At 39.4% G+C, this 57,671-nt stretch carries 42 protein-coding genes and 3 tRNA genes (1 of these 45 running past the window's edge); 41 read left to right on the top strand and 4 right to left on the bottom strand.

What is annotated here, in order from left to right:
- From PK1910_RS05125 to PK1910_RS05050, 16 genes are all read left to right on the top strand, one after another.
- Positions 1–6,372, top strand: the 3' portion of a protein-coding gene (locus tag PK1910_RS05125; protein WP_287511608.1) for a two-partner secretion domain-containing protein. The gene continues 105 nt to the left of window position 1, outside the view; only the last 6,372 of its 6,477 coding nucleotides appear in the window; its start codon lies off the left edge, out of view; it ends in the stop codon at positions 6,370–6,372.
- A gap of 22 nt (positions 6,373–6,394) precedes the next feature.
- The gene (locus tag PK1910_RS05120) at positions 6,395–7,159 is read left to right on the top strand and encodes a DUF3969 family protein (RefSeq protein WP_058948054.1); all 765 of its coding nucleotides are present in this window, start codon (positions 6,395–6,397) and stop codon (positions 7,157–7,159) included.
- A gap of 244 nt (positions 7,160–7,403) precedes the next feature.
- Entirely contained in the window at positions 7,404–8,171 is a 768-nt protein-coding gene (locus PK1910_RS05115) for a M48 family metallopeptidase (RefSeq protein WP_058948053.1), read from the top strand.
- A gap of 12 nt (positions 8,172–8,183) precedes the next feature.
- The gene (locus PK1910_RS05110; RefSeq protein ID WP_058948052.1) at positions 8,184–11,591 is read left to right on the top strand and encodes a DNA polymerase III subunit alpha; all 3,408 of its coding nucleotides are present in this window, start codon (positions 8,184–8,186) and stop codon (positions 11,589–11,591) included.
- 200 nt (positions 11,592–11,791) lie between these two features.
- Complete coding sequence (pyk, locus tag PK1910_RS05105) at positions 11,792–13,540, top strand: pyruvate kinase (protein ID WP_058948051.1); 1,749 nt, start codon at positions 11,792–11,794, stop codon at positions 13,538–13,540.
- 35 nt (positions 13,541–13,575) lie between these two features.
- A complete protein-coding gene (locus PK1910_RS05100) occupies positions 13,576–14,319 on the top strand; it encodes a Bax inhibitor-1/YccA family protein (RefSeq protein WP_004695271.1) in 744 nt (247 codons plus the stop codon).
- 13 nt (positions 14,320–14,332) lie between these two features.
- A complete protein-coding gene (locus PK1910_RS05095) occupies positions 14,333–15,244 on the top strand; it encodes a LysR family transcriptional regulator (RefSeq protein WP_058948050.1) in 912 nt (303 codons plus the stop codon).
- A gap of 402 nt (positions 15,245–15,646) precedes the next feature.
- A complete protein-coding gene (locus PK1910_RS05090; RefSeq protein WP_004695275.1) occupies positions 15,647–17,050 on the top strand; it encodes a DASS family sodium-coupled anion symporter in 1,404 nt (467 codons plus the stop codon).
- A gap of 103 nt (positions 17,051–17,153) precedes the next feature.
- Positions 17,154–17,423, top strand: coding sequence for a citrate lyase acyl carrier protein (gene citD, locus PK1910_RS05085; RefSeq protein ID WP_004696923.1), 270 nt, complete (start codon positions 17,154–17,156; stop codon positions 17,421–17,423).
- The gene (locus tag PK1910_RS05080; protein WP_004695279.1) at positions 17,423–18,388 is read left to right on the top strand and encodes an HpcH/HpaI aldolase/citrate lyase family protein; all 966 of its coding nucleotides are present in this window, start codon (positions 17,423–17,425) and stop codon (positions 18,386–18,388) included. Before citD ends, PK1910_RS05080 begins: the two co-directional genes overlap by 1 nt.
- The gene (gene citF, locus PK1910_RS05075) at positions 18,378–19,925 is read left to right on the top strand and encodes a citrate lyase subunit alpha (RefSeq protein WP_058948049.1); all 1,548 of its coding nucleotides are present in this window, start codon (positions 18,378–18,380) and stop codon (positions 19,923–19,925) included. The genes PK1910_RS05080 and citF overlap by 11 nt, the downstream gene beginning before the upstream one ends.
- A 248-nt stretch (positions 19,926–20,173) precedes the next feature.
- Entirely contained in the window at positions 20,174–20,677 is a 504-nt protein-coding gene (locus PK1910_RS05070; protein ID WP_058948048.1) for a hypothetical protein, read from the top strand.
- Between the two features lie 15 nt (positions 20,678–20,692).
- Positions 20,693–21,568, top strand: coding sequence for a DUF4261 domain-containing protein (locus PK1910_RS05065; RefSeq protein WP_024062095.1), 876 nt, complete (start codon positions 20,693–20,695; stop codon positions 21,566–21,568).
- Positions 21,569–21,596: 28 nt separating this feature from the next.
- The gene (locus tag PK1910_RS05060; protein WP_058948382.1) at positions 21,597–21,953 is read left to right on the top strand and encodes a cupin domain-containing protein; all 357 of its coding nucleotides are present in this window, start codon (positions 21,597–21,599) and stop codon (positions 21,951–21,953) included.
- A 241-nt stretch (positions 21,954–22,194) separates the two neighbouring features.
- Complete coding sequence (locus PK1910_RS05055) at positions 22,195–23,508, top strand: MFS transporter (protein ID WP_058948047.1); 1,314 nt, start codon at positions 22,195–22,197, stop codon at positions 23,506–23,508.
- Positions 23,509–23,654: 146 nt separating this feature from the next.
- Positions 23,655–24,272, top strand: a complete 618-nt coding sequence (locus tag PK1910_RS05050) for an SAP domain-containing protein (protein ID WP_012864711.1) — start codon at positions 23,655–23,657, stop codon at positions 24,270–24,272.
- 158 nt (positions 24,273–24,430) lie between these two features.
- Here PK1910_RS05050 and PK1910_RS05045 read toward each other — a convergent pair whose 3' ends face one another.
- Both PK1910_RS05045 and PK1910_RS05040 read right to left on the bottom strand, forming a co-directional pair.
- Positions 24,431–24,850, bottom strand: coding sequence for a hypothetical protein (locus PK1910_RS05045; RefSeq protein WP_012864710.1), 420 nt, complete (start codon positions 24,848–24,850; stop codon positions 24,431–24,433).
- Positions 24,850–25,773, bottom strand: a complete 924-nt coding sequence (locus tag PK1910_RS05040) for a LysR family transcriptional regulator (protein ID WP_008602616.1) — start codon at positions 25,771–25,773, stop codon at positions 24,850–24,852. Before PK1910_RS05040 ends, PK1910_RS05045 begins: the two co-directional genes overlap by 1 nt.
- Positions 25,774–26,159: 386 nt before the next feature.
- Between PK1910_RS05040 and nifJ the strand changes: the two genes are divergently transcribed.
- The 3 genes from nifJ to PK1910_RS05025 all read left to right on the top strand — a co-directional run bounded on the left by nifJ (position 26,160) and on the right by PK1910_RS05025 (position 32,960).
- Positions 26,160–29,696, top strand: a complete 3,537-nt coding sequence (nifJ, locus tag PK1910_RS05035; protein WP_004696929.1) for a pyruvate:ferredoxin (flavodoxin) oxidoreductase — start codon at positions 26,160–26,162, stop codon at positions 29,694–29,696.
- A gap of 258 nt (positions 29,697–29,954) precedes the next feature.
- Positions 29,955–31,571, top strand: a complete 1,617-nt coding sequence (locus tag PK1910_RS05030) for a methyltransferase regulatory domain-containing protein (RefSeq protein ID WP_058948046.1) — start codon at positions 29,955–29,957, stop codon at positions 31,569–31,571.
- Positions 31,572–31,931: 360 nt separating this feature from the next.
- Positions 31,932–32,960 carry a helix-turn-helix transcriptional regulator gene (locus tag PK1910_RS05025; protein WP_008602621.1) on the top strand — a complete coding sequence of 343 codons (1,029 nt, stop codon included), beginning with the start codon at positions 31,932–31,934 and terminating at the stop codon, positions 32,958–32,960.
- A 48-nt stretch (positions 32,961–33,008) separates the two neighbouring features.
- Here the strand turns inward: PK1910_RS05025 and putP are convergent, their stop codons facing one another.
- Complete coding sequence (gene putP, locus PK1910_RS05020; protein ID WP_058948045.1) at positions 33,009–34,496, bottom strand: sodium/proline symporter PutP; 1,488 nt, start codon at positions 34,494–34,496, stop codon at positions 33,009–33,011.
- A gap of 316 nt (positions 34,497–34,812) precedes the next feature.
- Between putP and recQ the strand changes: the two genes are divergently transcribed.
- The 5 genes from recQ (at position 34,813) to PK1910_RS04995 (ending at position 42,280) form a co-directional block, all read left to right on the top strand.
- A complete protein-coding gene (gene recQ / locus PK1910_RS05015) occupies positions 34,813–36,681 on the top strand; it encodes a DNA helicase RecQ (RefSeq protein WP_058948044.1) in 1,869 nt (622 codons plus the stop codon).
- 125 nt (positions 36,682–36,806) lie between these two features.
- Positions 36,807–37,598 carry a thymidylate synthase gene (locus PK1910_RS05010; RefSeq protein ID WP_058948043.1) on the top strand — a complete coding sequence of 264 codons (792 nt, stop codon included), beginning with the start codon at positions 36,807–36,809 and terminating at the stop codon, positions 37,596–37,598.
- Between the two features lie 131 nt (positions 37,599–37,729).
- Positions 37,730–38,224 carry a dihydrofolate reductase gene (locus tag PK1910_RS05005; RefSeq protein ID WP_008715045.1) on the top strand — a complete coding sequence of 165 codons (495 nt, stop codon included), beginning with the start codon at positions 37,730–37,732 and terminating at the stop codon, positions 38,222–38,224.
- Positions 38,221–40,533: a Tex family protein gene (locus tag PK1910_RS05000; RefSeq protein WP_058948042.1), complete on the top strand. Its 2,313-nt coding sequence runs from the start codon at positions 38,221–38,223 to the stop codon at positions 40,531–40,533. Before PK1910_RS05005 ends, PK1910_RS05000 begins: the two co-directional genes overlap by 4 nt.
- A gap of 262 nt (positions 40,534–40,795) precedes the next feature.
- Positions 40,796–42,280, top strand: a complete 1,485-nt coding sequence (locus tag PK1910_RS04995; protein ID WP_058948041.1) for an aldehyde dehydrogenase family protein — start codon at positions 40,796–40,798, stop codon at positions 42,278–42,280.
- A gap of 62 nt (positions 42,281–42,342) precedes the next feature.
- Here the strand turns inward: PK1910_RS04995 and PK1910_RS04990 are convergent, their stop codons facing one another.
- Entirely contained in the window at positions 42,343–42,918 is a 576-nt protein-coding gene (locus PK1910_RS04990; protein ID WP_058948040.1) for a hypothetical protein, read from the bottom strand.
- 303 nt (positions 42,919–43,221) lie between these two features.
- Between PK1910_RS04990 and PK1910_RS04985 the strand changes: the two genes are divergently transcribed.
- The 17 genes from PK1910_RS04985 (at position 43,222) to PK1910_RS04905 (ending at position 57,353) form a co-directional block, all read left to right on the top strand.
- Complete coding sequence (locus PK1910_RS04985; RefSeq protein WP_021148458.1) at positions 43,222–44,172, top strand: hypothetical protein; 951 nt, start codon at positions 43,222–43,224, stop codon at positions 44,170–44,172.
- Positions 44,173–44,193: 21 nt separating this feature from the next.
- A complete protein-coding gene (locus PK1910_RS04980; RefSeq protein WP_004695318.1) occupies positions 44,194–44,586 on the top strand; it encodes a hypothetical protein in 393 nt (130 codons plus the stop codon).
- 105 nt (positions 44,587–44,691) lie between these two features.
- Complete coding sequence (locus tag PK1910_RS04975; protein WP_004695321.1) at positions 44,692–45,120, top strand: hypothetical protein; 429 nt, start codon at positions 44,692–44,694, stop codon at positions 45,118–45,120.
- A gap of 97 nt (positions 45,121–45,217) precedes the next feature.
- Positions 45,218–46,765: a DEAD/DEAH box helicase gene (locus PK1910_RS04970; protein WP_004695322.1), complete on the top strand. Its 1,548-nt coding sequence runs from the start codon at positions 45,218–45,220 to the stop codon at positions 46,763–46,765.
- A gap of 180 nt (positions 46,766–46,945) precedes the next feature.
- On the top strand, positions 46,946–47,410 hold the full coding sequence (gene tnpA, locus PK1910_RS04965) for an IS200/IS605 family transposase (RefSeq protein WP_038125930.1): 465 nt from the start codon (positions 46,946–46,948) through the stop codon (positions 47,408–47,410).
- Between the two features lie 276 nt (positions 47,411–47,686).
- Positions 47,687–48,106, top strand: a complete 420-nt coding sequence (locus PK1910_RS04960) for a Fur family transcriptional regulator (RefSeq protein WP_004695325.1) — start codon at positions 47,687–47,689, stop codon at positions 48,104–48,106.
- Positions 48,107–48,299: 193 nt separating this feature from the next.
- Positions 48,300–49,136, top strand: coding sequence for a deoxyribonuclease IV (locus tag PK1910_RS04955; protein ID WP_004695326.1), 837 nt, complete (start codon positions 48,300–48,302; stop codon positions 49,134–49,136).
- Positions 49,137–49,401: 265 nt separating this feature from the next.
- On the top strand, positions 49,402–50,634 hold the full coding sequence (locus tag PK1910_RS04950) for an exonuclease SbcCD subunit D (protein WP_058948529.1): 1,233 nt from the start codon (positions 49,402–49,404) through the stop codon (positions 50,632–50,634).
- Positions 50,635–53,718: an AAA family ATPase gene (locus PK1910_RS04945; protein ID WP_058948530.1), complete on the top strand. Its 3,084-nt coding sequence runs from the start codon at positions 50,635–50,637 to the stop codon at positions 53,716–53,718. It begins immediately after the preceding gene.
- 92 nt (positions 53,719–53,810) lie between these two features.
- Complete coding sequence (locus tag PK1910_RS04940; protein ID WP_004695332.1) at positions 53,811–54,185, top strand: VOC family protein; 375 nt, start codon at positions 53,811–53,813, stop codon at positions 54,183–54,185.
- Positions 54,185–54,892: a tRNA threonylcarbamoyladenosine dehydratase gene (locus PK1910_RS04935; protein WP_004695334.1), complete on the top strand. Its 708-nt coding sequence runs from the start codon at positions 54,185–54,187 to the stop codon at positions 54,890–54,892. The genes PK1910_RS04940 and PK1910_RS04935 overlap by 1 nt, the downstream gene beginning before the upstream one ends.
- Complete coding sequence (locus PK1910_RS04930; protein WP_008602648.1) at positions 54,889–55,323, top strand: peptidylprolyl isomerase; 435 nt, start codon at positions 54,889–54,891, stop codon at positions 55,321–55,323. The genes PK1910_RS04935 and PK1910_RS04930 overlap by 4 nt, the downstream gene beginning before the upstream one ends.
- Before the next feature lie 4 nt (positions 55,324–55,327).
- Positions 55,328–55,957 (top strand): hypothetical protein, encoded by a 630-nt coding sequence (locus PK1910_RS04925; protein WP_004695338.1) that lies wholly within the window; start codon positions 55,328–55,330, stop codon positions 55,955–55,957.
- Between the two features lie 83 nt (positions 55,958–56,040).
- A complete protein-coding gene (gene speE / locus PK1910_RS04920) occupies positions 56,041–56,880 on the top strand; it encodes a polyamine aminopropyltransferase (RefSeq protein ID WP_008602651.1) in 840 nt (279 codons plus the stop codon).
- Between the two features lie 218 nt (positions 56,881–57,098).
- Positions 57,099–57,174, top strand: a tRNA-His gene (locus tag PK1910_RS04915).
- A gap of 24 nt (positions 57,175–57,198) precedes the next feature.
- Positions 57,199–57,273 (top strand) — tRNA-Gln (locus PK1910_RS04910).
- Positions 57,274–57,277: 4 nt separating this feature from the next.
- Positions 57,278–57,353, top strand: a tRNA-Lys gene (locus PK1910_RS04905).
- Positions 57,354–57,671: the final 318 nt, after the last annotated feature.

The raw sequence follows: 57,671 nt of genomic DNA, 5'->3' as shown, positions 1-57,671 counted from the left end.
CAAGGAAAAATGGGTCCAACTATGGATGAAGCCCCTAATGGGACGCCCATTGTCAATATTAATAAACCGAATGCTAATGGGTTATCTCACAATCAATATGATATGTTTAATGTAGATGACAAAGGGGTTATTCTAAATAACTCAAGGAGACCTGTATCTACAGAACTAGCTGGCTATGTGATGGGTAATCCTAACTTGAGAGGTGCTGCAGCTAAGACGATTTTAAATGAAGTAACTGGAACGGGTGCGACTGCTATGAATGGTGCCTTAGAGGTAGCAGGTCGTAAGGCACATGTTATCATTGCTAATCCAAATGGGATTGCTGTTAATAATGGGACATTTATTAATACCAGTGCAGCTACATTAACAACAGGTAATCCTATTATTACTGATGGAAAAATTTCTGGATATGATGTGAAACAAGGTACTGTGACGGTATCGGGACAAGGGCTCGATACATCGCGTACATCACGTACAGATATTTTGGCGGAAGCGGTACAGCTCAACGGAAAGGTATGGGCTGATGAAAGCCATGTTGTAACTGGTAAAAACACAGTATCTGTCGATGGTGGTGGTAAGGTAACTAATGTTACGAAGACCGGTAACTCAGAGCAAGTAGGTCTGGATGTATCTCAAATCGGTGGTATGTATGCGAATAGTATGTACTTAGTAGGAACCAATGATGGTTTTGGGGTGAATAATAAAGGGATTCTTTCCGCACAAAATCATATTTCTGTAGACAGTACCGGCAAGGTACAAAATAGTGGCACTGTGGTGGCACCGGATATAAGCATTAGTGCAAAAGGCTTTACACAAGTCGGTAAGGCTAAATTGTATGCTGATTCGGCACGTATTTCAGCAGATACTTTCACACAAACCGGTAATGTTGTTACGAAAGATGCACCAGTACTCATCACGCGTAATAATTTAGCAGTAGCTACTAATACAATAAAAAATACGAATGGTAGTGTGCTGAAGTCTGAAGGCGTACTACAACTAGGAAAGACGATGGATTATAACGGCGCTATAGCCGGCAAGATGGATGCGTTGACTAATGTGGCGGCTACTATCGAGGCCGGTCAGCAGGGAGTGATTTTTGCAAAATCCATTGCTAATAAAAATGGTGGTATTACGTTGAAACGGGCTACTACAGGAACTACGGAGCATATTAAAAATGAAGTGGCACCGGCAGGCAGTATCAAACGATATCAGCTATCTGAGGAACGTATTTATGATCATGATGATCCAATTCCACAAGATAAGGTTGTAGTTCACTCTTCTGAAAATTTACAATTGTCTATTAATGGAGAGCATCATGATAGCTGGACGAAATATGAATATGATCGTACACGAGTAAAAGAAGTAGTGGATACTTCCAAACCAGGGCGTATTATTTCGGGTGGTAACTTACAGATCGAAGCGGACCTTGTGACTAATGATGCTAGCCAAATCAGTGCAACGGGTACTTTGGTTGGTAAAATCGGCCATTATGAAGCGCTTAATCCGAAAGGAAATGAATATATTAGTGAGAATGGAACTGCTACTGGTTATAGTCGCCATAAACATCATGGATGGGATTCCACAAATATTCGTGAGGCGGAGTATCATAATGATGTAGTGCAACCGATAGATATACCGTTAACTGTTTATGGCAGTCATGTAGCTAATAGTACAACAGGTGCTACGGTAGATACGTCAGTATTGACGTCTATGAGTCAGTTATCTACAAATCCAAATACATCCTATGCGATGGAAACGGATCCGAATTTTACCAATCGAAGAACTTTTTTATCCTCTGATTATGTTATCAATCGTTTACAACTGAACCCTATGCGTACTCAAAAACGATTAGGAGATGGTTACTACGAACAACAATTGGTAATGCAGGCTATTTTACGCCAAACAGGTAAAAGTAGACTACAGGCGGGATTGACAGAAGAAGAGCAGTATCGAAAACTAATGGATGCAGGCCTCACTATAATGAAGTCTAAATCCATGACGCTTGGACAAGGATTAACTGAGGCGGAGCAACAGCAATTAACGGAAGATGTGGTGATGCTTGTCAGTCAACCGGTAGTATTGCCGAACGGTAAGACTGAAACCTTACTCGTACCGACATTATATTTGGCGCCAACCACACAGCGTGTTGAGGGCGCAGCGAATATGCAGGCTCAATCGATTAATTTGCAAGTGGGTACGATGCATAATCGCGGTAGCATAGTGGCGGATGATGCGATAACTGTACATGGTAATACGATACATAATGATAACGGACTGATTAAAGGTCGCACAACAAAAGTGGTGGCGGATACCGATGTTCGTAATACACAAGGCACGATAGAAGGCCGTGACCGTACAACTGTATATGCTAAGAATGATGTGATAAATGAGGGCGGTACGATTAAGCAAACCGATGAAAAAGGAAAACTTATCGTGGCGGCAGATCGTGATATTATCAATAACGGCGTCAAGTATGAAGCTAGCAATAATAAGGTTGTATGGAATAGTGCCAATAGCCGCCGTGAGACCGTAACCGCTGTAGATCGAGGTCAAATTACGGCGAAAGGTAATGCTGTAGTTACAGCAGGTCGTGATGTTGCTATGCAGGGTGGTAAAGTGACTTCCGATAAGGATGTTACTCTAGTAGCTGGACGTCAGGTAAACATGCAGTCTATGACAGCGAATCATGAATTAGAAGAACATCGCTATGACAAAGGAAAATCCGGTGGTGGTCATTCTCAGACTACAGAAACACATGATGTAGTGAATGAAGCGACATCTGTAGGTAGCAGTGTGGAAGGTAACAATGTAACTGTGGCTGCTAATGCTGATGTAGCACTTAGTGGTAGTGAAATTTTGGCAGCTGATAAGGTACAGGTGGAAGGTCAGAATGTAAAACTTGATACGGCATCGGCAACAAGTACCGTTGACCATGTGTATAAAGATAGGAAGAAAAGTTTAGTTAAACGAGAACGTACAGATGCAACTAGTGTGGCACAAGTGACGGCTGTAACAGGTTCTGTTGTGAGTGGCAAAGACGTTGTGATTAAATCTGGTCATGATGTGACAGGACAATCCGCTAAACTGATGGGGGAACAAAGCGTTCAAGTGACGGCCGCTGGTAAGGTCGAACTCGGTGCGGATAAGAATGTAACGAAAGAGACGAGTACATATCGTCATAAAACTTCAGGTTTAATGGGAAGTGGTATCGGATTTACTATTGGTACAGAAAAACGAAATATAGATGATACCAATCGTGAAGAGAAAACCGTACGTAATACTATTGCTAGTACTAAGGGCAATGTTAATATTACGGCAAATGATACGGTACATCTTACTAGTGCCGATGTAGTAAGTAAAATCGGTACTACAATTGAGGGCGCTGCAGTGACCCTTGACGGTAATACTGATACGCAACATATGACACATGATGATCGCTATAAAAAGTCCGGCTTAACAGTGGCATTAGGTGGTGCTATAGCTGATAGTGTAACGAATGCAACGCGAACTATTAAACAAGCCGGTGGCCGTGATGACAAACGTTTAGTAGCTCTTGAACTTAATGAAGCTCGTAAACAGTTACAAGACGGATATGAAGCTGTAGATAGTGCTTTACATGGAGCCAAAATACGAGATGCAGTGACTGGTAAAGTTGAAAAAGTAAATGGTAAAGCTAAACGAGGTCCTAAAAATATTGATAATGCTGTTAATTTATCTGTATCAATTGGTAGTACATCACAGAAACAAGGTCAAACAGTAGATACTGCAACTTATAAAGGTGGTACTGTTATTAGTGACGGTGATGTTCATTTGACGGCTCGTGATGCTAAAAAAAATGGTGTTACTCTTACTGGTGAAAGCGTATCTGCTCAATCCATTAGTCTGGCTAGCGCTAGCGATATTAATATAAAGGCTGGTAAGAATACAGTAGATGTGAAAAATGATTATAAGAGTTCTGGCTGGAGTGCAGGAGCGAGTATCAGTTTAACTGGTGGTGGCCTTCTCGATATTAATGCGAGTGCTCATATGGCACGACAAAATGGAGATACTCACCAAGAAAGTTATGTACCAACAAAAATTAAAGCTGCTGAATTAGCACAACTTAAGGCTAAACGAGATACGAATATTATTGGCTCTGCTGTAGCGGGTAAAAAGGTAGAAGTAGATACAGGTCGTGATTTACATATTCAAAGCTTGCAAGATGTAGATAACTTTAAAGAACATAGTAAATCTGCGGGCTTCTCCGTATCATCTAAACCAACATTTAAGGATCCAACTGGCAGTATAAATGCTAGCGTAGGAAGAATCGATAGCAAATGGAAAAGCGTAACAGAACAAGCTGGCATTTATGCTGGAGAAGATGGTTATGACATTAATGTAGGTAACAGTACTACATTAGAAGGTGCTCTAATTAAAAGTAACGCTCCAAAAACTAAGAATAAACTGACTACAAAATCTCTAGAGATGAAAGATATCAAGAACGAAGCCGAATATACATATAGCAACAATGGTATTGGATATAACTACTATGGCAGTAAAAAGAAACTCGAAGAGATGAAGACCAGCGATAAAAAAGGCTATGATAAGATTTATAACAATATCGGTCTAGTTCCAAACTTAGGCATAGGATCTAAAGGTAAAGCAAGCTCTACTACTCAATCTGCTATCTCTGATGGTATACTAACTGTAGATGGTAAAGAAATTGATACTAAAACCATCAATACGAATACCGAAAATACGTTGCATCAATTAGATAAGATTTTCGATAAAAAGAAAATTGAAGAACGTCAAGAATTAGCACGTCTTTTCTCTAAAAATGCATTTGAACAACTACACAACTGGCAACCAACAACGAAAGATGGCAAAATCGCTAAATCTATTGCACATGGCATCATAGGTGAAGTAGCAGCGCGTATGGCTGGTAATTCACCTGGTAGTGGGTTTAAAGCTACTATGACTAATGAGATGTTAATCAGTGAAATTAATAAAGTGGCTAAACATGATCCAGCTGTAGCACAATGGTTGAGTGCTGCCGTAGGCGGGGTTGTTAATAAAGTAAGTGGTGAATCAAGTAATAGTGGTGCGGCATCAGCATCTTATGCTACAAAATGGAATGAGGATCTTGTTTGGAATCCAGGAGTCTCAAATACTATAGCCTCTTTAGCTTCAGTTGGTAAAGGTGTTTATGGCCTAGCAAAGAATGCATCACCAGCTTTAATTGCTGGGAATTTAGTAAGTACTCCACTTGTAACTGGTTCGGGCGAGCCTACTACTTTTGATGAAAGTACAATGGCTAATATTCCTGGCAGTGCATTTTATAGAGGCAAAATAACTTCTGGTGTTGAATCAGGTGGAACATTGATGGAGCGTGTTGATGATAGCTCTATTGAAACTGGAGCGGCTCCAGTTTATAGTGGTCCATGGGCTATAACCGTATCTTATCCTGGCACTTCATTACGGGTTCAAGAAAATTATAATTTAGATACTGGATTTCAGTCTATTAATGTATATCATGCAGCAGATGGAAATACATATAAAGACACCGGTGAATATGATAGTCTTGGTCGCCGATATTTTAGAGGCATAAGCACAACGGGGGCAACTATATTCACAGGGCGTGTTATTGGTCCTGATGGTACAGATAATTGGGTAGATATTGGTACTGATGGCAATTCTCCGTTTTCTAGATTGCAAAATATAGCAACAGGCCAGGTTGTACATTCAACACATACTGAAGGTGATGCAATATTTGTAGATAATCCAAATGATAATTTGGTATTTAATACTCATACTAATTCTTTTCAATCAACGTTAACAGGGAAAACAATTTCCACAACAGTTGCACTGCACTATGCAGACGAACGATTGAGTCCGGAATCGTCAGTTACAATAGATGAAATTAAATCTGGAAGTCCATTACCTGATGGGATTCATTTTGTAAATAAATATCCGGATAAGAGTAAGGCTAAATCTATATCGGAAGAAAATTCTAAGAAAAATTTAGATAATCTCAATAGGAACTCTAATAATAAAAATAAGAATGATAATAAGTCTAATAGCAATTTATCTAGTGGATTATATACTGTAAATGATCGAATTAAGAAGGTTTATAAATCCTTGAAGGAGTTAAAGTCATTACCTAAAGGTTTTAAGAGTTACCAAAAAGATAAATTAAATATAAAAAATGAGGATGGTCTCGGTAAACAATTAAAAGAAGATGTAGGGGGCGATTGGAAAAAAATATATGACCATGGGAAAGATATTAATGGAAATGATATAGAAATCCATTATTTCCAAAATAAAAATGGTCAAATATTTAATCCAAAGATAAAAAGGATTAATAATAAATCGGTAAATCGAAAGCTAGAATAAATTAGTGGACAGAGGTATAACTATGATTTATTTTAAAAATAAAAAAAGTTTAGATACATTTTTAGTGGTCTTTATATTAGGTGCTGTTAAGGCATATAGACGAAATTATATTGATTTGACCATTCTAGAATATTACATATTTAGTATGTTAATTCGATTAATGTGCAGAAAAGCACATCTGTCCAATAAATTGTTAAATATTATTGGAGATGGGATGAGTTTAGAGGATGTTGATGAGTGGATGGCTCGTAGGATTCCTATACCACCATTAAATGATATGTTAGATGATATTGAATGCAGTAGTTGGATTGCTTTAATAGAACGGGAGTTAGAGGGTAATACTTTATCTGAAGCGTTAAAGATTTCTACACATGATGAAGAGAAGCTCGGTATCTATTTCTTTACCGATTATGTAGAGGATATATTTTGGGCGTTGTTTTTGTTAGGATTATATGAAGTCTTACAAAAACCTGAATTTATTTCTGAATCAATCTTAAGTTGTATTAAACAGACCTATTTGTCTGAAATATATACGTGTGAACGTATTCAGAATGAAGATCTTCAAGCATGTATTTCCAATTTACAAGAGATAGCTGATACTAATATATCAGGGCAATTAAGTAAAGATTTAATTACTATGAAGGCAAAATTAGCATCATTACAGGTATTATTACCATTTTATGATGTGAGTTCTGACAAGTTAGAAACAGGCATTGATTTAAAAGCCACTAAAGGGATGTTCTGGCAGATTAAAGTTTCAGGGAAGTTTATAGACTTGGGATTATAGATTCTAGAAGATTGTTGAGTTGGTTCTATACTTATGATTATTTTTAATTTTGGGATTAACCTTTATTAACTTCTATCCTTAATAATATTTAGTGTTAAATGTTATAAGCTTATTTTAATGACATCTATACCTTTCATAAGAGATTGGTATAGGTGTCATTTTTATACTAAAAACTAATAAAAATCAGTATTGATTAAAATCTAAGTAATTCTATTAAAATCACCAGAATTTTACGATTTTATGAGTGTTTTATGATAAAATAAAAGGTATGAATACTTCAACAACTAGGTCTATTACCTATAATGGTGACACAATTGAATATGAGTTAACCATCAAGCGTGTGAAGAACATGAACATGCGCATTACAAAGGATGGTGTGATCCATGTGTCGGCGAATGGGTATGTGCCGGATTATAGGGTGGACAAGTTTGTCATCGAGAATATGTCCTTCATTGAGCGGGCTCGTTACAAGATTGATGCATTGAATGCCAAGCGCGTCGATGCGTTGCAGTATGTGAATGGTGAAAGTTTATCCATCCTCGGCATTCCAGTTACGTTGCGCTTAGTTGAGCAGGATGGAAAGCCTCACATAGGCTTTGACGGGAAAGCCATTCTTACCATGGTTGTACCTCAGGGTACGACCTTTGACGCTAAACATAAATTAATGCAAAGTTATTGGCGTAATTTAGGGGAGAAGGTCTTTGTCCACTGGGCGAAGGTCGTGTATCAGCGCTTTCACAAGCAAGGTATTGATGTACCTATGCCAACTATAAAACAGCAGCGCATGAAGAGCCGTTGGGGTTCTTGTACGCCATCGAAGCAGCTCATCAAGATGAATACCCGCTTATTAGAGGGGCCACAGGCGTATATTGAGTACGTTATGGTTCATGAGTTTGCTCATTTTAAATATTTAGACCATTCCAAGAACTTTCACAATCTCGTGGCACAGTTTTTGCCAGATTGGAAGGCTCGTAAGAAGTCATTGAACGTGTATTTTGCTCATCGCCCTTAAAGGAGGTGTACCATGCAGCCATTTGTACATTTACATAGTCATACAGAGTTTAGTTTGCTTGACGGCATCAGTCGTTTGCCTGACATGGTACGTCGTGCGAAGGAGCTAAATCAGCCCGCCCTTGCCATTACAGATCACGGCAATATGTACGCAGCCATTTATTTCTACAAAGAATGTATGGCTCAAGGCGTTAAGCCTATCATCGGTTGTGAAGTGTATGTAACGGAACATAGCCGATTCGATCGTCCCGAAGGTCGCAGCCGTGAACGATTAAAACATCTCATCCTATTAGCTGAGACCATGGAAGGGTATCGTAATCTTGTTAAAATTGTGTCTAAAGCATCTACGGAAGGTATGTTGTATCGTCCTCGTGCAGACCGCGATTTATTGCGCCAATATAGTAAAGGCATAATTGCGCTTAGTGCGTGTATTCAAGGGGAGATCCCTCAGTATATCTTGCAAGACAATATGGAAGGCGCTAAACGCTCCATCGAATGGTATATCGAGACATACGGCAAGGATAATTTTTTCTTAGAAATTCAAAATCATGGTTTGCCAGAGGAGGCTAAGGCCCAAGAGGAGCTCATTAAGCTCAGCAAGGAATATGGTCTTGGCATTGTAGCGTCTAATGATTTCCACTATGTCTTAAAAGAGGATGCAGACGCGCAAGATATAAAGGTATGTATTTCTACAGGTCGTCGCCGTGCTGAGGTAGACCGCTTAAAATTCCCAAATGATGAGTTCTATCTCAAGTCTGGGGATGAAATGGCAGAGCTATTTGGACATATTCCGGGGGCCATTGAAAACACCTTAAAAATTGCAGACCGCTGTAATGTAGAGTTTAATTTTGATGAACATCACTTGCCGCACTTTGATGTGCCAGAAGGGGAAACCTCTAAAACGTATTTACGTAAGGTTTGTGAACGAGAAATTCCACGCCTTTATGGGGAGACCTCTGAAGAATTACAAAAACGTCTCGACTACGAGTTAGATGTTATTGGCACCATGGGCTTTGAGGACTACTTCCTCATCGTATGGGATTATGTGCGCTATGCCCGTGAGCATGATATCTTAGTCGGCCCTGGCCGTGGTTCTGCGGCAGGTTCTGTAGTAGCCTACCTATTGGGTATTACCGGTCTTGATCCATTGAAATACGATTTGCTCTTTGAACGGTTCTTAAATCCAGAGCGGGTAAGCATGCCCGATATCGATATTGACTTCTGCTATGAAAAGCGTGGTCAAGCCATCGAATATGTAACGAGAAAATACGGTCAAGCTCGCGTATCTCAGATTATTACCTTTGGTACAGAGGCAGCACGTGCCGTTATTCGTGACGTAGGTCGCGTGCTCGATTTACCACTAGCCGAAGTGAACCGCATTGCTAAGATTATTCCCAACGAATTGGGTATTACCTTAGATAAGGCACTACAAGGCAAGGACTTAAAGGATTTGTATGAATCTGATTCAAATGTAAAAGAACTGTTTGATTTCGGTAAAAAGTTAGAAGGAATTGCACGCAATTCGTCCACTCATGCGGCGGGCGTCGTAATTTCTGCGGATCCTTTAGATGACCATGTACCGGTACAAAATGCCAACGATGAAGGCTTTGTAACGCAGTACGATAAGGATAATATCGAGGAATTAGGCCTCTTAAAGATGGACTTCTTGGGCCTCCGTACCTTGACGGTTATGGGGGATGCCTTAAAGCTTATCAAGGCTAACCGCGGCATTGACCTCGACTTAGATGCTATCCCACTCGATGATAAGGCGGCTTGCGACCTCCTCACAAAGGGCGACACCTCTGGTGTATTCCAGCTTGAGTCAGAAGGTATTACGAAGCTTGTTATGGATCTTAAGCCTGAGCATTTTGAGGACTTGATTCCGTTGGTAGCTTTGTATCGTCCAGGTCCACTTGGTTCTGGTATGGTGGCGGATTTTATCGACCGTCGTCATGGTAAAAAAGAGGTTACCTACTTACATCCAATTTTGGAACCTATATTGAAAGATACCTTCGGGGTAATCTTATACCAAGAACAGGTTATGCAGATTGCTTCCGCCATGGGGGGATTCTCCCTTGGTCAAGCGGATTTGATGCGCCGTGCCATGGGTAAGAAAAAGGAATCTGTTCTAAAGGCACAGCGGGAGTCCTTTATTCAAGGCTCCATTAACAATGGTATAGAAGAATCCGTGGCGAACGAAGTATTCGACTTGCTTGTATACTTTGCAGGCTATGGCTTTAATAAATCACATAGTGCGGCGTATGCGTATATTGCGTACCAAACGGCGTATTTGAAAGCCCACTATTTCCCTGAATTCATGGCGGCAACCATGACTAGTTTCATGCAGAATATGCAGAAATTGACTTATTACATCAATGCCTGCAAGAAGCACAATGTTAAGGTGTTGGGCCCAGATATTAACTATTCTGAGCGTAGCTTCGCCGTACAAGACGACGCTATTCGTTTCGGCCTTGGCGGTATCAAGAACGTAGGGGATAATGCCATCGATCGCTTGATTCGTGAGCGCAATGAGCACGGTCTGTATACGGATATCGTGGACTTTTGCAAACGGGTGGACAACAAGGTCGTTAATAAACGATTGCTTGAAAGTCTCATTCGCTGCGGCGCCATGGATGGTTTCAAGGAAAATCGTAACCAATTGTTGCATATGTATGAAAGCGCACAAGCCGTTGGTGCTAAAGAGCAAAAAGATGCTGCTATGGGTACCATGAACCTCTTTGGCGATATGGAAGAAGCTGTCGATTTCATCCCTGTTCCCAATGTAGAGGATTTATCAGAAGACGATAAATTAAAGGATGAAAAGGAATATACTGGCTTTTACATTACGGGGCATCCATTGCAAGGATATGCGAAAGAATTGGAAGGGCTCTTTGAACTGGGCGCTCTCGTAGAAAATCCAGAGCAATACGATGGTCAAACCATTACCTTTGGCGGTCTCATCGAAAATAAATCGGACCGCATGACAAAGCGTAATGAGGTTATGTCCATTCTTCGCATCGAAGATTATTCTGGTGCGGCTAACGTAGTGGCATTCCCTAAGGTCTTTAGTCAAAGCCAGCAATTCCTTGCGGTCGATATGATTGTTAAGGTAAAAGGTCGTGTTGATGCGGATGAAAAGGGCGTGCAAATCATTGCAGACCGTATTACGCCGCTAAAGGTAAACTATAGCCAGGCAAAACAGGTGGCAATCCACATTTATAGCCAATATGATACGCTAGAAAATAGCGAAGCCTTAAAACGTGTATTGACTAATACCGCTGGCTCCGTGCCAACGTCATTATATTTACACCGTCAACGAAAACGGATTAATCTGCCCCCAAATATGTGCTTTGACCCTAGTGATGAATCCATTAGGGCTATTGAATCTATTCTAGGCGAGGGCTCCGTAGAGGTACAGTAAACATATAATGTTAACGCAAGTATGTGCGACATGTAATGAGCATATATAGGTGCAATATGTAATAAGCATATACTTGATACAATAAGTATATAAATGGTGTAGAAAGACATATGTTGCGTGGAGCACAGATAGCTTTCACCAACATTGATATAATAAGAAATGAAAGATCCAATCTTGGAGGTGCTTTCATAGGAGGAAAGATGAAACGTACAAAGATCGTATGTACTGTAGGTCCGGGAACGGATAAATTTGGTATCTTAGAAGATATGATGCGGGCGGGCATGAACGTAGCTCGTTTTAACTTCTCTCACGGATCCCATGAAGAGCAGGCAGAACGCATGCAAATGGTGCGCGATGCAGCGATGATTGTGAATAAACCAATCGCATTATTGCTCGACACAAAAGGCCCTGAGGTGCGTCTCGGTCTATTTAAAGAGGGCAAGGTATTCCTCGAAGCGGGTCAACAATTTACGTTGACTACAGATGAGGTGGAAGGCACAAAAGAGCTTAGCTCCGTGAACCACAAAGGTCTTACAGGTGATGTGTCCGTAGGGGATAAAATTCTCTTGGCTGATGGGCTTGTAACACTTACCATCGATGCTATCGAAGGCAATAATATCATTACAACGGTTCAAAATAGCGGGGAAATCGGCAACCGTAAGCGTGTAGCCGTACCAGGTGTAGCATTAAGCTTGCCACCTGTATCTGAACAGGATGAAGCAGATTTGCGCTTTGGCTGTCAACAAGGGGTAGACTTTGTGGCCGCATCCTTCATGCAACGCGGTAAAGACATTGTGGCTATTCGCCGCATTCTTGAGTCTGAGAAAAAAGATATCAAGATTATCGCGAAAATTGAAAATGCAGAAGGCGTTAAAAATATCGATGAAATCTTGGAAGTAGCTGACGGCCTCATGGTTGCGCGTGGCGATCTCGGTGTAGAAATTCCGGCAGAAGAAGTGCCAGTACTTCAAAAGATGATGATTGAAAAATGCAATAACTTGGGTAAACCCGTTATTACGGCGACACAAATGCTCGAGTCTATGATTCAAAATCCACGCCCAACACGTGCGGAAGCAAGTGACGTAGCCAACGCTATTTTGGATGGTACCGATGCGATTATGTTGTCTGGCGAAACAGCCAATGGTTCCTATCCTGTAGAAGCTGTTGCGACCATGACTCGCATTGCAGAAGTAACGGAAAAGGCTGCTATTTACGATAGCTATAGTCGTGCTCGTGAGGATGAAGAAATGACTACTACAAGTGCCGTATGCTTGGCTAGCGTGCGCGTAGCTCAAAACCTCGGGGCCGCAGCTATTTTGACATGTACTGAATCTGGCCATACCGCACTTAGCGTGGCTCGTCATCGTCCAGATTGTAAAATCATCGCTGTCACACCTCATGAGGAAACTATTCGCCGTATGCAATTATGCTGGGGCGTAGAGGCTATTAAAGGTCATGAAATCATCAACTCCGATGAAATGGTAAAACAAGCCATTACCGGTGCGCTTGGTATTGGTGCCATCGAGTCTGGCGACCTCGTAGTTGTTACCGCTGGTGTGCCATCCGGTGCAACCGGAACTACAAACATGATTCGCGTTCACATTGCAGGGCGAGTACTCTTGTCTGGCAATGGTATTTTACGTAAATCCGTTACAGGTAATGTGTACATTGCGGCTAATCATAAGGGTAATTATGAAAGCTTCAAAGATGGCGATATCCTAGTGGTAGGTACAATGGAGCCTGAATTGATGGCTATTGCCAAACGTGCTGGCGGTATCATCGCAGTAGAAGATGGTTATACATCGGACAGTGCTATTGCGGGCATTACCTATGGTATTCCTGTTATCTTAGGTGCTAAAAATGCCCACGAAGTGCTCCTTGAAGGTCAAGAAGTGACAATCGATGGCGAACGTGGCAAGGTGTTTGCGGGCATTGCAAATGCTCGATAATCTCTATGAGTGATAATTAAATAAGGAGGGATAGTATGAATCCATATAATGTAACAGGACCTACTGCAGCTGAGGTTGCACAGGTTGAAAGTATCGTATCCCAACGATTAAAAGGCTCTTTCTTGTGGATGGTTGTAGGCTTACTTACAACTATCGGTGTTGGTTTTGCTGCATTAGTGAATCCAAATTGGTTACGCTTTGCGTACCAAAATTTTAATATTATCTTATTAGTAGAGCTAGGTGTGGTGTTCCTTTTTAGTGCTCGTGCATATTCTGCTAATGTAATGACGTTACGAGGTATGTTCTTTCTCTATAGTGCTTTGAATGGACTCACATTGACTTTGGTATCGTTGCGATACAATGTGTTTGATGTTGTTATTCCGGCGTTAATAGGTACGCTTGCTTTCTTCATTGGCTTTGCCGTGGTAGGGGCTACTACAAAACGCAATTTATCATCCCTTACACCATATGTGATGGCGGCATTGTTCGGCATGATCATCGTATCCTTGGTGATGATGGGGGCCCGCTTCTTTAATTGGACTGTACTCAGTGGCTTTAGTGATACTGTTAGTTTAGTTCTAGGTTATGTAGGTGTTGTAGTGTTCTCTATCTTTACAGCTATCGATGTGAACCGCATTAAAAATAATGTGACACAAGTGGCGCTCATGGAGGATGAAACAATTTTAGACCGCATTGAAATCACAGGCGCTTTGAGCCTATACTTAGATTTCATTAACTTATTCTTATCCTTATTACGCATCTTTGGTAATAAGCGATAATAAAGGAGTTTGTATGGACGATAGAGAATGGCAAACCTTTGTTACTGTTGTAGATGAAGGCAATATTACAAGGGCTGCTGAAAAATTATTTTTATCGCAACCAGCGTTGAGCTATCGGTTGCGTCATATGGAAAAAGCCTTGGGCCATTCTCTGTTGTTGCGGACTGCTGAAGGGATTGCCCTCACGGCACAAGGCGAAATTTTCTATGATTACTGCAAGCGAATGATGCAAGAACAAGAGGCGTTGGAGCACGCTATGAACTCCGCTTCTGGCAAGATTCAAGGGACCTTGAAAATCGCATCATCTATCAACTTTGCAGATTATGAACTACCGGCTTTATTGAGATCTTTCCGCGAACAATATCCTGATGTTCATATTCAAGTGAAGACTGCTTTCAGCCATCAAGTGGTAAAAATGTTTAATACTGGTGACTGTATGGTCGCCTTTGCTCGTGGTGGATATGACGTGTCTGGTAAGTCTGAACTGTTACTTGCAGAGCCATATTGTTTAGTATATAAAGAATTAGTGCCGCCTGAATCCTTAGTAAAGGTACCGTTCATTAAATACCAAACAGATGCATCGGTGGCAAATATTATCGAAACTTGGTGTGCAGAACATTTTGACGAACCCCCAAGTGTGGCGATGGACGTAAATTCTATGAGTACGTGTCGTCACTTTGTGCGCGCAGGTCTAGGATGGTCTATCTTGACCTATATGGGACTTGGATCCTGTAAGGATAAAGATATCTATGTGAGCCCATTACGCAGTAAAAATGGCGAATATATCACCCGTGATACCAATATGGTATACACAAAAGATTCGGAAAATTTAATCGTTGTTAAAACCTTTATTGAATATGTCCGTAACTATTACAAGGAACATACCGTTGTAGATAATAGTATATTTAGAGAATATAAAGCATAGGACGAAGCATAATAGAGCATATCTATGAGGCTTTCTAACTGTTTATCCATGCTGTTTCAGTATTGGACTTTTTCGATATAATAGATAATAATAAAAGTGTCTCGAAAGAGAAAGGCAGTACCATGTAAGTGCATGTATACCCCCCCTTTGGGGACGTATACATGCATTTTTTTCATTTGGAGCTGTAAAACTATGCTCAAAATGCATAAAAAGTATGAATAGTAGATATAAAAGTTTTTATAACCCCTATAAAGGTAATCTATTATTCATATTTCTTTTAAACATTTATAATGAGTGTAGACAAAAAATCCTAGAGTTCAATAGATGATAGTCGCGTATTAAGAATTTCTGGGGTAGTGTTAGGATGATATATATGCCTATGTTTTTAAGAAAGGAATAAACATGGAAAGATTCTTAAAACTAGCACTTATTGTGCTAATCCCTGTTATCCTCTGGTTTACAACTCCACCAGAAGGACTCACTGATACGGCGTGGCGCCTCTTAGGCTTCTACATTGCAGGTATCGTAGGTTTGATTTTAAAACCATACCCAATTCAAATTATTTTATTAGCTGTATTATCTGCATCTGCATTATTCTTAGACAATGCAAAAGATATCTTGGTAGGTTATGGCTCCACAGCATTGTGGATGATTATCGCTGCGTTCTCCTTGAGCGTTGCATTTGGTAAAACTGGTCTTGGTCACCGCGTTGCTTACCATTTGATTAATGCATTCGGTTCTACTGTATTACGTCTTGGTTATGTAACAGCACTTCTTGATTTAGTATTATCTCCAGCAACACCTTCTAATACAGCACGTGCAGCTGGTATCGTATATCCAATCAATTTATCCATTGCTGAATCTATCGGTTCTTATCCTGGTGATACTGCTAAACGCGGTGGTTCCTTTATCTTGATGAATGGTTATTTCGTAACAAAAATTACATCATTCATGTTCTTAACAGCTATGGCTCCTAACGTGTTGGCTTTGGACTTTGTTACTAAAATTACTGGTCTAAACATGACTTGGGCTGAATGGGCTTTGGCTTTAGCTCTTCCTGGTCTTGTAATGTTGATCTTCGTACCACTTGTAGGTTACTGGATCGACCGTCCTGAAGCAGTAAAAATTGACAATAAAAAATTAGCTGCTGACGGTCTTGCAAAATTAGGACCTATGAAAATGTCTGAAAAAATCTTGGCTGTTGTATTTATTCTTGCTCTTATCGGTTGGGCACTGCCTTCCATCGGTTTCGACTTGAGTCCAACAGCAGTAGCTTTAGTAGCTATGACTATTGTATTCTTTGCTGGTATCATTACTTGGGATGATATGGTTCAAACTAAAGCTGTTTGGAACACATTCATCTGGTTTGGTGCTATCCTTGGTTTATCCACTGCTTTAACAAAAGCTAAATTCTTTGCGTGGCTTGCAGCATACATGCAAGCAAACTTGGCACTTGATGTATCTCCACTCGTAGTTGTATTGATTCTGTCCGCTATCAGTGTTGTGATTCGTTACTTGTTCGCTTCCAGTACTGCCTATATCGCATCCATGCTTCCTGTATTCTTAACTGTAGGTATGGCATCAGGTGTAGATCCAGTTATGTTCGGTCTTGTATTGCTTGCAACAAATGCGTTTGGTGGTCTTGTAACTCACTACGGTGCATCTCCTGGTCCAATCATCTACTCTGCAGGTTATAATAACTTGAAAGATTGGTGGACTGCTGGTGCTATTTTAGCAGTATTGAGCTGGGTTCTACTCTTCGTAGTAGGTATCCCTTGGTGGACTTTCATCGGTATGATTGGCTAATCATACCATCTTATAATCATTATTGTTTTAACAGCACGGACCAGACATTCGCGACACGTCTGGTCTTTGCCATTTGATATATTTATTAGTGAAAGGATGCAACATGGCACAATTAGTAAAAGCTGCGCAAGCTGGCTTCGACGAAAAAAATGATGCATTAGTAACGGTTGAACCGATTGCTAGCGGTATCGAAATCGAATTAACATCCAAAGTTATCCGCCAATACGGCGACCAAATTAAATCCGTTATCTTGAACACAGTGAAAGAAGCTGGTTATGATGGCGTAAAAGTAATCGTACAAGATAAAAATGCTTGGGATTACACAATTAAAGCTCGCGTATTAGGTGCATTGGAAAGGGGGAGCAAAGCATAATGGCTAACGATAAAACATTCCCAGAAGTTAAAACAAACCCATTAACAGAGGCTGCTAAAAAACGTTTGTCTCGTTCCATGATGTTCGTACCAGGTAATACACCTAAAATGATTAACAGTGCAGATATTCACGGTGCTGACTCCATCATGATCGATATCGAAGATTCCGTGCCAATTACAGAAAAAGACACAGCTCGTCTTTTAACTGCAGAAGCATTGAAATCCCGTAAATTCCGTGCAGAAACAGTTGTTCGTATCAACCATCCTACACAAACTCCTTATGGCTATGACGATCTTGATGTCATCGTTCCAGCTAAACCTGATATGATTCGTTTACCTAAAACTGAAGATGTTTCCGAAGTTGAAATCGTAGCGAAGAAGATTGAAGAAGTGGAAAAAGCTAACGGTTGGCCGGAAGGTACAATCAATATTATCGTGGCTATTGAATCCGTCCGCGGCTTATATAATGTTCGTGAAATCTGCCATGGCCCTCGCGTAGTTGCTATCGCTCTTGGCGCTGAAGACTATCGTGCAGACCTTCGTACAGGTAAACATAAACCAGCTGTTGAATTGTTGTTCGCTCGTCAAACAATCCTTCATGCAGCGCGTGAAGCAGGTATCCGCGTAATCGATACTGTATTCTCCGACGTGAAAGACCCACAAGGCTTCCGCGAAGAAGTTGAATTCATTAAAGCTTTGGGCTATGATGGTAAATCTTGTATCCACCCAAGCCAAATCAAAATTATCCACGAAGTATTCACTCCTGACGAAAAAGAAATCGCTCATTCCGTTAAGGTATTGAACAGCTATGCAGATGCATTGCGCAACAATAAAGGCGTAATCTCCGTAGATGGTAAAATGATCGATGGTCCTATCGTAGTTCGTGCACAACGCGTAGTTGATAAAGCACGTGCAGCAGGCATTAAAGTTGAATTAGAGGAAGGAGCAGAATACGATGTTAAATAAAGTAGGTCGCGATATCCCAACAAATATCCCAGCACTAGAAGGTCGCGAAGTATATCAAGGTGAATTCGCCATTGAACCTAAAGTTCATCGTGCAGGTAAACCTGTACACATGAGCCGTGTTGGCACTAATAAAGTACTTGCTTCCATCGATGAAGCAATCGAAAAAGCTGGCGTAAAAGATGGCATGACTTTGTCCTTCCATCATCACTTGCGCAACGGTGACTATGTAATGAAAATGGTTATGGAACGCGTACAAGCAAAAGGTATTAAAGATATTACTATCGCGTCTTCTTCTTTGTCACCATGCCATGAGTTCTTGGTAGAAATGATTCAAGACGGCACTGTAACAGCTATTGAAACATCTGGCTTGCGCGATCGTCTTGGTAAATTCTTGACACAAAACCCTGGCGTATTGAAACGCCCTGTAGTGATTCGTTCTCACGGTGGTCGTGCTCGTGCTATCGAATCTGGCGAAGTTCATATCGACGTAGCTTTCATGGGCGCTCCTACAGCTGACCCACGTGGTAATGCTACTGGTCGTATGGGCAAATCCGCATGTGGTGCACTTGGCTATGCTAAAGTTGACTCCCACTATGCAGACACAACTGTTATCATCACTGATAACTTGGTTGACTATGTACACAACTATGCAATCCCTCAAACTGATGTAGATTATGTTGTTGAGGTTGAAAGCATTGGTGATCCAGAAGGTATCGCTTCTGGTGCGGTAGGTTTCACTAAAAACCCTATCCAAATTAAAATTGCTGAATTAGCTGGTGAATTCCTTGACCAAGCTGGCATCATTAAAGATGGCTTCGTATTCCAATTGGGCGCTGGTGGTGCTCCATTGACTGTAGCGAAATTCATTGCTGAAAAACTTCGCAAACGCGGTGAAGTAGGTGGCTTCGCTATCGGTGGTGCTACTGGTATCTTGACTGGTATGCTTGAAGAAGGCTTAATCCGTGCCATTTACGATACTCAAACATTCGATACTACTGCAGCAGCATCTTTGGATAAAAACCCTGCACACATCGAAATGTCTGCTTCCATGTACGCTAACCCATGGACTGACTGCACTACAAACTACCTAGACGTAGTATTCCTTGGTGCTACTGAAATCGACCTTGATTTCAACGTAAACGTAATGACTGACTCCAACGGTGTATTGATGGGCGCTTCCGGCGGTCACTCCGATACAGCAGCAGGTGCTAAATGCACAGTTATTACTTGTCCATTGATCCGCGGCCGCTTACCAATGATCCGTGATAAAGTAGCTACTGTAATTACACCAGGCTCCTCCGTTGACGTACTTGTTACTGAATACGGTATCGCAATCAACCCAGCTCGTACTGATTTGATTGAACGTTTCAAAGATAGCAACTTGCCTATCTTCACAATTGAAGAATTACAACAATTAGCATTTGACTTAGTTGGTAAACCACAAGATATCCCTGTATCTGACAAAGATGAAGACATCGTGGCAATCGTTGAATACCGCGATGGCTCCATTCTTGACGTGGTTCGTAAACCTCTATAATTAAGTAGTGCTGAGAGTTCGAGGGAAACCGTAACAGGTAGGCCATCGGCTCATCATCCTATGCTGATTAGATAATATAAAGACCCTCTCCATAGTTCTCGGACTTATGGAGAGGGTCTTTTTGTAGTTATAAATGATTTAGTGTTAATTTTAGATACAGGGTCAAAACTTAATGAGATAAAAATGGTACATAGATATAGTTATACTTTTACTATAAGAAGATTGGAGATCTTTAGGAGGTAGTTTCTATGTATCGTTGTATTGCCAATTTAGAGATTGACCTAGAGGGGCTAAGTGAGTTTTATAGTGATGTAAGCGAATATGAAACACTAAATATGTACCAAATAATATCTGCTTGGTTACAGGATGATTTAGATGGACCTAATCCTGAAAAAACGGTGTTCGGTGTATCAGAATATGCTTTAGATTGGATGTCTGTGCTACCAGGGGACACTTCCTATCGTAACCTATTTGATATGGGAAATTGCAAACTTGGTAATCATTCTGAAAGTATTGATTATTTATATGCGCGATTTCTACAAACCTTGGAGAATAATAAGACGTTTGAACTTGAGTATGAGTCATTATCTTTAGATTATATAATCGTGATGCCACAGTATATCGATATTACGCTAACATGTAGTAGAAATATAGATTATTTATTATTTATGAAACAGTGGTTACGTAATTGTAATACTTATAAACATCTGATATACTATAAAGTGAAAGATATATTTTACATTATGTTTTAATTTAGGAGAGCGTGTATGACTCAAGTATTTAAACAAGATTTAACAGATGATTCTGTTCGCCCTGGCGGTTTGTTTTTCGTTGAGTTATTAATGCCAAAGCAGTGTGATATGCCTAATCGAGATACAATGGTAGAGGTATTCACAAAGCATTTAGGTCCTGTTGATTGCTTTAGTTATGGCGTTGAATCTGCTGGTTTTGCACCTCAGAATTATAAGGTTCATTACGAGGATAACGATGCAGATATTTCACCAACCTTGATGGTGACGAATTGTGAAAAAATCGACAAACCTGTACTAGATGATTTTACACGTAGTCAGGTTTGGGATTGTCCAAATGTAGATGACTTGCTAGATGAGTGCCAATATAGAGTATTTGCTACAGACATGTTAGCTTCGGGTTTAGAACCTAAAGAACGAGCTGATATGCTCGTGAAATATGTAGATGCGTTGTTAGAGTTATATCCATCCTGTAAGGCCGTTGTCTTTGGTCCATCTCGTAAGTTCTTAAGTCGAGAAACCATTGAAAATCATCCTGATAAAGCTGTAACACGTTTTATTTATTATGCCGTAAATGTGCGATATTTTAGCATTCAAGGCACAGATGACATGATGGTTGATACGATAGGTATGAACACCTTATTCTACCCTGATTTGCAGTATCACTTTCACGGTATGAACCCCGATGAAATTGTAAATCATGCGTATAGTGTATTGTATTATATCTTTGAGCACGATAATCCTATTGATGACGGGCAAACGATTGCAGGCTTAGAAAATGGAGATATGAATCCAGATATTAAATGGGCGGTTCAGTATGAGGACTCCTTAATTCAACCTGTTCGAACTGTTATAGATATTAATATGGGAGAATATGCATCGGGTACTCGTTAGTTGTTAATCGATGAAAGGTGTGAGCATTATGAGTAATCAACGTATTTTTGACATGGAACTTGTGAAAGTTGAAAGTTTGGAGAAAGCTGTTAGGACTCCATTTTATCAAACTGATTCCACAGGTGGCTCAGTATGGGTTATTAAACCTGGGCAAACCTTACCAAAGCATTACCATCATAACTCTGATGATATATGGGTTATATTGCAAGGTAAGGGGGTATTTTATCCAACGCCTGATACAGAGGTGCCTTTTACAAAGGGACAAGTTATAGTATCTAAAAAGGGTGAATGTCATGGCGCAAAAAATACTGGGACAGAAGATGTTATCTTTGTAAGTATCGTTGCTCCTGTGCCTGCTGATTATGATCCTGTTAGTACAAATTAATATGAAAGCACTTTATAGTATTTTCTTATCTTGTGATAGAGATATATTTATACTATAAAGTGCTTTTTGTTTTATACAGTCATTCCTAGCAAATATCCTTTTTCTATTTTTAAAGGCTATTATTTTGGTGTTACTATTCCTATTTGTTATTTCTATATTCTATATAATTCCATTGACAGAGGACTTTTGTTTTCTTAAGATAGTAAGGTATGTAATATCTTAAGTAGTAGAAAGGAATTATATGAACTCATCTACACCAGAGCCTCAAAGTGGGGCCATCGATTTCAAAGACTTTACAAAGCGGCGTATGCTACACGTAGTCTTACCTTTATTTATTGTTTCCATCATTGCCTTTTTAGACCGTGTTAATATTGCCTATGCAGGCTTGACCATGAAAGAGAATTTACCATGGTTAACGCCAGAGGTATTCGGTATGGGGGCCGGTATTTTCTTTATTGGCTACGTTTTATTTGAAGTGCCAGCATCCTTAATAGCTGCTCGCTGTAACGCTATGCATTGGGTGGCGCGTATCATGTTTAGTTGGGGTCTCGTATGTATTCTTATGACGACGATGACCACTGAGTTGGAATTTTATGTTTATCGATTTTTACTTGGTCTATGTGAGGCTTCTTTATATCCTGTAATTTATTCATTACTCATTCCAAATTGGTTCTTGCCAAAGGAGCGCGCGAAGGCAATCTCCTTGATGTTGACGTCTTTATTGTTCTCTAACATCATTGGTGGGCCATTGGCAGGTATTTTATTGGATACAACGTTCTTTGGTCTACATGGTTGGCGTACACTCTTTATCGTTGAAGCCATTCCTGCCGTGATCTTTGCGTTCATTTTCGCATTCTGGATGAAAGAACGTCCTGAACATGCATCTTGGGTAACTGATGCAGAAAAGGTATATATTAAAGCTGAACTTGAAAAAGAAGAGCAACAAAAGCAAGCCATAAAGAAATATACTACTTGGCAAGCGTTAAAAGACCCAAAAGTATTGCGCTTAGCGTTAATCTATTTCTTGTGGGTTATTGGTTTCTGGGGCTTTAGTTTTTGGATGCCTCAAGTTCTTAAAAGCTTATCTGGATGGCCACCAAGTGTGGTAGCATGGTCTATTGCTATTCCAATGACAGCTGCTTTACTTGTACAAATATACTGTGGTTACTCTTCTGAAAAACGCAATGAAAAACGTTGGCACGTTGCTACTACATTGTTTATTGGTACTATTGGATTCTTAGCAACACCACACAGTCCGTCTCCAGAAGTTAGCTTATTCTTTATATGCTTAACTGCAGTAGGTGTTTACGGTGGTATGGGTGTATGGTGGACCATGCCAACAACCTTCTTATCTGGCGCTGCTGCAGCGGGGGCGATGGGACTCATTAACTCTTCAGGTAACATGGGGGGCTGGGTAGGTCCTTATATGCTTGGATTCATCAATGGTCACACTGGTAGCTTTGATTATGGCTACTATGTAATGGGGGCTTGTATGTTCCTTGCTGGTCTATTAATTTTGACACTTCCAAAATCTATGGAGCATAAAGAGGATTAAGTAGAGCTATATTATAGATAACTATATTATAGACAACTTAATAGGAAAATATTTAACGAATGCTTCAATGGTGTGATTTTGGGTACTATTCAATTTTATGTTACAATTTACAAAATAGTATTATTTAAACTTGAGGAGACAGAATATTGAAAGAGTGTAGACCTAAGTTTGATGAAATTACATCGTTTGATGAATTTAAAAAATATTATTGGTATCGTGATGAACTTTCACAAATATGTAAATCATTAGGATTAGAATATAGGGGAATAAAACAAGAACTCAATCATATTATTGAGCAGTACTTTAAAGGCAATTTAATTAAAAAATCATCAATAAAAAATAGAAAAAAACAAGTGGAAAATATTACTTTAGATACACCATTACTTGAATGTAATTTTTCTTTTAATACGAAGTTTAGAGAATATTTTTCTGATTTAATAGGTGTTTCACGATTTAAATTTAATGCTGATATGGCTACTGCTTGGAGAAAAGTAAAAAGTGAAAAAAATATTAGCTTTACCATTGGAGATTTGCTGAAAGTATATTATGGTGAATCAGATTATGCAAAGTATGACAATTCGGCTTGTCAATGGAATCAATTTTTTAAGGATTTTTGTGCAGACGAATGTAGTGGCAATTATTCGAATAAATTAAAAGTAGCATCTATTATTTGGAAAGAAGTTAGAGATTCAAAAAATGAAAAAATCTATTCAAAGGATCTTTTAAGTGAATATGCATATAAATTAGAAGCGTATCGCAAGTAGAAGTAACTTGTCATTGCAGAGACGTATGGGAAAACTAGCAATTAAATTTATAATAGAATAATGATAAAAGCACCTTATATCCTATGAGAAGAGTCATTTGTGATGACTTTTGTAGGTATATAAGGTGCTTTTATTTATTCCTGATTTCTTTATTGATTTTATTTTGTTACATCAGGCACTTTCCCAGGATTCATATCGAGGTTTAGATCTGTGGATTTGAATGGGTGTGGGTTTGCCTCTGGTGGTTGTACTTTGAGTTCTGGATGCAACCATTGTAATTGTTTTAGTTCCCAGTCGTACTTGGCACCGTCATTTTGTAGTTGACGAATATCTTTTAGGATTTCGTCTAGTTGGTCGCTATGTTTATTAGCCATTCCTTCAAGAATGTAAAGACGACCTGCTACACTGTCGATGGTAGAGCCATCGTGGTCTTCATCGACACGCCATTGTAATTCAGAGATTTGTATTTGCTGGAATATGATAACGATAACCAGCACAATGATAACGCCCCACATGGGCGCTTCTTTAGCTTTCAAAAGGGCTCGCAATTTACATGCGAGCCCAGATGGTTTGTTCATTATTGACGATCCTCGAGTTGTAATCCAGGTAATGGTAATTTGGAGTTTACGAAGTCTAACCACAAGCGAGAAGCGTGGGAGAGGTAATGACCCTTTTTCCAAATTACATAAAGGGTATGAATAATTTCAGGTACGAGAGGTCTTACGACAACCTTAGAACCAACCTCCGTATTTTCACCTACCTCAGGGCAGAGGCGAGATGGTAATAATGCAATAGCAAGGTTTGCACTAACCGTTTGTAACATGAGGTCACGTTGGCTCGTTTCAAACACGATATGCGGTTGGAAGCCGGTGTGTTTACAAGCTTTGATGATTTCATCATGTAAGTTGAAATCGTCTTTATGCAATACAAAGGATTCATCAGCTAGCATTTCTAAGCGAATTTCTTTTTCTTTTGCCAAAGGGCTAGATTTAGGAATGATAACGGATAGTGGGTCACTTGTAAGGTAGAAAGATTCAAATTCTTTAGGGTTTGGTTTAGTACAGATGATGCCAATATCAATTAAACCTTCCTGAACGCTGATCTCAACCTTTTTAGAACCTTGTTCGTAGAGTTCCAATTCGATTTGTGGATATACTTTTTTAAATTCACCTAATAACTGGGCAAAAATGGGAGCATCAGTAATTGGTGGAATACCAATTCTGATGGAACCTTGCTCCAAACGAAACTCGTTTTCAAAATCAGTTTTTAGATGTTCAAACATAAACACAACGCGTTTAGCGTGGGTTAAGAAGATGGTACCCCCATCAGTAAGTTCTACAGATTTAGCATTACGCATGAAGAGAACAACACCAAGTTCGTCTTCTAAAGCTTTAATTGTACGGCTGATTGCAGATTGGGAGATGTGTAAATTCCTTGCAGCCTTACTAAAGCTTTTTTGATCAGCTACTTCAACGAAGTATTTCAAATGATGAAAATCCATAATTAACCCCCTAAAAATAAAACTTGGTTATAGGACGTGACCTAACTAAATGAGAATAGTTATTACTGTAATGCAATTAGCTATTACTTTATGTAAAGCATGGATAGCAATATTGGCAAAGCGACAGTCACTGTATGTGTTGCGTTGATAGGGCCCAGCACGTTATAATTAGCATATAGGGCTATATCAAGTTATGATATTAGGAATTATGGTTGTGCCCATCACAAAAAAGTATGCTCACACATAATGCCATATTATATATAACATATATATTATTGCATTATTTTTTCATGTGCGCAAGTTTGTAATGGTTGTTATTCCTAAACATAATGATAGATTAAGCAAGTGTTCTATTTTTGCTAAATGCTTAAGGAGGCAATAATCACATGAGTCGTAAATTTAAAACTATGGACGGCAACCAAGCGGCTGCTCACGTTTCTTATGGTTTTACAGAAGTTGCTGCGATTTATCCAATCACACCATCTTCTCCAATGCCAGAACACATTGATGAATGGGCTGCATCTGGTCGAAAAAACATCTTCGGCAACACTGTTCAAGTTGTAGAAATGCAATCTGAAGCAGGTGCTGCTGCTGCAACCCACGGTTCTTTACAAGCTGGTGCATTAACAACAACTTTCACATCTTCCCAAGGTTTGTTATTGATGCTTCCTAACTTATATAAAGTAGCAGGTGAATTACTTCCAGGTGTATTCCAAGTAGCTGCTCGTGCATTGGCTGCACATGCTTTGGCTATCTTTGGTGACCACCAAGACGTAATGGCTGCTCGTGCAGCTGGCTGTGCTATGTTAGCTGAATCCTCTGTACAAGAAGTAATGGACTTGTCCGCTGTAGCTCACTTGACAGCTATTAAAACTCGCGTACCTTTCATCAACTTCTTTGACGGTTTCCGTACATCCCACGAAATTCAAAAAATTCAAATCTGGGACTATGAAGATTTAAAACCATTGGTTGACATGGATGCTGTTAAAGCGTTCCGTAAAAATGCTTTAAATCCAGATGCTCCTGTAACTCGTGGTACTGCAGAAAACCCTGACGTTTACTTCCAACATCGTGAAGCATCCAACAAATTCTACTTGAACGTTCCTGACGTTGTAGAACACTACATGAACGAAGTTAACAAATTGGCAGGTACTAACTACCAATTGTTTAACTATCATGGTGCTCCTGATGCTACTGACGTTGTTGTAACTATGGGTTCTTCCGCTCAAGTTGTAGAATCCACCGTGGATTACCTCAACAAATTGGGCCGCAAAGTTGGTTTTATCAACGTTCATTTGTTCCGCCCATTCGCAACAGATCGTTTGTTGAAAGCTCTTCCTAAAACTGTAGAACGCATTGCAGTTCTTGACCGTACTAAAGAACCAGGTGCTTTGGCTGAACCATTGTTCTTAGACGTACAAGCAGCTGTAGTTGACGGTGGCCGTAATGTAAAAGTTATCGCTGGTCGTTATGGTTTGAGCTCCAAAGACGTTATCCCTGCAGACATCGTTGCTGTATTCGATAATTTAGCTGCTGAAAATGGTAAGAAATTCTTCACATTGGGTATCAATGATGATGTTACATTCTTGTCCTTAGATCGTGCTGAAGGCGTAGAAGTTGAAACTCCTGGTTTGACTGAATGTAAATTCTGGGGCTTCGGTTCTGACGGTACTGTAGGTGCGAATAAATCCGCTATCAAAATCATCGGTGACCACACTGATATGTATGCTCAAGCATACTTTGACTACGACTCCAAAAAATCTGGTGGCGTAACAATGTCTCACCTTCGTTTTGGTAAAAATCCAATCAACTTGCCTTACTTGATTACTGAACCTCAATTCGTAGCATGTCACCGTCAATCTTATGTACATGAATACGACTTGATTCGCGGCATCAAAAAAGGCGGTACATTCTTATTGAACTGTACTTGGTCTCCTGAAGAATTGGATGAACATTTACCTGCTAAATTACGTCGTCAAATCGCAGAAAAAGAATTGAACTTCTACATCATCAATGCTGCGAAAATCGCTTCCGAAATCGGTTTGGGCGGTCGTATCAACATGGTAACGCAAGCTGCATTCTTCAAATTGACTGAAATCATCCCTGTAGATGATGCTGTTAAATACCTTAAAGAATCCGTAGTAACTTCTTACGGTAAAAAAGGTCAAAATATCGTTGACATGAACAATGCTGCTATCGATCAAGGTGTTAACGCTTTGGTAAAAGTAGATGTTCCTGCTAGCTGGAAAGACGCAGTAGATGATGGCAATCATGCAGTTAAACCTGGTTGCGAATCTTGCCCATCCTTCGTTCAAAATATTGCACAACCAATCAATGCACAAGCTGGTTATGATCTTCCTGTATCCAAATTCTCTGGCTATGAAGATGGTACATTACCTGCTGGTACTGCTAAATTCGAAAAACGCGGTCCTGCATTGTTCGTTCCAAAATGGTTGCCTGAAAACTGTATTCAATGTAACCAATGTTCCTTCGTATGTCCACATGCTACAATTCGTCCAATTTTGGCAACTGAAGCAGAAGTGGCTGCAGCTCCAGAACATTTCGATACAATCCCTGCATTGGGTGCTAAAGATCTTCAATTCCGTATCGCTGTATCCCCATTAGATTGCTTGGGTTGCGGTAACTGTGTTGATATCTGTCCAGCTCCTAAAGGCAAAGCTATCGTGATGACATCCATCGATACTGAAATCGAACAAGCTGAAGCTTGGAACTATGGTGTTAACCTTCCTGTAAAAGAAAATCCTATGAAGAAGGAAACTGTTAAAGGTTCCCAATTTGAACAACCATTGTTCGAATTCTCCGGTGCTTGCGCAGGTTGTGGTGAAACTCCTTATGCTAAATTGTTAACTCAATTGTTCGGTGACCGTATGATGATTGCCAATGCAACTGGTTGTTCCTCCATCTGGGGTGCTTCCATGCCTGCATCTCCATACACAACTAACCAACAAGGTCATGGTCCTTCTTGGGCAAACTCCTTGTTCGAAGATAATGCTGAGTATGGTTATGGTATGTACATCGGCGTTAAGAAAATCCGCCAACAATTAGTAGAATTGGCTGCTAAAGCAGTTGAAACTGCTACTGGCGAATTGAAAGACGCTTTAGAACAATGGATTGAATTTGCTAACCTTGGTGCAGCTACTCGTCAACGTTCCGAACGTTTAGTAGCAGCTATCGAAGCTGAAGGCGCTACAACTCCTGAATTGAAAGAAATTCTTGAGAAAAAACAATTCTTGATCAAACGTTCTCACTGGATCTTCGGTGGTGACGGCTGGGCATACGACATCGGCTTCGGCGGTGTTGACCATGTATTAGCTTCTGGCGAAGACGTAAACATCTTCGTATTCGATACTGAAGTATACTCCAACACTGGTGGTCAAGCATCTAAATCCACTAACGTAGCAGCAGTTGCTCAATTCGCAGCTTCTGGTAAACGTACTAAGAAGAAAGACCTTGGCATGATGGCTATGTCTTATGGTTATGTATACGTAGCACAAGTAGCTATGGGTGCAGACAAAAACCAATTGATGAAAGCTGTTACAGAAGCTGAAGCATATCCAGGTCCATCCTTGATCATCGCTTACAGCCCATGTATCAACCATGGTATCAAAGCTGGTATGGGTAAAGCTCAAGAAGAACAACGTAAAGCAGTTGCAGCTGGTTACTGGGATCTTTACAGATACAACCCTCAACTTAAAGAAGAAGGTAAAAATCCATTCTCCTTGGATTCCAAAGAACCAACTGAAAGCTTCCAAGACTTCCTTAAAGGTGAAGTACGTTACGCTTCCTTGGCTAAAGCAGCTCCAGACGTTGCAGAAGAATTATTCGCTAAAACTGAAAAAGACGCTAAAGAACGTCGCTTAAGCTATGTTCGCTTGCAAAAAGGTTTTGAAGACGTAAAATAATTCGTTATTTAACGACTGAGAACTATATGAGGCACCCTTTCAAGGGTGCCTCTTTTGTATGTAAATTTAGTTTTTCTAAATATCATATTAAGTATCTTCCATAAATCAGTTATAGTGCTGGTTACTATTGTATTACTTACCTATTAACTGCTTAAAACATAGGTAATATACTAGGAATTTGGTATAATGATAAGGAGTCATGCATAATTTTAGCAATACATATTTGGGATAATTCTAATATTAAATATAGAGGTACATATGGCTAAGGATAATACACAAATGACAACGGAAGACATGCAACAAACGATATATAAAGAGTTAGGCTATAAATCCTATCCATTTCCTTTTACGACGCCGGCCTATTTAGAAGCGTATGGTGCTCTTGTAGGGCTAAATACTCCACCTGCGAAGACAGCTCGCGTTCTTGAACTAGGTGCTACTTATGGCGGTAATATTATTTCTCAAGCCGTATTTAATCCAGAGGCGACCTTTGTAGGTATTGAGCTTTCACAAGACCAAGTAGAGAAGGGCAATCAAATCATCAGTGATGCCAAACTAGATAATGTATCCTTGATACAAGGAAACATCTTGAATTTTGAGGAATCGATGGGGACCTTCGATTACATTATTGCCCATGGATTCTACTCTTGGATTAGTGATGAAATGAAGGATAAATTGCTCAATATTATTTCTAATCATTTGGCGGATAATGGTATTGCCTATGTGTCGTACAATACGTATCCAGGCTGGCATACTATGGAAGAGGTTCGTCAGCTTATGCTATTTGCTAATCGTGAACAAGATAATTTGACTCATAAGGAAAAGGTATTGCGCGGGAAGACCGTAGGTAGTCTTGTGGGTGCTCAGATTCTTAACTATGATAATCTTAAAGAACGAAATAGTAAATTCCTTGGTGCATTGCGCTCTGTTATGCAAAAGGATGACTATTATGTAGGTCATGACCATTTAGAACCTCATAATGATCCATGCTATTTCTATCAATTCAATGACCACTTGAAAGCGCATAATCTTGCTTATGTATGTGATGCAGATCTTACACTATCTATGGTTCGTACCTATGATGAAAGTATTGCAGATAAATTAGAGCAATTGGCACCTAATAGCCAAGCGGATCAAGAACAATATTTAGATTTTATATTAGATACAACATTCCGCAAGTCGATTATTTGTAAAGCTAGCGTTGCAAAAGATATCAATTTTGCTGTTGCAAATCCGGCTGAAGTGAATACAATTCCTGTTCGCACTATTGTAAATAGCTTTGTTTTCCAAATTCTCTTTGATGAGGAAGCACTGGAAATGTTTGAAAATGTACTCGTAAGAGATACCTTCCAAGCGCTTATTAAAGATGGTGGTACGTTCAATATGATTGAGGCCCTAGCTATTTTGAAAGCAGCCCATGAGGCAGCTCATGCATCTGATGATGAATTAGAACCTGCTGTATGTAGCTTGTATCGTGCTGTAGTAGAGCATATGGTACGTGGTGGTATTCGCTTCTATAAAACATTCCCTGTAAAAGAAGAGTATATGGAGGGCTTATCTTATATTCCTGCCCGTTTTACAAACTTTGTAAAAGCTATTGTTCATGGTGGCAGTGAATATATGTATGGAGCAGATATGTTCAATGATGCTATTGGTGATATTTCTGAAGAGGATTTATTATTTATGGAGTTGTTGAACAAACCAAAAGCGAAATCTACGGTAATTAAAAAGATTAAAGAGGCTCTCTTTAGTGCAGATCAGTCTCAAACTACAAAGCATCAAAATGCCATGGCTGAAGCTTTTTATAATGAATTAACAACGCGTATGGAACAATTAGGCTTTATTAGAAGTAAGAAAACAGGTAGTATTTCCTAAGTGATAGCTCCCTTTATTTGATTCTGTTGCTATGAGTCTGTATTATATTCTGCTGATTTTATAGCTAAAATAGAAACCCGTTACACTTATAACATATATATGTACTAAGTGTTAACGGGTTTTGTTTTATATAATTAAATTTACTTTTATTTTATATTTATTACTTTTAGTTATTTTATATTGCTGAAAAAGTATAGTAAATCGATAATTTTAATGAGGAAAAAATGAACCGTTCATGAAAGTATGGTATAATGTGTTTGGGTATTTTGTAAATATCATCCGATGTGTTGTGGATGATTCTATAAATTGTATTAGTTGATAAAGTTGTATTAATTGTATTATTTGTAAAAGGAGTCTTTTATGGCATCTAAAAAGGCAGTTCTAGTATACATACTGGAAATCCTGAAAGACGAAACAGATGCTAATCATACGTTATCTCAAGAGGAGATTCGCAGTATATTAGCCGAACGGTACGAGGTATCCGTCGATCGGAAAACCTTAGGCCGTCATTTAAATGATTTATATGAATCTGGAGATTTTGGTATTCAATGTGAAGAGTCTGCTGTGGGAGCAGATGGCACCATTAGACGTACTGATTTCTATATGATTCATACCTTTGAAGATTCTGAATTGCGGTTATTGATTGATGGTATATTGGCATCTCGCCATATTACTGCATCTCAACGTAAAGATTTAATCGGGCGTGTTGCAAAATTGGGGAGCTCCTATTTTAAGCCTCATGGTATTGATATTGAAAGTAATACAGAGTACCTTCATAGAAGCCAAGATTTATTTCTTAATATTGATCTCATAGAAGAAGCAATACAAAAGGGTAGAAAAATTTCGTTGGCTTATTGCCAACCGGATGTGGATAAGCGATTACACATTAATCTTGGCCCAGACCATAAGGAACGGAAGTATGTATTTAACCCATTCCAACTAGTAATGAATCGGGGACATTATTACTTGGTGGGAAATCACGAAAATTATGATGACATGTCTACATTACGTGTCGATCGAATTGCACATGTTACGGTGCTAAATGAACGTAGAAAACCTTTACGGGAGATAAAGGGATATCAACAACAACGCACCTTTAACGTGTCACAATACGTAAAGGAACATATTTATATGTTCGGTGGTGAATCTATAACTGTTACTTTTAAAGCTAAACGGTCCATTGTAAATCAAATTTTGGATTGGTTCGATGGCAATGTAGAGTTTACGAATATAACAGCTGATAATGTTGTATGCCGTGTACGTGTTAATCATGACGCCTTTAAATATTGGGCGCTCCAATATATGCAAAGTGTAAAAGTGCTTACTCCAGCCTCTTTAGTGACAGAGGTAAAAGCCGCAATTGAGGAAGGTTTACACCAATACTCATAAATAAAAAGCTAGTTGATCGATGAATCAACTAGCTTTTTTTATGTTTCCTTATAGAACGTGCATTTTTTCTGCCTCTCTATAGTCTTTTAGAACGGGACGTGGAGGCAATTTGCCCATGAGGCTTACAATATAGATTGCGATAGAAGAGAAGATGAAGCCTGGCACAATTTCGTATAGGCCAAAGAATCCAAATTGTTTCCAAATGAGTACTGTTAAACCACCTACAACAATACCAGCGATACAGCCGTGACGCGTCATGCGTTTCCAGAACAAAGAGAACAAGATAGCTGGACCGAAGGCTGCGCCGAAGCCTGCCCAAGCATAGGCTACCATCGTCAAGATATAGCTGTCTGGGTCCATTGCCATATAGATGGCAACCAATGCCACTAGAAGTACTACGATACGGCTTACTAATATAAGCTCTTTATCGCTTGCTTTTGGATGGATGATATTAGCATAGAAGTCATTAGAAATAGCAGAGGCTGTTACTAATAATTGAGCAGATGCGGTACTCATAATAGCGGCCAATACAGCGGACCAGATAAGGCCTGCTACAAATGGAGTAAAGAGCCGTTCAGTCATGATGAGGAATACTGTTTCTGCATCTGTGCCAACCAATTTGTCTGGTAACATATATACATGACCAATGAGACCTACAGCGATAGCTGCCATAAGGGATAAGATAACCCAAACCATGGCGATGTTCGTAGATTTCTTAAGCTCTTTTGCATCAGAGATAGCCATAAAGCGCACTAGGATGTGAGGTTGACCGAAGTAGCCAAGACCCCAACCGAGAGAAGAAATTAGGCCGATAGCCCAAGTAAACCAATCAGACGGATTACCAAACAAGCTAAGTCCTTGTGGGAACTCATGTTGGATGAGCTGGAATGTTTCTATAGGGCCCCCCATGTACATGGCTGCTGTAATTGGTACGGCCAAGATGGCAAAGAACATTAATGCACCTTGAATACAGTCTGTCCAAGATACGGCGAGGAATCCACCAAGGAAGGTATAAAATACGACGATACCAGCGGTGATAAAGAGGGATACGGTGTAATCAAGACCAAAGATGGTATTGAACAATTTGCCCCCTGCCACGAAGCCTGATGATGTATAAATCAAGAAGAAAATCAAGATAAATAAGGCGGAAATGACAGCTACCGAATGAGACTGATCGTGGAAACGATTCTTCAAATAATCCGGTAATGTTAAGCTATCACTGGCTACCTCCGTATGGTTGCGCAGGCGTCTAGAAACGAATTTCCAGTTGGCCCATGTGCCTAATGTAAGGCCTACGGCAATCCACACACCAGAAATCCCCGTAGTATACGCTAGGCCCGGCACACCCATGAGCATCCAACCACTCATATCTGATGCTTCCGCACTAAGTGCTGTAATCCATGGTCCTAATTGTCGGCCACCGAGGATGTAATCACCAATGCTGTTCGATTTACGATAATAGTAGACCCCGATATACATCATGAGTCCTAGATATAAGGCAAAGGCGATAATAATCATTAAGTTGTCTTGTGTCATGCCTATATAAGACCTCCTTAGGTTCTAGTTATATTCTATAGTATAGTAAATAATTTTTATTGTACCACATATTAGTACTTTAGAGGGTAAAAAATTGGTAATATCAACAAGATTCCTATACTAATCTAGCCCATATACTTTAGAGATACGCATTAGATTGTTACTTATGAAATCATATACTAATGAGTCCCATACCGAACGAAATATGATAAAATAAAAGAATGAAAAAACGATATTTCGTATTGAGTGTACGAAATATTTGTCAGTAGTAATCGAAATTAATACTTATATTTTTGGAACGTGAAAGGAGGACCCTATGGAACAACAGGTAGGCGGAAAACAAGATGTATCTAGACAACATCAAGTTGTGACGAAACAACAAGCATTGCGCATGTTGGAGACCTACTTTGGGTATACCTCCTTTAGACCGGCTCAAGAGGCTCCTATTGCATCTTTGTTGCGGAATGAAGATGTAATTGGAATTATGCCAACAGGGGCTGGGAAGTCTATCTGTTTCCAGATACCTGCGCTTTGTAAGGCGGGCTTGACTATTGTATTTTCTCCTCTCATTTCTCTTATGAAAGACCAAGTGGATGGTCTCTTAGTGCAGAATATACCAGCAGCGCTCATCAATAGTACACTTACACAATCTGAGTTTAATAAGACCATGTACGAAGTACGTAGTGGTAAGATTAAACTCTTATATATTGCACCAGAGCGGTTGAGTTCTAATTTTTTTTGTAATGTACTGCGACCATTACCGATTGCTCAAGTCATTGTGGACGAGGCTCATTGTATCTCTGAGTGGGGTCATGATTTTAGACCGTCTTATCGCCTTATCGGTGAGTGGCTCAATTCATTGCCAAAGAGACCTATCGTGGGGGCTTTCACAGCGACGGCGACGAAATATGTAGAAAACGATATAAAAAATTTATTAGGCCTAGATAAGGCTAATGTATACGTGACGGGTTTTGATCGGCCTAATTTATCCTTCTCTGTTATCCGTACACCAAAGCGGATGGATTACGCTGTTCATTATGTGCGTCAGCACGCCAATGAAAATGGTATTATCTACTGTGCAACGCGCAAGGATGTAGATCGTGTGTATGAAAATTTAACCCGTGCGGGCATCAAAGCGGGCCATTACCATGGGGGGCTCAACGACGAGGTGCGCCGTGAAATGCAGAATGCCTACGCAGACGATAAATTGCAGGTTATGGTGGCTACCAATGCCTTTGGTATGGGCATTGATAAAAGTAATGTACGTTATGTGCTACATTATCAAATGCCGCGTAATATGGAATCCTATTATCAGGAGGCAGGACGAGCTGGCCGTGATGGGGCACCTGCTGAATGTATCTTGCTTTATAGTGGGCAGGATGTACAGGTTCATAAGTATTTAATTGAACAGTCCATTGAAACGCCTGAGCGACAAGATGTGGAGTTACGCAAATTGCAGTCTATGATTGATTACTGTTTCTGTAGTAATTGCTTGCGTAAATATATGCTTAATTACTTTGGTGAAAGCACCGTTTGGACAACCTGTGATAATTGTAGCTCTTGTAAGGGGGCTACTGATAAGGTCAATGTTACGAAAGAAGCAAAGGCTATTTTCCGTGCCATCATGGGCACCGATGAGCGATATGGGGCATCAATGATAACCTCTATTGTCCGCGGGGATCGAACGGATCGGATTATGCGTGCAGGCCATGATGCATTGCCAGTCTTTGGCTTACTGAGTAATGTAGATGAAAAGTCAATTAAAGGGCTTATCCAACAGTTTGTAGCATCTGGATACTTACGTAGCTCTACAGGTAAATATCCTGTATTATCCTTAACGGCTGGTGCAGAGGAAGTGTTAGCCGGTCGCAAAGAGGTGGAGGAAATTAGACAACATGTGTCTGTGCCTTCTCGCACTAGTAAGTCTGCTGTTTCAGTGGTGCGAGGAAAATCCAGCTCTACATCGGGCGGCTTATTTGAACATTTACGGCAACATCGCAAACGCTTGGCAGAAAAAGCGGGTCTTAGGCCGTATCTTATCTTCCCTGATACAGTACTCATAGATTTGGCAAATTTACGACCTACTACATTAGGTGAGTTTGGCAATGTTAAAGGCGTAGGGGAAGCAAAATTAAAAAAATATGGACTTACCTTTTTACAGGCCATTGCAGAATATAAGGGATAATAAATTTTCCTGTATATATGGTAGTACTGTATATTTTTTAGTATGATAGTACTATATATTTTAGTAAGATTATCAAGATATATATTAGTATTTTTTGCTTATTATAAATAGATCTAGGGGGATAAATGAGCTTAGCAGATACACAATACCTCGGTATTATTGAAAATATTTTAGATCATGGCATTTATGGTCAAAATCGCACAGGCATTGCAACGTACAAATTGCCTCAACAAATCATGCAATTTGACTTGCAAGAGGAATTTCCAATTTTAACCACTAAATTTGTAGCTTTCAAAACAGCTGTAAAAGAATTATTGTGGATTTGGCAAATGCAGTCCAATGACGTGCGCAAATTGCAAGAAATGAATGTGCACGTATGGGATGAATGGATGCGTGAAGATGGTACTATTGGTAAAGCATACGGCTATCAAATTGCGAAGTACAAACAACTAGATAAGCTCATCAAAACGATTAAAGAAGATCCTGATAGCCGCCGAATGATTGTAACCCTTTGGAATATTGAAGATTTAGATGATATGGCGTTGCAACCATGTGCGTATGAAACCTTATGGGATGTAGGGGATGGTTACTTGAACTGCATGCTCATCCAACGCAGTGGCGACATGGGGCTTGGCGTCCCATTTAACACGGCTCAATATGCGGCATTACAATGTATGATTGCTCAAGTAACCGGTCTAAAACCAGGTAAATTTACACATGTTATCAACAATGCTCACATCTATGAAAATCACGTAGATGCATTGCGTGAGCAATTAGCACGTCGTGAACAAGCGTTGCCTGCTCCTAAAATTATTGTGAATCCTGAGGTAAAAGACTTCTATGACTTCACACCAGAGGACATTACCTTAGATGGATATGAACATTTAGGTAAATTATCCATGACTGTTGCTGTATAGCATTGTATTCATGACAATTGTTAAATAGCATAATATGTATGGCTATTGATATATAGTATTGTGTTCATAGCCATTGCTAAATAGTATAATTTATGACTGTTGCCATATAGTATTAACTGAAAGAGGGCAGTATGTTAGCATTAATCGTAGCCGTAGCACATAATCGTGTAATCGGTAAAGATAATACTTTGATTTGGCATTTGCCAAATGATTTGAAATTCTTTAAGGAAAAAACAACAGGACATGTTATTATCATGGGCCGTAAGACCTTTGAAAGCTTACCGTTCTTGTTGCCAAATCGTGAGCATTGGGTAATTACTCGTGATAAAGGCTTTGATGCACCAGAAGGTGTTAAGATTTTCCATAACCCTGAGGCGGCTGCTGAAGCCGCACGTGCGCTTGATGCGGCCTACGTTATTGGTGGCGCTCAAGTATACGAAGCTTTTCTACCTTATGTAGATACTATGTATATCACTGAAGTAGACCATGAATTTGATGGAGATGCATTTTTCCCTGAATTCTCAGAGGATGCTTTCACCATCGAATCCGTTGTAGACGGCATTGTGGATGAAAAGAATCAATATCCTCATCGTTTTGTAACCTATCGCAGAAAGGCAGCTAAATGAGTGAAAGAATGTTTGCCATTATCGGCAGTGAATTAAATGTTAAGCCAAAGCAGGTGCAAGCTGCCGTAGAATTGTTGGACGAAGGCAATACAGTACCATTTATTGCACGGTATCGTAAAGAGGTAACGGGCGAATTGCAAGATGAGCAATTGCGCACCATCGAAGAACGCATTAAATACTTGCGCAACTTAGAAACACGTCGCCAAGAAATCATTGCTTCTATTACAGAGCAAGAAAAGATGACAGACGAGTTGATGAAGTCTTTGGAAGCTGCTACAAAGCTACAAGAGTTAGAGGATTTGTATTTACCGTACCGTCCAAAGAAACGTACGCGTGCTATGATTGCCCGTGAACGTGGATTAGAGCCATTGGCTGATATGATTATCAACGATACGGTTACCTCTGGAGATCCGTTAGAGATTGCAAAAGAATACATAACAGAAGAGGTTCCTACGCCAGAGGATGCCATACAAGGCGCTTCTGATATAGTAGCGGAAATCGTCAGTGATAGTGCAGACTTCCGGGCGTACTTGCGTAAGAAGATGTGGAATGAAGGCTTTATTCAAGCTGAATTGAGCGGTGAAGAGGAAGAACAACAACAATTCTTGCAATACGCTGAATATGCTGAGCCTGTACGTCAAATGCCGTCCCATCGTATTTTGGCGGTTAATCGCGGCGAAAAATTAGGTGCTTTGAAATTGGCGCTCACCGTACCAGGTGACACCTATGTTGCTTATATGTTACAAAAGTTAGAGAAAAATCCGAAGTCAATCTTCGTAGAGTATAAAGCGGCTGCTGTAGCTGATGCGTACAAACGTCTTATTTTCCCAGCTTTAGAGCGTGAAATCCGCAATGAATTGACGGAAAAAGCCGATGAGCAAGCTATCAAGGTGTTTGGTGTAAATCTCAAAAATCTATTGTTACAACCACCATTGGCCGGACATGTTATCATGGGCCTTGACCCTGGTTACCGTACTGGCTGTAAAATGGCGATTATCGATCAACAAGGCAATGTGCTCGATTACGGTGCGTACTATTTAACAAATAGTGAAAAGCTTCGCAAGGAAGCTCAAAAGGTATTGGCTGATAAAATCCGTAAGTTTAAGGTTACTCTTTTATCTATCGGTAATGGTACTGCATCCTATGAAACAGAGCAATTTGCGTCTACTATGATTGAAGAGGAACAATTAGATTGCCACTATATCATTACTAATGAAGCGGGCGCATCTGTGTACTCAGCATCTAAATTGGCTATCGATGAGTTACCAGATTTAGACGTTACCATTCGAGGTGCCGTATCTATTGCACGCCGTGTACAAGATCCATTGGCTGAATCTGTTAAAATCGATCCTAAATCTATCGGCGTAGGTCAATATCAACATGATGTAAATCAAAAACAATTGACACATACCTTAGACCAAGTAGTTGAAACTGTAGTAAACCACGTTGGGGTAGAGCTAAATACTGCATCTCCAGCTATCTTGCAACATGTTGCAGGCATTTCTAGTGCGGTGGCTAAAAATATTGTTGCATACCGTCAAGAGAATGGTGTGTTTAAAAGCCGTAAGGAATTGCTAAAAGTACCTCGTTTAGGCCCTGCAGCCTTTACACAATGTGCTGGTTTCTTGCGCTTACAACACGGTAAAAATCCACTGGATAATACATCCGTCCATCCAGAGTCTTATGAATTGGCAGAGCGCATCATTGGTGAATTAGGCTTTACCTTAAAAGACTTACAAGATAAATCTCAATTAGAAGCATTGCAAGTAAAATTACCTCTTGTGGATGCCGATAAAATGGCTGCCAAGCTTGATGCGGGCGTGCCGACTGTTCGGGATATCTTGGCGGCTCTTGCAAAACCAGGTCGTGATCCTCGGGAAGATTTACCGGCTCCGCTTACTAGAAAACACGTAGTGAGCCTTGAAGATATCAAGGTCGGTACCGTTGTAAAAGGTACTGTTCATAACGTAGTTGATTTCGGAGCTTTTGTAGACTTTGGGCTTAAAACGAATGGTTTATTACACCGCAGCGAGCTTTGCAATAGCCGTCAACATCCATCAGATGTGCTTGCTGTAGGTGATATTATCGAAGCTCAAATCATTTCTGTTGACGTAAAGCGCAATCGCATCGGTCTGTCTGTAAAAGCATTACAACCAGAAAAACCAAAGAATAACGATAATAACCATAATAGAAATAATAATGGTCAACGTCGAAATAATGATAACCGAAATAACAACCGTAATAATGGCGGACGTCAAAATGATAATCACCATAATGGCTCTCTTAATAATGGGAATCGTCGAAACTGATAATTTCTTAGAAGACTAGTTAATCTACATTAATAGATTTTAAATGATAGTCATTCTTGACTAAAAGTCATTATACCAAAACCCGCACCCTCTATGATTTTAGAGGGTGCGGTTTTTCTATATAGCTAAAAACTATGTATATTAATGCAGAACAGATATATCGAAAATGATATATCTGATTGAAAAAATTAGATATAGGGAGTATGATGAAACCATAGAGGGGAAATTCCCTCAATCATATTCCTAAAGAGGAGGTAATGCAATGAGCTTGAACCTTAAAGAAAGATATGGACTTTTAATTAATAATGAATGGGTAAAGGCATCTGACGGTGCTGAATTTAATGTATATAACCCTGCTAATGGCGAACAACTCGCTATCTGTGCAGAGGCGACGAATGATGATGTTGATAAAGCTGTAGAGGCTGCAACAGAAGCTTTCAAAACATGGAAAAAAGTATCTCAAGTAGAACGTGCCGATTATTTGTTAAAAATTGCGGATGCTATCGATGCGCATAAAGAAAATTTGGCGCAAGTTGAAACATACGACAATGGTAAACCTATCCGCGAAACATTGAATGTGGATATTCCACTTGGGGCTGACCATTTCCGTTATTTTGCAGGCGTGCTTCGTTCCGAAGAAGGCTCTGCACAAGTATTTGATGAAAATACATTGAGCCTTATTGTGCGCGAACCAATTGGCGTTGTAGGCCAAGTTGTACCTTGGAACTTCCCATTCCTAATGGCCGCTTGGAAATTGGCTCCAGCTCTTGCAGCAGGATGTACAGTTGTTATTAAACCTTCTAGCCACACATCTCTTAGCTTATTAGAACTTGGTGATATTTTAAAAGAAATCTTGCCGCCAGGTGTTGTAAACATCGTAACTGGTAAAGGTTCTAAATCTGGTCAATATATCCTTGATCATCCTGGTTTTAGCAAACTTGCTTTCACAGGCTCTACAGAGGTAGGTCTAGATGTATATAAAGCAGCATCTGAACGCTTGATTCCTGCCACATTGGAATTAGGTGGTAAATCTGCGAATATCTTCTTTGACGATGCGAACTGGAAACAGGCTCTTGATGGGGCAATGCTTGGTATCCTCTTCAACCAAGGTCAAGTATGCTGCGCAGGTTCCCGTATCTTTGTACAAGATACAATTTATGATAAATTCGTAGCTGAACTTGCCGCACTATTCGATAAGGTAAAAGTCGGTTTGCCTTGGGAAAAATCTACACAACTTGGTTCCTTAATTTACGAAGATCAAGTGAACAAAGTACTTAGCTATGTAGACCTTGCAAAAGAAGAAGGTGCTCGCATTGTAGCCGGTGGTGTACGTGTTACTGATGGCGAACTTGGTAAAGGTTGCTTTGTAAGACCTACACTTATTGTAGATGCTACAAATGATATGCGTGTAGCTCGCGAAGAAATCTTCGGCCCTGTAGCAGTTGTCATCAAATTCCACAGCGAAGAAGAAGTTATTGAACAAGCTAATGACAGCTTATACGGCCTTGGTGGTGGCGTATTTACTCAAAACATCAACCGTGCTATCCGCGTAGCTCGCGGTATCGAAACAGGTCGTATGTGGGTAAATACATATAACTCTATCCCTGCAGGCGCTCCATTTGGCGGTTACAAACAATCCGGTATCGGACGTGAAACTCATAAAGTTATCCTTGAGCACTACACTCAAATGAAAAACATCATCGTAAACTTGAGCGATAAACCATCTGGTTTCTACGATTTAGATTAATAACATATAAACTTCTCCGATGAACTATAACAAAGAGGCACCTCGAAAGAGGTGCCTCTTTATTAATATTGAGATAAACGGAATATTTTTCTATACGCCTCTGGTGCATTAGAACCATCAGAAGGTTTTATAATAACTCTAATATATATATCTTCTTTGAAGTCTGGATATGTTGTTGCATATTCTTTGCAGAATTGATCCATTCGATTGTAAAAATTTGTTACATCTTGGTTTTGTATGGCCGAATAGGGAATAGGCATTTCAATATACAAAGAAGATGTATCGTATGTAGCATAGGATAACTCCTCTTCTGTTATATAGTTTTTCATTAATGGGAATGCAGTTATTAACGGAATGTTGGTTATCAGTATTCGCTCCACTTGTGGTACAACAGGTGCAGAGGTATGCAAGGCTTCAGATATTTCAATGGGCATTTGTGGATATTTGTCAAAGGTGACTTGCCATCTATTGTTCCTATGAGACTCTAAGTGATATGTTAGATTAGGATAATCCTCATTTATATATTGTTGTACCTCATCTTCACTATAATGTGAGAGAAGATGACAACCCGTTGTTAGTATGAGGGATAGTATAATCAGTGGAAATAATATAAATCGTTTTAGGGCAAAAGGTTTCATTGTATATTCCTTTTATACTACTTTAGAAAGTTTAGTAAATCGTAATTGCTTAACAGGCACGTTTAATTTATTGGCGGAATTTTGGAGTACATTTTGGAGTACACTGTTTTAATTATATTATATCTAAATTAAATGTTTACTCATATAGCTGATTAATACCACACAACTCTCAATAAACCATAATAAAGAAGCAGCCCGAAAGAGGCGCCTTTTTTGTACTTAACAATAGTCTATTATATGTAAAAGTATAGGGTATGTTATAATTGTAGTCACATGAAATCGTGTTATTTAGAGAGGGTTATTATGAATTTGAAGAGAGTAATTAAATGGATTGGATATATTGTTGCCATAATGGTAGTGCTTTATATCCTCATATTGGGAGTATTGATATATTTCTTGGCAAGTGGAGACTTTAAAAATAGTCTGATTTATTTAAGTGACCTTCAAGAGAGTGGATTATATTATGGCAATGAAAACCGTAAGATTGCTGATAATGTAGTTGCTGTTCATGAGGTGGATAATAAACTTTATTATATAACTTTAGACGGTATTGGTATTTTTGATGAAAATGTAAGTTTGTTAGATGCTTGGAATAAAGATATTAATAAATATAACACTTTCATTCCTCGGATAGATGCTAAAGAAACGCAATTTAATGTGAGTCTTGATGAGTTATATCCTAATATTTCTAGTCTTGATGAAAGTGATAGAGATATATGGAATGAAATCTTTTTTGATAGTGAGAAACGATATACAGGTCCACACGCTGGATATACTATAAAGCTACCTTTCTATGTATCATATAGAAAGGAAGATATGGTTAAGCATAATGATATAGTAGATCTTTCTACAGGAACTATTATTGGTAAGTATGGTAGTGAGCATATTTATAGAAACAACGCTTATTATAATTTTGAATTCAGAAAATTGACTAAAATTGATTTTTCTCAGAAAACTATATATAGCTATTATTCTGATAGTCTTGATATCGGTCGGTTTAGCAAGAATAATGCAGATGATGAGAGATATGAATCTTATGCACGAAATGAGCTAAATAAAGTAAGAACGAAAGACATAGAGGTATTAACTAATTTACTAAATCAACGATTCATCGTGTTTAATTCCTTTAACGAGTTTTCTGATTTTGATAAAATTACCTTTGAAGCATTAACCATTGATGCAATTAAAAATCGGAAGGCATTGCAGTTAGGGCCGTTAGAAAACCAGACACTTCGTCAGTATTTGAGTCGGTAACCATATAGTGGAAGGTGGAAGATGAATAAACTTGAAATATTAGGATATATTTGGATTTTTATATCTATATCCTTATCTATGGGGTTATATAAACTTGAGATCAGTAAACGTGTCATTGATGAAGAATATGAATATATCAAAAAACATAGAGCTTTTGGCGATTTAACCAAGTATTTAGCAATAATTGCAATTGTAAGTATAGTTCTATTAAATTTTAAATTTCTAATTGACAAAGATTATGTATTTATGGCCCGCTTTGGTGTTGCTTGGGGCGTATTCGTACTTTTTATAATGTGTACAGGTTTTTATCAAAAGCGGAATAGTTTGTATTATAAACGTGGCCTTTTTGCTATTTTTTCTATATTATTTGGTATTGCTGGTTTAGGTTATGCATTAAAGAATATGTTCTTTTAGTAGTAAATATATCAATTCAGATTTTATCAATATAGTGTTGTTTTGTGTGGGCACTTATGGAATGATTTTTAGAAATAAAAAAATGATTAAAGGACAGTATAATTCATGATTCAATTAGATTATCTATTAATTATAGGAATATTGCTTAGTGTTTTGCTTTTTCTTTTGGTTGGCGTATTTTACTATAGTAAATCTAAATTTTTAAAGGGACTCAATATTTGGTTTTTAATAATACTTAGCGTTTTATTAAGTTATTTATTATATCCCTTATATGAACTGACAGATTATAGAGAAGAATTTACGACATTAGTTATTATTGCTGCGATAATCATTAAAATAATTATCAATTTATCTATATTTATGATCACTGATAAAATAAGAACGAAATGGATTTCTAAATTAATTTTGATTCTATGGGTTGTTCTTGTTGAATGCTTGTATATACCTATTCATTTGTCATATCTTGTTTTGTTATGTGTATCAGGTGGAATTGTGTTGATTGAACATTTTAAGGGGAAAAGAAATCCTATTTAGCTTAGATTCAGAATTACTTTTATAGCGCTCGCCCTCGAAATATGATATACTACTTAAATGCGCATAGTTCGTGCGCGATAGGAGGAAACACATTTAGATGTTAGAAAAATTTGAACAATTAATGATTAGCGAACCTGTTCTAAGAGCGTTAAACGATATGGGCTTTGAAGAGCCTACGCCAATTCAACAGGAAGCTATCCCAGTTGCCATGAGCGGTAAGGACATGATCGGTCAAGCTCAAACAGGTACTGGTAAGACAGCAGCATTTGGCTTGCCTGTATTGGAACGCGTAGACGGGAATGAGCGTCACGTTCAAGTAGTTATTTTATCCCCTACACGAGAATTAGCTATTCAAGTAGCTGAAGAGCTTAACAAAATGGCTCAGTACACGAATATCACAGCACTACCAATCTACGGTGGTCAAGATATTAATCGTCAGTTCCGTGCCTTGAAAAAGAACCCTCAAATCATCGTTGCCACTCCTGGCCGATTGATGGATCATATGGATCGTGGTTCTATTAAATTTGACCATGTGAAAGTTGTGGTATTGGACGAAGCCGACGAAATGTTAAATATGGGCTTTGTTGATGATATCAATAAAATCTTGGGTGCTATCCCAGAAGACCATCAAACATTGTTGTTCTCTGCTACGATGCCTAAAGCTATCCAACAATTAGCTGAAACATATTTGACAGAGCCAACATTGATCCGCATGAAACCGACTCAAGTTACGATGGACTTGATCGAACAATACTATATCGAAGTGCAAGACCGTCAAAAATTCGATGTTCTTTGTCGTTTGTTTGATATCCAAACACCTGAACTTGCTATTATTTTCACGCGTACGAAACGTCGTGTTGATGAAGTGACAGAAGGTCTTAAGAAACGTGGTTACATGGCGGAAGGCATCCATGGCGACTTGTCTCAACAAAAACGGGACAGCGTAATTCGCCAATTCCGCGAAGGTACCATTGATATTCTCGTGGCTACAGATGTGGCAGCTCGTGGTCTTGATATTTCTGGCGTGTCTCACGTATATAATTATGATATGCCTCAAGATCCTGAAAGCTACACACACCGCGTAGGTCGTACAGGTCGTGCCGGTAAAGCAGGTCAAGCTTTCACGTTCGTTATCCCTCGTGAAATGGAGCATTTACATGCTATCGAACGTTTAACAAAACGTAAAATTGCACGTCGTCGTGCACCTTCATTAGGTGAAGTTCTTGAAGGTCAACAACGTTTGGCAATTGAAAGCCTCGTTGAAATGACAGATAATTTAGAAGCATTGGCGCCTTTCAAATCTAGTGCTGAGGAATTGTTGAATGATACAGATTCCGTAACACTTTTGGCGGCAGCTCTTAAATTGTTAACAAAAGAACCAGATACTACTCCTGTAAATATTACAGAAGAAAAACCATTGCGCGTACGCCGTCGTCGTGAAAGTGGTCGTAGTGATCGTCGCCGTCGTGATGGTAATCGTCGTCGAGATGACCGCCCACGTCGCAGTCGCGATGATCGTAGAAGTGATCGTCGCAATGACCGTAAAGGTGACCGTCGCAGAGATGATCGTAAATCTGATCGTCCGCGTGGAGAGAAAAAAACTCGCCATCAAAGTGAAGGTTTTAAGCCTTACTTTAAAGACTAATAGGATGTGGATTGCTTCTGGGCAATCCACATTTTTTATTGTACGCCGAATAGGCATGACTAAACCCCCAGTTAAACTGGGGGTCAGTAAAATTTCTTAGAGAAAAGGAAAGAACCTCCTAGTGCTAAAATGGAGTTGGTCTGGCAACCACAACATTTCAACATAGGAGGTTCAATGTCAATGAATGACGTAAAAAGCTTATCACATAGTAAATGGAGATGTAAATATCATATTGTTTTTGCTCCAAAGTATAGAAGGCAAATAATTTATGGTCGGATAAAAGCTGATGTAGGTAAAATTCTAAGAGATTTATGTAAGAGAAAAAATGTAGAAATTATCGAGGCAGAATGCTGTCCGGATCATATACATATGCTAGTAACAATTCCACCACATTTAAGCGTATCAAGTTTTATGGGATATTTAAAAAGCAAAAGTAGCCTCATGATATTCGATAAACACGCAAATTTAAAATATAAGTATGGAAATAGACATTTTTGGTGTAGAGGATATTATGTGGATACGGTGGGAAGATATGAAGGAGCGATAAAAGAGTATATTCGCAATCAGTTACAAGAAGATATAGCACAAGATACATTAAACTTTAAAGAATATACCGACCCGTTTACGGGTGAGCCGGTAAAATAGGCAAAATAAAAGCCCCCGAGTAGGGGGCAGCCAGTGGTAATAGAGTGGTTGTCAGATCATTCAATGCCCTCTTTAGAGGGCCACCACTAGAGAAAGACCCTTATAGGGTCAGGGCAAACCACCCGTTCTACGGGTGGTTATGATTACTTAATAGTTAATACTATTTATCTTGATAAGTGTTGATAATTTTGATATAATAAATAATAATTATTTCTTGTAAACGGTCGATAATGGCCTATGCCTTATAGATTTCCAAGTGGAGAAAGGTAGATTATTATGGATATCGCACAAATTTTGCGTAGTCAGGGGTTTAAAGTAACCCCACAACGTATTGCGATTTATGATGCTTTGCGTGGTCATCATGATCATCCAACAGCAGAGATGTTGTATCATACGTTGCGCCCAGAACATCCAAGCATGAGCTTGGCTACAGTGTATAAGACGATGGAGATTTTTGAAAAAATCGGTCTTGTTAAAATTCTAGAAGTTGGTGATGAGCGCGCTCATTACGATTGGGACACACAAGCTCATTCCCATATCCGTTGCATTCGTTGTAATAAGGTAGAGGACATGATGGGCATTGATTTGAAAGCTATCAAAACGATTGCTGATCAAGGTAGTGAATATCAAATCACAGGTCAACATATTACCTTCGAAGGTGTTTGCCCTGAGTGTGCAAAAAAAGAAAGTCATTAATAGATAACCCCTGTTGTTGAAGGGCTCCTTCACGGCAGGGGTTATATTAGTTATCATATATCTTTATCTATTAGTGTTATAGAATAGCTATAGTAACAAAAATAGCTATAAGCATAATACAATAGATATTAGAGTTAGGCGTTTTATAATTATAAAATTGTAGAAATCGTATAGTCATATATAGAGGAGTATTATGTTTGTAATAGGCAGTCACTTATCAATTAGCAAAGGTTATTTACATATGGGCAAGGAAGCGACTAAAATTGGGGGCAATACGTTCCAATACTTTACGCGCAACCCTCGCGGTGGTAGCATGCGAGCTCTCGATGTTGAGGATATGAATAACCTTAGTATATATATGAAAGAACACAACTTTGGTACCTTGTTGGCCCATGCACCGTATACTTATAACCCATGTGCCGCCAAAGAGGATTTACGCGCTTTTGCGAAGCAATCTATGATGGAAGATTTAGAGCGTATGGAATATTTGCCAGGTCAAATGTATAACTTTCACCCTGGTAGCCATGTGAAGCAAGGCGTAGATCAAGGTATTGAGTACATTGTAGAGTGCTTGAATGAAATCTTATTCCCAGGTATGAAGACAACAGTCCTCTTGGAAGTAATGGCTGGTAAGGGTACAGAAATTGGCTCTCGTTTTGAAGAAATTGCACGCATCATCGATGGCGTAAAACTAAAAGAGTACATGGGTGTGTGTGTTGATACTTGCCATATTCACGAAGGGGGTTATGATATCGTACATAATCTCGATGGCGTTATTGACGAGTTCGATCGAATTGTAGGTCTTGATCGTTTGAAAGCCATTCATTTGAATGACTCTAAAAATCCTATGGGTGCTCATAAAGATCGTCATGAAAAAATTGGGGAAGGACATATTGGTATCGATGCTATTGCTCGCGTTGTAACACATCCTAAATTGACGAACTTGCCATTCTATTTGGAAACACCAAATGAATTGGACGGTTACGCAAAGGAAATTGCTATGCTACGTTCTATCGTAGAGAATAAATAATTAAAATACAGAAGTTAATTTAGTTATATAATAAATATGTAGAATACCTGATGCTATACTAGTTATTGCAAATACACAAAGTTATTAAAACTATTAAAGCTGTTAAAGCTATTAAAGCTATATAAAGCTATATAAAGCTATATAAAGTTATATAAAGTTATATAAAGTTATTGAATTTCTATAAACTTATGGGACTAACAGCTTGTTTTGGCATTTGAATTCATACATTGTGTAAGGTATAGGGAGAACTGGAAAGGGGGACAAAATGCGTTTTTTACATACTGCTGATTGGCATTTAGGGCGTATTTTTTATGGCCAGTACTTAACAGAGGACCAAGCTCATGTGTTGGAACATCAGTTTTTTAATATTTTGAAAGATGAAAACATCGATGGCATATTGCTTGCAGGGGATATTTTTGATAGAGCGGTGCCACCCATTGAAGCTATCGAATTGTGGGACTCCATCATCACTCGTCTCGCTATGGACTACAAGGTGCCTCTCTTTGTGGTGAGCGGTAATCACGATGGGGCAGAACGTCTTGAAGTGGGACGCTCTATGTTGAGTCAATCGGGTATCCATATTTGGGGCTCTCCTCATCACGCGTTGAAGCCTTTTGAATTTGAAGGGACAGATGGCAAGGTGGCTATTTGTCCTATGCCTTTTAGTGAGCCCCGACGCATAGGGGAGGCTTTATTTGCTGATGTAGAGTCTACTAATACAGAAACTACCAATATTGAAATTGCTGACATAGTAACACCGTGTTATGAACAAAATTGCGAAAGCGCTTTGAATCTGCACAATTATGACCAAATGTATCAGGCTTGGAGTAATTACTTGTATAAACAAGTGCCTAAGGGGATGCGCAGTATCGTCATTAGCCATGCCTTTGTTATGGGCGGTGAAGTAGGGGGCTCAGAGCGTACCTTGTCTGTAGGTGGTAGTGAACAGGTAAATCCTCAAGTCTTTAAAGACTTTCACTATACTGCCTTGGGACATTTGCATGGGCCTCAGCGAATGGGAGCTGATCATATTCGCTATAGTGGATCCCCATTAAAATATTCCTTTGATGAACATATGCAGAAGAAGTCTTTTACCATCATTGATATGGATACAAAGGGGAACGTAGATATTAACACGATTCCTGTAGAGGCGAAGCGAGACGTAGTCATTTTGGAAGGATATTTTGAAGACCTGTTAAATGATAAAGCATTGCAGGCTAAACATAGGGATGATTATGTACAAGCCCGTTTACTTGATACGATGCCGATTATGGATGGAATGGCTAAACTGCGCCAGGTATATCATCGTTGTATGACCATTGATCTAGTTGGTCGCGTGGCAGGGCCTATAGCAGATATGGGTGAGGCAATTTTCAAAGAATTAAATGAACGGGATCTATTTAATCAGTTTGCAGAAACTGTGTGGAAGGAACCTTTAACAGAGAAAGAACAGCAATATATCAACTCTGTATGGGACCGAATTCTTAAGGAGGACTAAATGAAGCCTATATCATTAACTATAGAAGCCTTTGGTCCGTATCGTGATTCGGTCACTTTAGATTTTAATGAGCTTCAAGACCATTCCATGTTTCTCATTGCTGGTCCTACGGGGGCAGGGAAAACATCAATCTTAGATGCCATAGTGTATGCCTTGTATGGTGAGCCGAGTGGAGAAGTACGCAAAACAGATGCTATTCGCAGTGACTTTGCAGAACCTCATCGTATGACTCGTGTCGATTTCTCCTTTGCTATTGGCAATGCACAATATCGTGTTGAACGATTACCGAAACAGATGGTAGCAAAGAAACGTGGTACAGGGATGCGTGAGCAGAATGCTAGCGCTACTGTATATGAGAAGAAAGATGGTGAGTGGAAGGTCATTGCTACCTCGGCTGTCGCCATTCGCGATACTATTCAGCAAATTATAGGATTTCGTAAGGATCAGTTCTTACAAGTTGTGCTATTACCTCAAGGGGAATTCCGAAAGTTGCTAGTGGCCTCTACGAGTGAACGTGAGGAATTACTACATACACTTTTTAGAACGGAGCTATATCGAAAATTACAAGAAGCACTGAAGGCTGCTTATGATGAAGCAAAGGCAGGTATTGAAGAAAATCTAACTAAGCAAACTGCATTTATGCAGTCTATCCCTCATGATGGAGCGACTCCAATGGTAACCATTGAGCATGTGCGTGAGTTACTAGCAAATCGGGGCCCACATCGAGATGCTCTCGCGGTAGAACGAGATGAGGCAGTAACCGTGGTAGAACAGTTTAATGTGCTCCGAAATCAATGGTCTTTATATAATCAGGCTCAACAATCTCTTGCTGAGGCTACTTCGAAACTTGACATGGTGAAAGCAAGGGAAACTGAGCGTGTAAATCTAAGCGAGAAGGTTCAGTTCCTTAACTCTTTGGCACCAACTCATGAATTATATAAACAATATATTGAGAAACAAGCTATATTAAAAACTTTAGAACAGGCCCTTTCAGATGCGAAAGAACATGTAGAACTAGCAACTCAACATGAGGCTAAATGTTTAGACTTATACAGTGACTTAGAAGGTCGAGCTGAAAGTATACAAGATAAAAGAACTACTTTGGCTCAATTTCAACAACAAGCAGAGAAGTTTAATGAATTAGATGTATTGAAAAAGGAATTGTCCACATTACAGAGTAATTTAGAAGAATTAGATAGTAAAAAAAGCGAAGATGCCTTAGCTAAACAACGGAAGCTTGTAAAGACTTTAGAAAACGACTTAGAAGCTTTGCGTAAACAGTTACAAGATAATAATAAATTTTTAGAGAATACTACTGTTATTCAAGGGCAACTAAATGATTTATATAGATATTCTGAATTGCTAGAAGAAATTAATAAGGTACAAAAAGAAATCGACGATAAAGGTCAAACGTTAGCGTCTTTAGATGAAACCTTGCAGGTTGCAAAGGTACATCTTGAACGATTAGAGCATCTAATGCAAGAAGGACGTGCCTTTGAGCTAGTTCATTTAGTTGTAGATAATGAGCCTTGTCCGGTTTGTGGCTCTACAGATCATCCACGGTTAGCTGCTAAGCCGGAGATGTATCCGACTAAGGATGAAATTGAAGAGGCTCGCAAAACCCGTGACGTGGCACTGCAAAAGCAAGCTAGCGAAGTGGGACAACAGAAAACCTTAGTTACTCGTCTTGATGAGTTAACTAAGCAAGTAGCCGCGCAAGTTTCTACGCTAAAGTTATCTATGGACGCTTTTTCTGAGGAGAGCGCTATATCTGTTCAACAAGATTTATTAGCTAAAATGGATCAACTCATAGTTTTACGTGATAAGTCTGAATTGTTAAGTAACACTATAGCTGACAATGAGCACAAGTTAAAAGTAGCTAGAGATAAGTTGGCAACTTTAGAGCTTGCCCATAATGAATTACTTAAAAATCTACACGACTTGGAGATTCGCATTAGCTCAGTACAAGCTAATATTGATGCTCTATCTAAAACCTTACCAACCGCGGATATAGATGCATGGCAAAAACAGCTAGAGTCATTGGATAGTGATATTACACTCTACGATGAGCAGGTGAAAGTTAGCAAAACTAATTTAGATACTGCTCGAGAACAATTGAATGCCAAACGCGGACGCTTAGAAACTTTGTCCTCTCAAGTAAAAGAAGAAACAAAAAATCTTATTTTGATGTATAAGAATTATACAAAGTCATTACAATCCATTTCTTTAACAGAGAATGATTTTGTAGAGTCTTTACGTGAGATTAAAGAGATAGAGATCTATAGAACACAGCTGAACGTTTTGACTGAAGCCTTTAATAAAGCACAAGCTGTATATGATGCGGCATTAAAAGCCACAGAAACTGTGGTTAAGCCAAGTGATATTATTACTGATGAAATTTATTCTACAGCAGTAGAGCATCGAGATATATTAGTAGGTAATCTTGCGGCATGGGATAAAGAAACAAAGCATATCGAAACTACGCTCAACTCATTAGAAGAACTTGAAGCTGCAATGGGTGAGGCTCGTGAAAAGGTGAAGTTCTTAAGCCGATTAAATGATCTCGCTAATGGTGGGGAGCAAGGCTTTAAAAATGTTACCTTTGAACGCTATGTACTGGGGGCTATTTTAGATGAGGTTGTATATGCTGCTAATTTACGACTTCAGAAGATGAGTCGCAACAGATATTCCTTGGAAAGATCCGACTATACAGGTGGTGGTCGTGGCAAGCAAGGCCTCGACTTGGCGGTTATGGATGCTTTTACAGGCCAATCTAGGCCAGCAAATACCTTATCTGGTGGTGAAACATTCTTGGCCTCTATGGCGCTTGCCTTGGGATTAGCGGATGTTATCCAAAGTTATGCTGGTGGCATCCATATGGATACGATGTTTATTGATGAAGGTTTTGGTACACTCGATCCAGATACATTGGAACTCGCCATGGAAACATTGTTACAGTTGCAATCGTCAGGACGTCTCATCGGCATCATTTCTCATGTACCTGAGTTAAAGTCTCGTATACCTGCTCATTTAGAAGTGACTCGAGGTGACGACGGTAGTACGGCAAAATTTGTTATTAACTAGATATCATAAACTAGATATAGATTTGCCAAATGTGTTACTATAAAAAGAGGAGAATTCCTACAAAAACATCCTGTATTTACGAAGGGGGTTCTATGAAGTTTTCGTTTGCTCATAATAATATAAATGTTAAAGACCTTGATAAAAGTCTAGCATTCTATAAAGAGGCATTATTGCTCGAGGAGTCTCGTCGTTTGGAAGATCCAAGCGGTGCTTTTACCCTCGTGTATTTAAAAAGTCCTTATACAGCACATGAATTAGAACTTACATGGTTGCGTGACTGGGATCGTCCTTATAATTTGGGGGATAATGAATTCCACTTGGCATTCTATGTAGATGACTATGAAGCGGCTCTTAAAAAGCATAAAGAAATGGGCGTTGTTGCTTATGAGAATGCTGATATGGGTATTTATTTCATAGCAGATCCAGATGGATATTGGACAGAAATCATTCCGGCGGGTAAATATTAATGGAATATATGTTAACCCGTTTAGAGTGGTTGGTTGGTCCCAATAAAATCCAAACATTAAGAGACACGTCTATCGCGCTCTTTGGTGTAGGTGGCGTAGGTGGTGGTGCCCTTGAGGCATTGGTGCGAGCTGGTGTAGGTCGCATCGTCATTATCGATGGAGATTCCATAGCGCCTAGCAATTTGAACCGTCAAATGATTACGACTCATAATACGATTGGGGAACGTAAGGTAGAGGTAGCAAAGGCGCGAGCTCTTTCTATCAATCCTGATGTGGTGATAGAAACTCATGATATTATGTATACTGAGGAAAACTATCCTGGATTTATTCAAAGCTTGAACGTTGATTATGTTATTGACGCCATCGATATGGTAACGGCGAAACTTAATATCATTGAGGTTTGTCAACGTGAAAGCATCCCTGTTATTTCTTGTATGGGCGGAGGTAATCGCTTTTACCCAGAAAAACTTATGATTGCAGATATCAATAAGTCTCATACATGTCCTTTGGCACGCGTTATGCGTCGGGAACTCAAAAAACGGGGTATAAAAAAACAATTAGTTTTATTTTCTACTGAAAAACCGACAAAACCACAGTTCCGTGGTGATGCCACAAGTCCTGGGACATGTAGTTTTGTGCCACCAGTGGCAGGTTTTATATTAGCAGCACATGTGTTGCGTACAATTTTGGAGGTACCTGAACAATGAAAAAAGCGAAAATCCATATGGCTGACGGCGGCGATATCGTAATTGAATTATTTGAAAAAGAAGCGCCTGGCACAGTACAAAACTTTATCGACTTGATTAACAAAGGCTTCTACAATGGCCTTCGTTTTCACCGTGTAATTCCTGGTTTCGTAGCACAAGGTGGTTGTCCTAATGGCAACGGTACAGGTGGTCCTGGCTATACAATTAAAGATGAATTAGTTGGCAATCCGCATAAACATGAGCGAGGTGCTTTATCTATGGCTCACCGTGGCCCTAATACTGGTGGTAGTCAGTTCTTTATTGTATATGAGCCACAACCTCATTTAGATGGTGTACATACTGTATTTGGTAAAGTTATTGAAGGTATGGATGTAGTTGATGGTATCCAACAAGGTGCTATCATGGAAACTGTAGAAGTAATCAAAGGTTAATCTCATGAATGAAGTATCTATTAAACATCCAGAATGGCTATATATCGATGTAAATGGTAAAACATCATATGGGTATGACCAAGAGTGGTTCACTGATGAGTGGCAACGCTTGTCTGGTTGTGGGCCTACATCGGCATCACAAGTATTGGGCTATTCGCTATTTAGGGATGGCTTATTAGATCTAGAAACCACATCCGACCAAACGCTTGCTTTAGAACGGATGAACTTAGTTTGGAAATATGTAAAGCCACGTTTTGGTGGTGGTGTTTATAAAACTCAATGGATGGAACGTGGTCTTACTCGCTTACTCGAGGATAAAAGCCTATCTTATGATGTACATATGTTGAATGTATCTCCGTTCTGTGCATCACGCGTAGAGGTGGAGGCTGCAGCTCAGTTTATACATGATGCATTGGCACAGGATGTACCTGTAGCATTTTTAAATCGTCATAAAGGAAAAGAGAAGGCTCTCTATACCTGGCATTGGGTTCCGATTCACAAGATGTTTATGGACGGCGATGATATCCGCTGTGGAATCTTTGATGAAGGTGAAATTCGTGATTTCTCTTTGGCGAATTGGATGAAAGACACTATTTTAGGTGGTGGATTCTGTTACATTAGTCGCAAAGAGTAAGTAATAGAGCAATTAAAGTAATATACATACGCATCGCAGTGATTTGCGATGCGTATTGTAGTATAAATAGTAGGAGGTACTACATGAGTCAATGGATTACTGAGGAACAAACACCTCACTTACGTCTAAGCGCTGAAGCGGAAGAAGTGCTTTACTCTGGGGAATCTGAGTTCCAGAAAATTGAAGTTTTTAAATCAAAAGAGTATGGTATGATGCTCGCTTTAGATGGCGTGTTCCAAACATCTGAGCGTGAAGAGTTTATCTATCATGAAATGATGAGCCATATCCCTTTGTTCTTACATCCTAATCCTGAGCGCGTTTTGATTATCGGTGGTGGTGATGGTGGCGTAGCTAGAGAATGTGTACGTCATGATTGTGTAAAAGAAGTAACAATGGTTGAAATCGATGGTAAGGTTGTAGAGTTGGCAAAACAATATCTACCAACTATTGCTAAAGCTATGATTGAAAACCACCCTAAATTGACTGTAAAAATTGGTGATGGTATTGGTTTCATGGCAGAAGCAGAAGATTACTATGATGTAATTATCGTGGATTGTTCCGATCCAATCGGTCCTGGTGAAGGCTTATTTACAGAAGAATTCTATAAGAATACATTAAAAGCTTTGAAAGCTGATGGCTTGTTTGTACAACAAACAGAATCTCCGATGTTACATCAAACATTAGTGGAAAAAGTTTTTGGTTACGTTAATAGCCATTTCCCAATTGCTCGCTTATATACAGCTTTTATTCCAATCTATCCTGCAGGAATGCATTGTTTTACATTGGGTTCCAAAACATTTGATCCTCTAACATGGACTCCAAACCGTGAACAAAACTTTGAAACTAAGTATTATAATGCAGATATTCAAAAAGCTGCATTTGCATTGCCAAATTTTGTAAAAAATTATTTGCCAACTAAGTAAATAATATGTATAATGGGGAAGCACCATTTGTGAAACGAAAGTTTCCGATAGTGCTTCCTTATTTATATGGGGATTAAAGGGCTTATATTAGAGATAACACAATTAAAAGTTTCGTTTGTAAAAATTAATGAAATTGAGAAAAAGGTGTTGACACAAATCTCTAGAAAAGATATAATTCTCTTTGTTACGAAGACAATGTCTTCGATACCTACAAGGTGGTGGGTATGGTGAAGCGGTTAACACGGCGGATTGTGGCTCCGTTACGCGTGGGTTCGATCCCCACTACTCACCCCATAACCTACACATCGTAATCACTGTAGGGGTGTCGCCAAGTGGTAAGGCAACGGACTTTGACTCCGTTATGCGCTGGTTCGATCCCAGCCACCCCTGCCAACATGACTCACTAGCTCAGTTGGCAGAGCACCTGACTTTTAATCAGGGTGTCCCGCGTTCGAGTCGCGGGTGAGTCACCAAATTAAAACTCACAAACTTCGGTTTGTGAGTTTTCTATCTCTATTTTTAGAGATTTTGGTTATGATTGTGAGTATAAATTTAATCAAAAATCGGTTGAAAAATCTTTGGAAAAGAGGTTGACGATTTAAGGTTAGATTGATATACTATACAAGTCGTTAGGGCGCAGAACTAACGTAACAGATCTTTGAAAACTGAACAATGATAGGTAATCAATCATATGATTGAACATATGCCAGAGTGCGGGTTTTGACATAGTCAAAACCAACCATAATTCAAAGTTACTTCAATGTAACGACAACAAATAATGAGCTATTCAA

Source organism: Veillonella parvula, assembly GCF_036456085.1.
Taxonomy (GTDB): domain Bacteria; phylum Bacillota; class Negativicutes; order Veillonellales; family Veillonellaceae; genus Veillonella; species Veillonella parvula_E.
Note: the sequence above shows the minus strand (reverse complement) of the source record. Positions and strands in the feature narration are given on the sequence as shown.

Coding starts and splice junctions, on each gene's coding strand:
- putP (WP_058948045.1), bottom strand. CDS start 34,496: ATGACACAAGACAACTTAATGATTATTATCGCCTTTGCCTTATATCTA.
- citF (WP_058948049.1), top strand. CDS start 18,378: ATGTTAAATAAAGTAGGTCGCGATATCCCAACAAATATCCCAGCACTA.
- PK1910_RS05025 (WP_008602621.1), top strand. CDS start 31,932: ATGGCATCTAAAAAGGCAGTTCTAGTATACATACTGGAAATCCTGAAA.
- PK1910_RS04950 (WP_058948529.1), top strand. CDS start 49,402: ATGCGTTTTTTACATACTGCTGATTGGCATTTAGGGCGTATTTTTTAT.
- citD (WP_004696923.1), top strand. CDS start 17,154: ATGGCACAATTAGTAAAAGCTGCGCAAGCTGGCTTCGACGAAAAAAAT.
- PK1910_RS05055 (WP_058948047.1), top strand. CDS start 22,195: ATGAACTCATCTACACCAGAGCCTCAAAGTGGGGCCATCGATTTCAAA.
- recQ (WP_058948044.1), top strand. CDS start 34,813: ATGGAACAACAGGTAGGCGGAAAACAAGATGTATCTAGACAACATCAA.
- PK1910_RS05065 (WP_024062095.1), top strand. CDS start 20,693: ATGACTCAAGTATTTAAACAAGATTTAACAGATGATTCTGTTCGCCCT.
- PK1910_RS04940 (WP_004695332.1), top strand. CDS start 53,811: ATGAAGTTTTCGTTTGCTCATAATAATATAAATGTTAAAGACCTTGAT.
- PK1910_RS05000 (WP_058948042.1), top strand. CDS start 38,221: ATGAGTGAAAGAATGTTTGCCATTATCGGCAGTGAATTAAATGTTAAG.
- PK1910_RS04985 (WP_021148458.1), top strand. CDS start 43,222: ATGAATTTGAAGAGAGTAATTAAATGGATTGGATATATTGTTGCCATA.
- PK1910_RS05045 (WP_012864710.1), bottom strand. CDS start 24,850: ATGAACAAACCATCTGGGCTCGCATGTAAATTGCGAGCCCTTTTGAAA.
- PK1910_RS04925 (WP_004695338.1), top strand. CDS start 55,328: ATGAATGAAGTATCTATTAAACATCCAGAATGGCTATATATCGATGTA.
- PK1910_RS05070 (WP_058948048.1), top strand. CDS start 20,174: ATGTATCGTTGTATTGCCAATTTAGAGATTGACCTAGAGGGGCTAAGT.
- PK1910_RS04975 (WP_004695321.1), top strand. CDS start 44,692: ATGATTCAATTAGATTATCTATTAATTATAGGAATATTGCTTAGTGTT.
- PK1910_RS04930 (WP_008602648.1), top strand. CDS start 54,889: ATGAAAAAAGCGAAAATCCATATGGCTGACGGCGGCGATATCGTAATT.
- PK1910_RS05120 (WP_058948054.1), top strand. CDS start 6,395: ATGATTTATTTTAAAAATAAAAAAAGTTTAGATACATTTTTAGTGGTC.
- PK1910_RS04980 (WP_004695318.1), top strand. CDS start 44,194: ATGAATAAACTTGAAATATTAGGATATATTTGGATTTTTATATCTATA.
- PK1910_RS05100 (WP_004695271.1), top strand. CDS start 13,576: ATGAATCCATATAATGTAACAGGACCTACTGCAGCTGAGGTTGCACAG.
- PK1910_RS05030 (WP_058948046.1), top strand. CDS start 29,955: ATGGCTAAGGATAATACACAAATGACAACGGAAGACATGCAACAAACG.
- PK1910_RS04995 (WP_058948041.1), top strand. CDS start 40,796: ATGAGCTTGAACCTTAAAGAAAGATATGGACTTTTAATTAATAATGAA.
- PK1910_RS05005 (WP_008715045.1), top strand. CDS start 37,730: ATGTTAGCATTAATCGTAGCCGTAGCACATAATCGTGTAATCGGTAAA.
- PK1910_RS04960 (WP_004695325.1), top strand. CDS start 47,687: ATGGATATCGCACAAATTTTGCGTAGTCAGGGGTTTAAAGTAACCCCA.
- PK1910_RS04970 (WP_004695322.1), top strand. CDS start 45,218: ATGTTAGAAAAATTTGAACAATTAATGATTAGCGAACCTGTTCTAAGA.
- PK1910_RS04990 (WP_058948040.1), bottom strand. CDS start 42,918: ATGAAACCTTTTGCCCTAAAACGATTTATATTATTTCCACTGATTATA.
- pyk (WP_058948051.1), top strand. CDS start 11,792: ATGAAACGTACAAAGATCGTATGTACTGTAGGTCCGGGAACGGATAAA.
- PK1910_RS05090 (WP_004695275.1), top strand. CDS start 15,647: ATGGAAAGATTCTTAAAACTAGCACTTATTGTGCTAATCCCTGTTATC.
- PK1910_RS05110 (WP_058948052.1), top strand. CDS start 8,184: ATGCAGCCATTTGTACATTTACATAGTCATACAGAGTTTAGTTTGCTT.
- nifJ (WP_004696929.1), top strand. CDS start 26,160: ATGAGTCGTAAATTTAAAACTATGGACGGCAACCAAGCGGCTGCTCAC.
- PK1910_RS04955 (WP_004695326.1), top strand. CDS start 48,300: ATGTTTGTAATAGGCAGTCACTTATCAATTAGCAAAGGTTATTTACAT.
- PK1910_RS04935 (WP_004695334.1), top strand. CDS start 54,185: ATGGAATATATGTTAACCCGTTTAGAGTGGTTGGTTGGTCCCAATAAA.
- PK1910_RS05060 (WP_058948382.1), top strand. CDS start 21,597: ATGAGTAATCAACGTATTTTTGACATGGAACTTGTGAAAGTTGAAAGT.
- PK1910_RS05040 (WP_008602616.1), bottom strand. CDS start 25,773: ATGGATTTTCATCATTTGAAATACTTCGTTGAAGTAGCTGATCAAAAA.
- PK1910_RS04945 (WP_058948530.1), top strand. CDS start 50,635: ATGAAGCCTATATCATTAACTATAGAAGCCTTTGGTCCGTATCGTGAT.
- PK1910_RS05080 (WP_004695279.1), top strand. CDS start 17,423: ATGGCTAACGATAAAACATTCCCAGAAGTTAAAACAAACCCATTAACA.
- tnpA (WP_038125930.1), top strand. CDS start 46,946: ATGAATGACGTAAAAAGCTTATCACATAGTAAATGGAGATGTAAATAT.
- PK1910_RS05095 (WP_058948050.1), top strand. CDS start 14,333: ATGGACGATAGAGAATGGCAAACCTTTGTTACTGTTGTAGATGAAGGC.
- PK1910_RS05010 (WP_058948043.1), top strand. CDS start 36,807: ATGAGCTTAGCAGATACACAATACCTCGGTATTATTGAAAATATTTTA.
- speE (WP_008602651.1), top strand. CDS start 56,041: ATGAGTCAATGGATTACTGAGGAACAAACACCTCACTTACGTCTAAGC.